Genomic DNA, 55692 nt, shown 5'->3' on the forward strand with positions numbered 1-55692 from the left:
GCGCGTGGCCCGCACAACCAGCCGCCCGCCTGCATTGACGGTTGCTCCCGCGACGGCATCGCCCGCGCTCACTTCGACCGGTACGGACTCTCCGGTCAGCATGGACGCGTCGACGGCGGACGCACCGGACACCACGACACCGTCCGTGGCGATCTTCTCGCCGGGCCGCACGATGAACTCATCCCCGACTGTCAGATCCTCGACGGGGATCTTCGTCTCGACACCGTCCCGCAGGACGGCGACCTCTTTCGCGCCGAGTTCGAGCAACGCACGCAGCGCGGCGCCGGCCTGACGCTTGGAGCGCTTCTCGAAGTAGCGTCCGGCCAGGATGAACATCGTGACCCCTGCCCCGACCTCAAGGTAGATGTTCGCGGCGCCATCGGAGGGCGCAAGTGCGAACTCGAAGCCGTGGGTCATCCCGGGCGTTCCCGCGGTGCCCAGGAACAGCGCGTACAACGACCACAGGAATGCTGCGGAGGTACCCATCGAGATGAGCGTGTCCATCGTTGCAGCGCCGTGGCGCAGATTGATCCAGGCAGCTTTGTGGAACGGCCACGCACCCCAGACGATCACAGGAGCGGCCAGTGCGAGCGAGGCCCACTGCCAGTAGGTGAACTGGAGCGCCGGGATCATCGCCACCGCGATCACCGGCACGGTGAGAATGATCGACCCGATGAGGCGATGGCGGAGCGTGTCCAGCTCGGGGTCCGCATCGTCCTTGCCATCGTCGCGTCGGGAGTCCTGTCGCGCCGGTGTCGGCAGGGCCGCGGAGTATCCTGTCTTCTCGACTTCGGCGATCAGAAGCGCCGGGTCGTAGCCCTCGGGAACCGAGACCTTCGCCTTCTCGGTCGCGTAATTGACCGTCGCGGCGACGCCATCGAGCTTGTTCAGCTTCTTCTCGATGCGCATTGCACAGGATGCACAGGTCATCCCCCCGATCTCCAGCTCGACGCTCGAGACGGGAATCGGCGTTGCTGCCGTCGTGCTCATGATCTTCCTTCTTCTGAACGGATCAGGGACTGCTCCCTGCTCACGGATTGTCTCAGTGTGCGTGCGACTCTTCGTCGGCTGCGTCTCCGGGATCGACGTCCGTGCTGTCGACCACGAAAGCCGCGGTGTGCACGTCACCGTCCACCTGGAAGTCCAGATACAGCAGGTACCGACCTGCCGTCGGCGCCTCCGCCATGAATGTGATCTCCGGCCCGGAGCTCTCCCCGGCCTTCGCCGCATCGCCGTCGGCGTGCACGTGCAGGTACGCGAGATCACCCTCACGCAGTGCGACCAGGTGGCCGAATGCCCCCAGGTACGGCTCAAGCGTGGTGACGGGCTCACCTGCGCGGGTGACGGAGAGCGTCAGCTCGGATGCACGCCCCGGGACGAGCTCGCCCTCAAGCGCGACCTCGAAGTCGTCGACGACGGCGTGAGAAGAGGGCGCGGATGCCACCGGACGGAACTCTCCGGCAACGTGGACCGTCGTCGTCAAGGTGATCCCCGGCGACTGGGCACTCTTCGGCGTGAAGTCTGCGTAGACGCGATACGTACCCGCCTGCGCCCAGACCCAGGGTGCAGACCAGACGCCCGTCTGCATGTCGAGAACGGGATGCACGTGACGGAACTCCTGCCCGTCGCTGCGCACCACGATGAGGTGCAGCTGCTTCTCGTGCGCGGTTGCATAGTCCGTCAGGGGCACTCCCTGCTGGTTGCGGATCTCGAAGCGGAGCTCCCCGTCGACGGCCGGCACCTCCGGCGCCTGCACCGCCGCCAGCACGTATCCGCGCGACGAGGAAGAGAGACCCGGAAGCGCTTCACTCTGAACCTCCGGAGCTGTGGTCATACCTGCGTGTTCGTTCATGTCTGTCTCCTGCCAGGTCTCTGCCGCCGTGGCGGGGACGACGGCGGCCGCGATGCCGAAGGCACCCGCGAAAGCGACCGCGACCCCTGCGGCGTACGCGACCAGCCGTCCCCCGGCGTTCATCAGGCTCGCACCGCCGAGTAGCCGGCCTCTTCGACCGCGGCCAGAACGTCGCTGTCATCGAGCGCCTTCTCGGCGGTCACTACAAGACGCCCCGTCTTGGCGGAGACATCCACGCTCTCAACACCGGCGATCTGCTCGACTTCTTCGCGGACCGACATCTCACAGTGCCCGCACGTCATCCCGGTGACCTGGTACTCCGTCGTCGACATCGCGATTCTCCTTCATCCTGGATACCCCCAGTGGGTATGCACTCAGTGTAACCCATACCCACCGGGGGTATTCCAGATTTGATGAAAAAGAAGGGTCTCGCACGCTGGCGCGAGATCAAAGACCCCGATCAGGCGGAGATTATGAAGGGAGCAAGTTCCGCGGCGAGACGCTCGGAGACATGCGCATGGATCGCCGTCCCTTCGGCGAGGTGTTCAGAGGACAGCAGCATCCCGGTCTCATGCACAGCCGCAACCAGGTCACCGCGATCGTAGGGCACCACCGCGCGCACCTCCACGGCCGGCTTCGGCAGCGTCTCGGTGATCGCGACGCGCAGCTCCTCGATGCCCTCCCCCGAGCGCGACGACACGAAGTGCGCCTTCGGCACCAGTCCGCGCAGCACGAGTCGCTCGTCGTCGCTGAGCAGGTCCGCCTTGTTGAAGACCACGATCTCAGGGATGTCGCGTGCCCCGACATCGCCGATCACATCACGTACCGTCTGCAGCTGACGCGCGGGATCGGGATGGGCGCCATCGACAACGTGCACGATGACATCCGCATCGGCGACCTCCTCCAGCGTCGAACGGAACGCTTCGACCAGCTGGTGCGGAAGGTTGCGAACGAAGCCGACGGTGTCGGTCAGTGTGTAGACGCGGCTGTCGGCGGTCTCGGTACGACGCACCGTGGCATCCAAGGTCGCGAACAGGGCGTTCTCGACCAGCACACCCGCGCTCGTGAGCGCATTCAGCAGACTCGACTTCCCGGCGTTCGTGTACCCCGTGATCGCCACCGAGGGGATGGTGTTGCGCTTGCGCTCCGCGCGCTTCGCCTCGCGAGCGGGCGCGAAATCACGCAACTGACGACGCAGCTGCGCCATGCGGGTGCGGATGCGGCGGCGGTCGAGTTCGATCTTCGTCTCACCGGGACCACGGGACCCCATGCCCGCGCCACCCGCGCCGACCTGACCACCGGCTTGGCGGCTCATCGACTCACCCCAACCGCGCAGACGGGGCAAGAGGTACTCGAGCTGCGCGAGCTCCACCTGCGCCTTGCCCTCGCGGCTCTTCGCGTGCTGGCTGAAGATGTCGAGGATCACGGTCGTCCGGTCGATGACCTTGACCTTCACGACGTCCTCCAGTGCACGACGCTGGCTCGGTGCGAGCTCGGTGTCGGCGATGACGGTGTCAGCGCCGACAGCGGCGACAAGATCCTTCAGCTCCGCGGCCTTGCCACGGCCCAGATACGTTGCGGGGTCCGGGTGGGGACGTCGCTGAAGCACACCATCGAGAACCACGGCCCCGGCCGTCTCTGCCAGCGCCGCGAGCTCACGGAGAGAGTTCTCGGCATCTTCCTGCGCGCCCTGCGGATAGACCCCGACGAGGACGACGTTCTCCAGGCGCAGCTGGCGGTATTCGACCTCGGTGACATCCTCGAGCTCCGTCGAAAGTCCCGCGACACGGCGGAGGGCATGCCGATCGGCCAGATCCCACTGCTCGCCGTCGGATGAGCCGTGACCGGCCGTCTCCCCCTCCTGCAGCGCCTGCGCGGCACCGAAGATATGCGACCCCGCACGCCGCTCGCCTGCGGCGAGGATGCGATCGATCGAGGAGTTGTCCTGCTCGCCATCGATGAGAGCACCGTCGTGCACGTCGTCGTTCTCATCGTGTGTTGTGGAATGCGTCATCCGCACCTTTCCCTCTGCCCCGAGAAACCGGGGCTCTGCTCACCGAATTCTGGAGCGCCTTAACCATAGCCCCGGCTCTCCGCTACGCTCGCTCTATGGGTTCCGACCACTACTTCACTGCGGCCCCCGCAAGCCCTGAGAACCTTCGTCGAATCCGGGTCACACTTGCGGGTCGCGAGCTCGAATTGACGACCGCCGGAGGCGTCTTCAGCCCCGAGCATCTTGACACCGGCACCGCCGTGCTGCTGTCGAACACTCCCCCTGTTCCGCCCGGCGGTCATCTGCTCGACCTCGGCAGCGGATGGGGTCCGATCTCTCTGTCGATGGCTCTCACGTCTCCGCACGCGACCGTGTGGGCCGTCGACGTGAACGAGCGCGCGCTCGACCTCGTCCGGCGGAACGCCGATCATCTGGGTCTCACTAATATCAACGCGGTTCTGCCCGACGATGTTCCCGACGACATCGCGTTCCGCTCGATCCGATCGAACCCGCCGATCCGGGTCGGCAAGAACGTGCTGCACGGGCTTCTCGAACGCTGGATTCCCCGCCTCGATGAGCGCAGCGATGCCTGGCTCGTCGTGCAGCGCAATCTCGGCTCCGATTCGCTGCAACGCTGGCTCGCCGCCAACTTCGACGAGGGGTACAGCGTCTATCGTGCCGCGACCGCGCGAGGCTTCCGGGTCATCAAGGTGCGCAGGCACGGGACTCCGCCGACGGAGCCCATCGACGTCGTGCCGGACGACCTCTGACTCGGACGTCAGGCCAGCTCGACCTCACCGTGGAAGACCAGTTGCGCCGACCCTGAGAGGGCGACGTGCTCGCCGTCCTCTGCAGGGAACATTCGCACACCGAGCGTTCCGCCGGGAACTTCGACTCGCCAGTGGTTCGGCGCCGCAGGCCCCGCCCAATGCCGGACGGCCAGCGCCGCCGCTGCGACTCCCGTGCCGCAGCTGAGGGTCTCGCCGACACCGCGCTCGAACACGCGCATGCGCACGCGACCGATCCCGTCGCGAACGAGCGGCTCTTCGGGCACGACGAACTCCACGTTCGCGCCGCTCGCGGGCGCAGGCGCCAACTCTGGGGAGCGAGCCAGATCGAGATCGGCGAGTTCGCTCTCGGATGCCAGCGCGACGACGACATGCGGATTGCCGACGTCGATTCCGAGGCCGGGACGCGGAACATCCAGTCCCGTTGCCCGGGCAAGGGGTTCCGTGCCATCCAGACGCCAGCGGCCCAGATCGACCTGGTACTCGCCGTCGCGCCCCGTGACATCCCGGACGCCTGCTCTCGTGCCGATCGGCAGTGTCGCCCCAGCCTCGATCGTCGCCAGCCCGCTGCGCACGAGGTAGTGCACGAAAACCCGCACACCGTTACCGCACATCTCGGCGATCGACCCGTCTGCGTTCCGGTAGTCCATGAACCACTCGGCTGCCGGCTCTTCGGCCAGAGCGGCCGCGCCCTCAGGAATCGCCGCGGATCGCACAACCCGCAGCAGACCGTCTGCGCCGATCCCGAAGTGTCGATCACACAGCGCTGCCACCTGGTCAGGCGTGATGTCGAGCGCCCCCTCAGGGTCTGCGATGATGACGAAATCGTTTCCGGTGCCGTGACCCTTGGCAAATGCGACCATTTGCCCAGTCTATTCAGGCCGGAGGACGCGGTAGCGCCCGCAGAGGAAGCTCTGGTTGCGCGCGAAGTCGATCAGTTCGAGATCGAGCTCGCGCGGGAGAAGTGGAGCACCGGCTCCCAGAGTGACCGGGGCGTACTGCACCCAGACCTCGTCGAGAAGTCCGGCATCCGCGAATTGTCCGGCGAGATCTCCTCCCCCGACGATCCACAGGTCCTTGTCGCCGGCCGCGCTGAGCATCTCGGCGTGGACCGGGGCGACATCGCCCGAGACGATGCGGACGTCAGCCCCCTGAGGAACCTCGCGGGAACCGTGAGCGAACACCCACGTCGGCTGGGTGTAGCCCCAGACTCCGCCCTCATGCCTCATCACCCAGTCGAAGGTCGACGCCCCGAGCGCGAGCGCGCCGATGCGCTTCTCGAACTCCGGGTAGGCCATGGGCCCTTCCATATCGATCTCTTGCCGCAGAAGCCAGTCAAGCGAGTGCTCGGTCGTCGCGATGAAGCCATCAAGACTCGAAGCCGTGTAGTAGTGGGTCGCCATGGAACGAGCATCGCACCACCCTCCGACATCCACCGAGGTACGCGAACCTCATCAATCTGCGATGAGCCGTTTTCCGGTCATCCAGATGTCAAAGGGTTCGTAGCCGATACTGTCGTAGAAGCCGCGCACGCCCTCGTTCTCAGTGCGTACCATCAGCTGCACCTTCGGGCATCCCATCGCGATCAGCCGTGTCTCCGCAGCCTCCACGAGCATCCGTCCGATTCCTGCGCCGCGCCGATCGGAGACGGTCGCAAGATAGTAGAGCCACCCGCGATGACCGTCATATCCGGCCATGACGGATCCCACGATGCGCCCGGACTCCACCGCGACGAGGAAGAGCTCGGGTTGCACCGCGAGCTTGCGTCGGATGTCTGCGCGGGGGTCGTTCCATGGACGTGTGAGGCCTGCCGACTCCCAGAGCGCGACGACCGCGTCGGTGTCTCCGGCCTCGAACACCCGGATCTCCGTGTGCGTCGTCATTTCGCCGCCCCCTCTGCCGAATCCAGCGAATCAAGGAAGGCCGCAGGTTCGTCGTTGAGCACATCGAGCCATTCGATCTCGGCATAGCGCTTGAACCAGGACACCTGGCGGCGCGCATATCGGCGTGTGAGCGCCTGCGTCTGGGCGATCGCCTCCGACTCACTGATCTCGCCGAGAATCTGTGCCAGCGCCTGCGCGTATCCGATCGCGCGTCGTGCGGTCACGCCCTTTTCCAGCCCGTGCTCCCTCAGCTGCTGCACCTCGGCGATGAGCCCGTCGCGCCACATCCGCTCGACGCGACGATCGAGCCGCTCGACCAGGGCCTGACGCTCCACCGCCGTGCCGAGCACGCGCGTGTGCGCGTGCCAGAGCTCGGGCCGCTCCGGAAGCATCGCCCCGTGGTTGCTCTCGCCCTGCTCCGCGACTTCGAGCGCACGGATGACACGGCGTTCGTTGCGCACATCGATGCGCGCAGCCGTCGCGGAGTCGATCTCGCGCAGACGTGCCAGCAGAGGTCCGACTCCCCGCTCGGCGAGCTCGGCCTCCAGTCGTGCGCGCCGGTCTTGGTCTCGCGGCGGGAAACGAAAGTCGTAGATGACGCTCGACACATACAGGCCGGAGCCACCGACGAGAATCGCATCATTGCCACGCGCGTGGATGTCGGTGATCACGTCTCGTGCGAGCGGCTGGTACCACGCGACCGCAGCTTCCTCCGTGACCTCGCGCACGTCGAAGAGATGATGCGGTATGCCGCGGCGATCCGCGAGTGGAAGCTTGGCCGTGCCGATGTCCATTCCGCGGTAGAACTGCATGGCATCGACGTTGACGATCTCGGCGCCGATTCTCTGCTGCGAGAGTCGTTCGACGAGATCGAGAGAAAGGTCGCTCTTGCCTGTTCCGGTCGCGCCGACGATGGCCCACAGGCGCGGCTCGCGGACGGCAGCGACCGGTGGAATCGGTGCGGTCACGCCGTCAGACTCCGATGCGGAGCGTGGGAAGGCCGAGCGAGACCGCGCGCGGCGCACCTGCTTCAGCTGCAGGAGCCGGCACGGCGCACGACTCGGACTGCGAACGGTCCCAGGCGTCTCCGGCGCGCGTGCGACGGATCTTCAGCGGGGCGCCCGTCGGGTCGTCCGCGAGCAGGTGGAACGGCGCCCCGTGCGTGATCGTGACCGAGACGACGTCGCCCGGGCGCGGAAGGTCAGACCCCTCAGGAACCTGGAAGTGCACGAGTCGATTGTCTTCGGCGCGGCCCGTCAGGCGATGCGTTTCCGCGTCCTTCTTGCCCTCACCAGTCGAGACCAGCACCTCGACCTCGCGTCCGACCTGTTTCTGGTTCTCTTCCAGCGAGATGCGCTCTTGCAGCGCGATCAGACGGTTGTAGCGCTCCTGCACGACCTCCTTGGGGACCTGGTCCTCCATGGTCGCTGCGGGCGTGCCCTCGCGAATCGAGTACTGGAACGTGAAGGCGCTGCCGAAGCGCGCAGCTTCGACGACCCGCATGGTGTCTTCGAAGTCCTCATCCGTCTCGCCGGGAAAGCCGACGATGATGTCGGTGGAGATCGCCGCATGGGGCATCCGCTCGCGAACGCGATCCAGGATGCCCAGGAACTTCTCGCTGCGGTACGAGCGGCGCATGGCTTTGAGGATGCGATCACTTCCGGACTGCAGCGGCATGTGCAGCTGGGGCATGACCGCGGGAGTCTCGGCCATGGCATCGATCACGTCGTCGGTGAAGGCGGCCGGGTGCGGGCTTGTGAAGCGAATGCGCTCCAGACCCTCGATCTCACCGGCTGCACGGAGCAGCTTGCTGAACGCCTGCCGGTCGCCGAACTCGACGCCGTACGAGTTGACGTTCTGTCCGAGGAGGGTGACCTCGATCGCGCCGTCTTCGACGAGAAGACGGATCTCATTGAGGATGTCACCAGGGCGGCGGTCCTTCTCCTTGCCGCGCAGGCTCGGCACGATGCAGAAGGTGCAGGTGTTGTTGCAGCCCACGGAGATCGACACCCATCCGCTGTGTGCGGAATCCCGTCGCGTGGGAAGCGTCGAAGGGAAGACTTCGAGCGACTCGAGGATCTCCAGCTCTGCCTCGCCGTTGTGGCGTGCACGCTCGATGAGCGTGGGAAGCGAGCCCATGTTGTGCGTGCCGAAGACGACGTCGACCCACGGCGCCTTGTCGAGGACGGCCTGCTTGTCCATCTGTGCAAGGCAGCCGCCGACGGCGATCTGCATGCCTTCCTTGCGGCGCTTGACTGCCGCCAGGTGTCCCAGGGTGCCGTAGAGCTTGCCGGCCGCGTTGTCACGCACGGCACAGGTGTTGATGATGACGATGTCGGCCTCGGCGCCGCTCTCGGCGCGCACGTAGCCAGCACTCTCCAGCGAACCCGAGAGGCGCTCGGAGTCGTGCACGTTCATCTGGCAGCCGAATGTGCGCACCTCGTAGGAACGCGCACGTCCCGACGCATCGACCGCCGCCGCAGACGGCGCGATGATCGTCGGTTCACTCACTGGTGTAGTCATGATCTAGCCATTCTACGAGCGGTCTCCCGCTACCCACACATCGAAGGGTTCAGGCGAGATCGTCGTCTGACGGCGTGAATCGCACGCTCGTGGGTCGTGATGTGAAGCCACGTTTGTTTTCGCGTAATGCGGTCCGTGCCGCGGTCATCGCGACACTTCCGCCATAGCCACGCCGGGAAAGCTGCCCGACGAGGCGCCGGAGTGCGGCGTCGTCGTCGAGTCGTGCCATGGATGGGGCCTTGCTGCGTGCGAACTCCAGCGCGCGCTCGGCATCATCGTCTTCAAGGACGCCTAATGCCTCGTCGGCGATATGTCGCGGAATCCCCCGCTGCGCGAGCGTGCGGCCGATGGCGACGCGACCCTGGCCACGGCGCTCTGCTCCCGAGGTCACCAGCATCTCCGCAAGAGCTAGGTCATTGAGGTAACCGCGCTCTTCGAAGTCATCAAGGACGTCACCGGCGTCGCTCCCGGTGAGCCCCTGTGTCCGCAGAACATCTCGCGCCTCACTGACGGAGAGTTGCTTGGCGCTGAGTTTGCGCACGAGGACAGCGACGGCCGCGGCGCGCACCTCTTCGCCGTCGTTGCCACTTTGGGCATCAGCGCCGCTCTCGTCATCCGTCCCGTCAGCCGAGGCGCCGTCAGAACTGGGATCCGGCTCTGTGAAAGCTGATAATGCTCTCAGCGGTGCCACGCCTGCGGGGAACGAGGAACGCAGGGTGTCAGAGGGCCCCGCGTCACGCGATGATCTCGCCGGGTGTCTTGAGTTCGTAAAGTTGCTGGCATCGGCATCGTGCGCCGTCTCCACGACGTCATCGTCGGCTTGTCTCCCGCCCTTACGTCCGAAGAGAGGGATGACGGGGGCGAGCGCATCATCCGATGCGCCGCCCCCGAAATCACGAGCCATGCTCAGGCCGAGCGACGCTGTGCGGACGGATCGGCCGGAGCCTCAACTGCCGCAGGTGCCGCTCCGCCGATGCCGAGCTTCTGCTTGATCTGCGTCTCGATCGCGTTGGCGATGTCGGGGTTCTTGAGAAGGAAGTTGCGCGCGTTCTCTTTACCTTGTCCGAGCTGATCACCGTCGTAGGTGTACCAGGCACCGGACTTCTTGACGATCGCGTGCTCGACACCGAAGTCGATCAGGCTGCCCTCGCGCGAGATGCCCACGCCGTAGATGATGTCGAACTCGGCCTGCTTGAACGGCGGCGCCATCTTGTTCTTGACGACCTTCACACGGGTGCGGTTGCCCACTGCCTCCGTGCCGTCCTTGAGCGTCTCGATTCGACGAATGTCCATACGCACAGACGCGTAGAACTTCAGCGCCTTACCGCCGGCGGTGGTCTCGGGCGAACCGAAGAAGACGCCGATCTTCTCTCGCAGCTGGTTGATGAAGATCATCGTGGTGTTGGTCTGGTTGAGCCCACCGGTGAGCTTTCGCAGCGCCTGCGACATGAGTCGCGCCTGCAGACCCACGTGCGAATCACCCATCTCACCCTCGATCTCGGCACGCGGCACGAGTGCGGCGACGGAGTCGATGACGATCAGATCGATGGAGCCCGAGCGCACGAGCATGTCGGCGATCTCAAGCGCCTGCTCACCCGTGTCGGGCTGCGCGACCAGAAGAGCGTCGATGTCGACGCCGAGCTTCTTCGCATACTCGGGGTCGAGCGCGTGCTCAGCGTCGATGAATGCGGCGATGCCGCCGTTGCGCTGCGCATTGGCGATCGCGTGCAGCGTGAGCGTGGTCTTACCGGACGATTCCGGACCGTAGATCTCGATGATGCGGCCGCGCGGGAGTCCGCCGACCCCCAGTGCCACGTCCAGCGCGATGGAACCGGTCGGAATGACCTCGACGGGAGCGCGCTCGTCGCTGCCCAGTCGCATCACCGATCCCTTGCCGAACTGCTTGTCGATCTGGGCGAGGGCCGATTCGAGAGCCTTCTCGCGGTCTGCGGGTGATGGCATGGTTGCTCCTTCGTGCTGACGTGATGCCGCCTATAGGCTGTCGCGGCGAGCCCCGGCTGGGGCCTGCTCTCCGACAAGGCGTATGGCTCGGTGCCACATCAATCACCGTAGAAGGGGGCTCAGACATTCTGAGGTCCACTCACACGATCGGTGGATGACGAGGATTCGAAACCATCTGTGCAGAAGACTACGCCGAGTTCGAACAGATATTCGAGGACACGCCGAGAAGCAGCATCCGCAACGGGAACGAATCTCGCACGATCGCCCTGTCCCGCGTATCAGGAACGGCGCGGCTCCATGCGTCCCGCACCGTAGCGCCGCTCGGCGGGCACCTCCGCCTCGTCGCAGAGAGCCAGCCAGATCTCACGGGGCGGCACACCTGCATCCAGAGCGTCGACGGCGGTCCGGCTACCGACCGCACCGAGCACGAGATCGTTCAGCAACGATGTCGATCGGGCGCCGAACTCGACATCGACGGCACGGAGGAACTCACTCCTGCGCATGGGATCCTTCCACCACGATCTGCCGCGATTTCTCGCGACCAAGACACTCAGCGCAGCGACAGCTCTGGTTCGACCGAAGCCACGAGGTCTGCGGGAACGACGTCCGGGAACGTGGAGATTCCCTCGAGGACCGAGATGCGGTCACCGACCTCGCGCATGATGGTCGAGATCGGAACATCGAGAGCTTCGGCAACCGAGGCGAGGATCTCGCTCGACGCTTCCTTCTGGCCGCGCTCCACCTCGCTGAGATAGCCCAGCGCCACGGACGCCTTGCTGGCGACCTGGCGCAGGGTGCGGCCCTTCTGAAGACGGAAGTCCCTCAGAACATCGCCGATTTCCTGTCGTACAAGAATCATCAGAACCTCCCCCTTTCTGGACCGTCCGAACCGTGCAGCTCGCCCGGTTGGATCGTCAGTCTAACCCGATCTGACACGTCTGAACCTATCTTTTCAACCTGTGCTTTAAATGTGAGTACACATGACTCAACTTCACGCAGGCGGAGACTATTCCCCGACGTGCTCCACGACTTCGCGCGCCCACTCGAGAGCCGCAGAGACCGTCGCCGCGCGGACCTCGGCTCGGCCGCCGTCGAAGCGGAACATCCGCGTACTCGTATGCGCTCCGACACTCACGCCGATGTGCACCGTGCCGACGGGCTGACCGTCCGGCGAGGCCGGACCCGCGATGCCTGTCGTGGCGATACCCACATCCGCAGGTTCGCCATCGATCGTCATCGCCCGCCGCACGCCGTCCGCCATCTGCGCGGCGACCTCCGGATGCACGGGTCCGTAACGCTCCAGCAGCACGATGTCGACGCCGAGCACGCTCGCTTTGATCTCTGTCGCGTACGAGACGATTCCGCCTCTCAGAACGGCCGAAGCCCCGGGCACCGCGACGAGTGCGGAACAGAGCGCACCGCCCGTGAGCGACTCCGCAATCCCGAGCGAAAGTCCGCGATCACGCAAGGCAGAGAGGAGAGCGTCCGGAGCATCCATGACTTACGCCCTTCTTCCTGGCCGCTACTTCGCCCGACGGCCCTCGCGCACGCCGCGCGCCTGGGCGACGATGTAGTCGATTCCGCTGAGCACCGTCAGCACGAGCACGACCAGCATCAGGACGAAGGTCACGACCGTCCACACCGGCATGCCGACCAGGACGTGCAACGGGAGCAGCGCCCATCCGAGCGCGACCCCCTGGAAGGCGGTCTTGAGCTTGCCCATCCAGGCAGCAGCCACGATGTGCTCGCTGGCCACCATCAAGCGATGGATGGTGATCCCCCACTCGCGGATGAGGATGACGATGACGATCCACCAGCTCACTTCGCCGAGAATCGCGAGGCCCACGAAACCGGCGCCGGTCAGCAGCTTGTCGGCGATCGGGTCCCAGAGCTTTCCGAAGTCGCTGACGATGTCGTACTTGCGTGCCAGGTATCCGTCGACCCAGTCGGTCGAGATCGCGAGCACGAAGAGTCCACCCGCGACCCAGCGGAGCACGAGGTCGCTATCGCCGTACTGCCCGCCCATGAGCAGCAGCACGAAGAAGACGACGGCGAGCGGGATGCGCGCGACCGTGATCGCGTTGGGAAGCTGTCGAGGAATCCCCATCAGTCACGACCCGTCAACGACCAGGCATCTTCGTCACCGTCATCATCAGCCTCGACGACTTCCAGGCCCGCGAACTGCGCCTCGACCGGGTCGACTCCTGCTGCCATCCCCGCAGCCGCTGCGGCGGGTGGCGCGGTGGACGCCGCCGGCGCCGGGGTATCCCCGCGCAGACGCGCGAGCACACCCGGAAGCTGCTCTGCCGTCACGAGAACGTCGCGTGCCTTGGAGCCCTCGGACGGGCCGACGACCTCGCGGGACTCCAGCAGGTCCATGAGACGACCTGCCTTGGCGAAGCCCACTCGCAGCTTGCGCTGCAGCATCGAGGTCGAGCCGAACTGTGTCGAGACGATGAGCTCGGCGGCTGCGAGCAGCAACTCGAGGTCGTCGCCGATGTCTTCGTCGACCTCGTTCTTCTTCTTCGGCTCGATCGCTTCCTGAACATCCGCGCGGTACTCGGGGCGAGCCTGCTGCGTGACGTGCTTGACGACAGCTTCGATCTCTTTCTCGTCAACCCATGCGCCCTGCAGGCGGAACGGCTTCGAAGAGCCCATGGGCGAGAAGAGAGCGTCACCCTGGCCGATGAGCTTGTCGGCGCCGGGGCTGTCGAGGATCACGCGGCTGTCGGTGACGCTCGTCACGGCGAAAGCCAGACGCGACGGCACGTTCGCCTTGATGAGGCCCGTGACCACGTCGACGCTCGGACGCTGCGTTGCCAGCACCAGGTGAATACCACTCGCGCGGGCCAGCTGCGTGATGCGAACGATCGAGTCCTCGACGTCACGAGGCGCGACCATCATGAGGTCGGCGAGCTCATCGACCACGACGAGCAGGTAGGGATAGGGCTTGAGCACACGCTCGCTGCCCACCGGCACCTCGACCTCTCCGGCGCGCACTGCGCGGTTGAAGTCGTCGATGTGGCGGAAGCCGAACGACGCGAGGTCGTCGTAGCGCATGTCCATCTCTTTCACGACCCACTGGAGCGCCTCGGCCGCCTTCTTGGGGTTCGTGATGATCGGCGTGATGAGGTGCGGAACGCCCGCGTAGCTGGTGAGCTCCACCCGCTTCGGGTCGATCAGCACCATGCGCACATCTGCCGGACGCGCCCGCATGAGCAGGCTCGTGATCATGGAGTTGACGAAACTCGACTTACCTGAACCGGTGGAACCGGCAACGAGGAGGTGCGGCATCTTGGCGAGGTTCGCGACGACGAAGTTGCCGCCGACATCCTTGCCGACGCCGATCGTCATCGGATGCGTGCTCTTCTGCGCCGCCTGCGACCGCAGCACGTCACCGAGGGCGACGGTCTCGCGGTCGGTGTTGGGGATCTCGATGCCGATCGCGCTCTTGCCCGGGATCGGCGAGAGGATGCGCACGTCATTGGATGCGACGGCATAGGCGAAGTTGTTGCTGAGCTGCAGGATCTTCTCGACCTTGACGCCATGCCCGACCTCGACCTCGTACTGCGTGACGGTGGGTCCGCGCGAGAAGCCGGTGACCTTGGCATCGACGTTGAACTGCGTGAGCACGTTCGTGATCTGCTCGACGATGCGGTCGTTGGCCTCGGAGCGCGCGACCGAGGGCGGGCCCTCGCTGAGCACGCTCGGCCGCGGAAGAATGTAGGGCGCGACGGGGGCCTGCGGGCCGCGGTCGCCGGGGCCGTCCGTGCCGAAGCCGTCGAGACCGGGAAGCTCAGGCATCTCGCCGGTGTCACCGTCGTCCAGGAGTGCCGTGCTCTGCTTCTCGGCGAGCATGTCGGTCACGGCCCGCACGTCCGACAGCACTTCGGTCGCCGCGTCGTACGGATCGTTCGCCGAGGCCGTGGCGTTCGTGACGATCACGGCCTGGTCGTAGGCCGGAGTCTTGTCTTGCGTCATGAGGATCTCGGTGAGGTCCTGCGATCCCAGACCGCCGTCCGGGTCTTCCTCGCGACCGGTCTTGTTGCGACGCCACCAGGGCAGCACATCCGGATCGTCGACCTTGTCTGCCTCAGCGATCGACTCTGCGTCCTTCACCGGCTTCTCTGCCCGATCCTCATCGAACATCCAGGCATAGAGATCGCCCAGGCGCTGACCGATGCGGTTCGGCGGCGTCTTGGTGATGATGAGGACGCTGAGCACGGCGAGGAGCGACAGCACGACGTACGCCACCGGCGAGGTGAGGTACGACAGCGGCTCACCCAGCATCCATCCGAAGAGTCCGCCCGCCGCGCTCAGCGCGGGCATGCCGGACTTGGGCTGCGGCTGGCCTCCCGCCACATGGCAGAAGCCGGCGACCGTCAGGATGAAGAGTCCGAAGCCGATGCCGATGCGACCGTTGTCATTGACGGACGAAGGATGCCGGAACATCCACCCCGCCAGCAGCAGAAGCAGCACGGGCATGACGAAGGCGGTACGGCCGATCAGGCCGCCGACAGAGTAAGCGCTGATGTTGGCCGCGACCTCGTTGCCGATGAAGAACCACTCATTGACGGCACCCGCAATCGCCAGCAGCACCAGCAGGAACGGGAAACCGTCGCGACGATCGTCTTTCTGGAGCGTCTCGGGACCGAACGTGCGGAACAGTCCGCCGACACCGTGCGCAAGGCCCATCCACGCGCGCGCGGCGACGGGAGGCTTCTCGACCTCATCGATGTACTTCTTCGGCGCCGCCTGCGCACGCGGCTTCGCCGCGGCCGTGGAACGAGGGCGCGCCGAAGACTTCTCAGACGACTGACCTTTGCTGGTCGCGCTCGTACTCCTGGCCATGCTTCCACGCTACGCGGGAGCACAGACATTTGTCCGTAGTGACGCGGCATCCCGCCACCTTCGCATCGGAAGGAACGCGGATGCAGCGACCTCCTGCAGACTACGCCTCGATGACCAGCGGAACGATCATCGGACGACGGCGCAGCTTCTGGTTGACCCACCGACCGATCGTCCGACGCACGACCTGCGACAGCGCATGCGGATCACGCACGCCATTGCCGGCGGCCTCCTTGAGAGCTGCCACGATCTTCGGCGCGACGTCGTCGAAGACGGAGTCGTCTTCGGCCACACCTCGCGCGTGGATCTCGGGGCCCGAGATGATGTCACCCGTCGTCGAGTCAACGACGACGATCACCGACACGAAGCCCTCTTCGCCGAGGATGCGGCGATCCTTGAGGTCTGCATCCGTGATCTCTCCCACGGTCGAACCGTCGACGTACACGAACCCGAGATCGAGCTGACCGGCGACGCGGGCCTCGCCGTCCTTGAGATCGATGATCGTGCCGTTGGAGGCGATGAACGTGTTCTCTTCGGCGATCCCGGTGTCCTGCGCGAGCTTCGCGTTCGCGATCAGGTGACGGTACTCGCCATGCACGGGGAGCACGTTCTTGGGGCGGAGGATGTTGTAGCAGTAGATCAGCTCACCGGCGGCGGCATGGCCCGAGACGTGCACGCGGGCGTTGGCCTTGTGCACGACGTTGGCTCCGAGCTTGGTGAGGCCGTCGATCACACGGTAGACCGCGTTCTCGTTGCCCGGAATCAGGCTCGAGGCGAGGATGACGGTGTCTCCGGGACCCGGCTCGATCGCGTGATCGAGGTTCGCCATGCGGCTGAGCACGGCCATCGGCTCACCCTGCGAGCCCGTCGACATGTAGACGATCTGGTCTTCGGGAAGGTCACGCGCCTTCTTGTAGTCGATCAGAACACCCGCCGGCACCTTCAGGTACCCGAGGTCTTCGGCGATCGTCATGTTGCGCACCATGCTGCGCCCGAGGAACGCCACGCGACGGCCGTGCGCGTGCGCGGCGTCGATGACCTGCTGCACGCGGTGCACGTGGCTCGAGAAGCTGGCGACGATCACGCGGCGCGGCGCCTTGCCGATCACCTGGTCGAGGACAGGGCCGATCGAACGCTCGGTCGGGGTGAAGCCCGGGACATCCGCGTTGGTCGAGTCGACCAGGAAGAGATCCACGCCCTCCTCGCCCAGACGTGCGAATGCGCGGAGGTCGGTGATGCGACCGTCGAGCGGCAGCTGGTCCATCTTGAAGTCACCGGTCGCCAGCGCCATGCCCGCAGGCGTGCGAATCGCGACAGCGAGAGCATCCGGGATGGAGTGGTTCACCGCGACGAACTCGAGATCGAACGGACCGACCTGCTCACGCTGCTCCTCCTTCACCGTCAGCGTGAACGGACGGATGCGGTGCTCCTTGAGCTTCGCCTCGACGAGCGCGAGGGTGAGGCCCGACCCGATCAGCGGGATGTCGTTCTTCAGGCGCAGCAGATACGGCACAGCCCCGATGTGGTCTTCGTGACCGTGCGTGAGCACGACACCGACGATGTCGTCGAGACGGTGCTTGATGGGTTCGAAATCCGGCAGGATCAGATCGACGCCCGGCTGATGCTCTTCCGGGAACAGCACGCCGCAGTCGACGATCAGGATCTTGCCGTCGTACTCGAAGGTCGTCATGTTGCGACCGATCTCTCCGAGTCCGCCGATCGGCGTGACGCGGAGCACGCCGTCGGCGAGGGGTTCGGGATCTGCGAGTGCGATGGTCATCATGCCTCCAGGGCCGGGCACCGTGTGCCCGTTCGAATTGTGCGCGAGAGCGCGCTCACCGCGTGGTGCCGTGCACCTTGGGAAGCGCTCCTCCTGCGGCCGCATTGCGGTCGGGACGGAAGTTCGAGAAGTCGGCGCCGGGCACGTCCTTAACGAGCGCGAGCTCGTCTTCGATGATCGCGGCTTCCCACTCCTCCGGCCCCACGAGCGGGAGCCGTACGCGCGGGCTGCCGATACGGCCCAGCCCGTGCAGGATGTACTTGGCAGCCACGGTGCCGGGAACGTGCGTCATGACCGCGCGAACGAGCGGTTCCAGACGCTTGTGCTCGGCGGTCGCCGTGGCCAGGTCGCCGCGGTTCACGGCGTCGATGATGGTGCGGTACGGGGTCGGTGCGATGTTCGCGGTGACGCCGATGAGCCCGGATGCCCCGATCGCGAGATGCGGCAGCACGTTGGCGTCATCTCCCGAGAAGTAGAGCAGGTCGGTCTGGTTGAGCACGCGGCTCACCTCGGAGAAGTCGCCCTTGGCATCCTTCACCGCGAGGATGTTGGGGTGCTTGGCGAGACGGAGGATCGTCTCGTACTTGATCGGCACCCCGGTGCGCCCCGGGATGTCGTAGAGGATCACCGGCAGGTCGGTCGCGTCTGCAACGAGGCGGAAGTGCGTGAGGATGCCGGCCTGCGTGGGCTTGTTGTAGTACGGCGTGACGATCATGATGCCGTCGGCGCCCGCCTTCTCGCTGGCCTTGTACAGCTCGATCGCGTGCGCGGTCTCGTTGGAGCCACCACCCGTGATGATCTTGGCGCGGCCCGCAGAGACCGACTTCCCGACCTCGACGAGCTTCAGCTTCTCGGGATCCGTCAGGGTCGAGGTCTCACCGGTCGTTCCCGTCACGACGATGCCGTCCGCGCCTGCGGTGATCACGTCATCGATGTGCTTCTCGACGGCGGGCCAGTCGACTTCACCGTCGGCCGTCATCGGAGTGACGAGCGCGACGAGAACCTGTCCGAATGGATTTCCCGAGTGCGTCATGCTCTCAGCGTATCGGTTCGGCGGCGTGCGACCCAGACGGTGACGCCACGAGGACGTGCGACCCAGGTACTAGGCTCGCCGAATGATCTGGCAGACCCGTGATTCGAAGATCGTGTACGAGAACCGCTGGATCTCGGTCCGAGAGGACCAGGTCACAGGTCCCGGCGGCGATGGCATCTACGGAGTGGTCACGCTGCGGCATCCCGCCGTCTTCGTCGTCGCGCTCGATGCGAGCGACCGCGTGTGCCTCGTCACCCTCGACCGGTACACGACGGGACGATCGATCGAGGTGCCCGCGGGCGGCACGGACGGCGAGGATCCGATCATCGCGGCGCAGCGAGAGTTCGTCGAGGAGACCGGCCTCCACGCCGACGAGTGGACGCTGCTCGGCGAGATGACCGCCCTGAACGGCGTGACCGTCGCCCCGGAGTTCGTGTTTCTCGCGCGTGGGATCCGCGCGCATGCCTCGCGCACCCATGGTCAGACGGAGGAGGGGATCCAGGACGTCTCGTGGGTGCCGTTCCCCGAGGTCGTTGAGATGATCGCTGACGGTCGCATCCGCGACGGCGAGACGATCGCGGCGCTCACCTACGCCGCCATCCACCTCGGCCGTCTTCGCTGAGACGAGACCGCTCAGACGCGTCCGCGACGCGCGACCCCGGCGGTCAGCGAAGCCGGCAGCACCTTCGTGAGCGCAACGATCGCCTTGTAGCGCAACGACGGGATGGACACGGCCTTGCCCCGGGCCGCGTCCCGCAGCGCCTCGCGAACCACGTCGCGCGCGTCGAGCCACATCAGATCGGGCACGCCCTCATCCCCGGGTGCCAGCCCCATCCGCTCGTGGAAGCTCGTATGGGTGAAACCGGGACACACCGCCGTCACCGAGACGCGATCCTGCGCGTACTCGGCATTCGCCCAGCGGCTGAACCCGATGAGCCAGGACTTGCACGCGGAGTACGTGGAGCGGGAGATGAATCCGGCGACGGATGCCACGTTGATGATGCGTCCGCCGCGACCGCGCATCACGCTGAGCGCCGCGTGCATGAGCCGCATGGATGCCTCGACGTGCACCCGCAGGTGGCGCACCTCATCATCGATGTCGTTGTCCGCGAAATGCAGGGGCAGCCCGAAGCCGGCGTTGTTGATGAGGAGCGAGATCGGATGCTTCTCGCTGCACAGTCGCTTCGCGACCCGTTCGACGTCGCGTGTGCGGGCGAGATCAGCGACGAGTACCTCGACGCGGACGCCGTGTGCGGCCCGCAGCTCGGCGGCAAGCGCCTCGAGCCGGGCGTTTGAACGCGCCACCAGCACAAGATCCGCCCCATCTGCGGCAAGCTGACGGGCGAACTCGGCACCGAGTCCGGCGCTGGCTCCTGTGATGAGGGCGGAGCGCATCAGCGCTCGTATCCGAGGAAGCGGTACCGCACACCGGAGCGGGAGGTCTGCCACTCCCCTGTGTCGACGAGACGCCAGCCCGCTCGCGACGGGGCATAGGTGTCTCCGGCGACGTCGAGGTCGAGCTCGGTGACCTCAAGGCGATCGGCGCCGCCGATCACCTGCGCGAAGATCTCAGCACCACCCATGATCCAGACGCGTTCAAGCCCCCGCACCGCTTCTGCGATCGTGGCCGCACGGCGCGCGCCATCCGCCTTCCAATCCTGCTGGCGCGTGATGACGATGTTCTCGCGCCCGGGCAGTGGCCGGAAGCGCTCGGGCAGCGACTCCCATGTCTTGCGCCCCATCACCACGGGTGACCCCATCGTGACCTCTTTGAAGTGCGCGAGATCTTCGGGCACATGCCAGGGCATACCCCCTTCGGCGCCGATCACGCCTCCCGCTGCTTCGGCCCAGATCAGGCCGACCCAGGTCATACCGCCACCGCCGCACGAATCGACGGGTGGTGCTGATAGTCCTCGATCACGAAGTCCTCATACCGATAGTCGAAGATCGACTCCGGCCTCCGCGCGAACCGCAGCGTCGGATACGGGTAGGCGTCGCGACTCAGCTGCTCCTGCACCTGCTCCTGGTGATTGTCATAGACGTGGCAGTCGCCGCCCGTCCAGACGAAGTCACCCGGCTCCAGGCCGACCTGCTGCGCGATCATCATCGTCAGCAGCGCGTAGGAAGCGATGTTGAACGGCACGCCGAGGAACATGTCTGCGCTGCGCTGGTACAGCTGGCACGAGAGCTTGCCGTCCGCGACATAGAACTGGAACAGCGCATGGCACGGCGCGAGCGCCATGTCAGGGATGTCCGCCGGATTCCACGCCGACACGATGAGGCGACGCGAATCCGGCGACTGCCGGATCTGTTCGATCACGTCGCTCAGCTGATCGATGTGTCCGCCATCGGGAGTCGGCCACGACCGCCACTGCACTCCGTAGACCGGACCGAGGTCGCCCGAGGCATCCGCCCACTCATCCCAGATCGTGACGCCGTTCTCCTTGAGCCACCCGACATTCGAATCACCGCGCAGGAACCAGAGCAGCTCGTACGCGATCGACTTGAAATGCACACGCTTCGTCGTGATGAGCGGGAAGCCCTGCGAGAGATCGAAGCGGATCTGTCGTCCGAACACGCTCGTCGTGCCGGTGCCCGTGCGATCGGACTTGTGCGTGCCCTCCGCCAAGACGTCGCGGAGAAGGTCTTCATAGGGCGTCGGCACGGCATTGCTCATGGTGAAAACCCTACCCGCCACCACGCGGATCGGGGCGGCGAGTTCGTGCCGTCATGGTTCGCAACACGCGGCCTCGGACACAGGCGGCGCGCGTACTCTCGGTGCATGCCCGTCACCACCGCTCTTCTCGTCGCCGGCGCGCTTCTCGTCGCCGCCACGGCGATCGGCCTGCTCTGGCGAGCACGGCAGGGGCGGATGCGCGTGGTCGACCACGAGCGGATGGATGTCGCCGATCTCGCCGCGCATGAGCGCGGCGACCGCGTCACGATCGTGCAGTTCGGCACCGAGTTCTGCGCCCGCTGCCCCCAGGTGCGCAGATCGCTCACCGAGATCGCGGCGCAGCATCCGGACGTCTCGCACGTCGACATCGACCTCACCCACCGACCAGACCTCGCAACGCGCTACCGCGTCCTGCAGACCCCGACGACGCTGCTGGTCGACGGCGACGGCCGTATCCGGGCCCGATTCGGTGGCGTCCCGCACCGTGGCGAGTTCACCGAAGCCCTCGCCGCCGTCTGATCCTTCCCGATTCGGAGCAGCCATGACCACTCCCTCCCCCGCCGGAATCGACCCGCGCGGTCCGCGTTTCGCAGCGTCGATCACCGCGGTGCTCCTGCTGGTCGCGACCGTGTTCGCCCTCACCGGCGTCTCTACCGCCGCACAGACGTTCGGGTGGGTCGCGTATCAGCCGCTCGCGGATGCGACGTTCAGCCCCTCTTTCGAAGCTGTCTTGGCCCGGCGTGTATTCGACACCGGATTCGTGCTCACCCTCGCCGCCGCCGCACTCTTCCTCTGGGGTGTGCTGTCGCCGTCGACACATCCGTGGAGCGTCCTCTTCCGCACGCTCGTGCGTCCTCGGCTCTCGCCGCCCGCCGACCTCGAAGACCCCCGCCCTCCGCGGTTCGCTCAGGGGGTCGGCCTCTTCGTGGTCGGGATCGGCCTCATCCTGCACCTGCTCGGCGTGCCCTGGGCGCTGCCGATCGCGACAGCCGCCGCCGTCTTCGCCGCCTTCCTCAATGCGGTGTTCGGCTACTGCCTCGGCTGCCAGATCTATCTCCTTCTGCAGCGTGCCGGAGTGATCGGCCGCGCGCGACACGCCTGAGCGCTCCGCTGAGAAGGCAGATCCATCGCCGTTCCGCTCATCGCTCGCTAGGCTTGCGGAACATCGACTTCACGTCTGACCTCTGAGGAGAAGCCATGCCTGTTACCAGCGAAGCCGCCGCCACCTGGACCGGAAGCCTGATCGAGGGGTCGGGTTCGGTCGCATTCTCGTCGTCGCACCTCGGCACGTTCCCCCTCGACTGGAAGTCCCGCGCCGAAGGCGCTGACACGACCACGACCCCGGAAGAGATGCTCGCCGCTGCGCACGCCTCGTGCTTCAGCATGGCGCTCTCCCACGCACTCGCCGGCAACGGCACTCCCGCCGAGCGTGTCAACACCACGGCGTCCGTCACCTTCAAGCCCGGAACCGGCATCACCGGAAGCCACCTGAACGTCAACGCGACTGTTCCCGGACTCGACGCCGAGACGTTCCAGCAGCTCGCCGAGGGCGCCAAGGTCGGATGCCCCGTCTCGCAGGCCCTCGCCGGAATCGAGATCACTCTCGAGGCGACGCTCGCCTGAGCGAAGTACACAGACAGAAGGCGGCGTCCCCGAGGACGCCGCCTTCTGTCTGTGAGATCGGGGTCACTCCCCCGCGTCGCGAGCGAGGCGGATGGCGGAGCGCACGCTGGCGCGGGCATCCTTGCGCTGCCCTGCCGCATCCTGGACGATCGCGAGTCGCAGCGCCGCGCGCCATGAGGTGCTGTCCGTGGTTGCGTCCTGCTCGTAGCGTGCGATCAACGCGGGCGCCGCCTCGCGCGCGACACGACCGGTGGGAGTGAGCGCGACGTCATCATCCGGGATGAGCCCCTCGGATTCAAGACGCTTGATCAGCCGCGACGCAGCCACACCGAACTGGAACTCGCGCACGAGTGCCCAGATTCCGATCAGCGGCAGGACCACCAGACCGATGCCGAGGATGATTCCGACCGGTGTGCCCGAGGTGAGCATGATGTAGGCGCGCTGCGCGACGAGCGCGATGTAGAGCACCAGGCCGAGGGCCATGACGCCGACGCTGATGCGCGAGATCATGAGGCAGAGAGGCCGAGATCGATGATGTTCTCGAGACCGACCACGACACCGCGCGCATCACGCGCGAAGGGCAGAGCGAGACGGATGCCGGGGGCGTACGCTGCCGCGGGCTGCACCGTGTCGTGCGTGATCGTGAGTGACTCGCCCGCGCCCGAGAGAATTACATCCTGCTTGGCGATGACGCCGGGACGGCGCAGCGAGTGGATCGGAACGCTTGCGATTTGCTGACCCCGCGCACGCTGATCGACGTGCGGTGCGTTGACCGGCCCCTGCGCGTCACGCGCTGCGGCGACGAGCTCAGCCGTGCGCACCGCGGTGCCACTGGGCGAATCGATCTTGGTGTGCTGATGGGCCTCGACGATCTCGATCGAATCGAAGAACGGCGCCGCCAGCGCCGCCAGCGCCGAGCCGATGACCGAACCCAGGGAGAAGTTCGGGATGAAGACCACACCGATTCCGGCAGCATCCACGGTCGAGCGCACCTGCGCGATGCGCTCCGCCGACCACCCGGACGTGCCGACGAGCACGTTGATACCGCGCTCTGCCGCTGCACGGATCACCATCATGCTCACGGCCGGCGTCGACGCATCGACGACGAGGTCACATCCGTCGATGGAGCTGAGATCACTCTGTGAGGTGAGCACCTCTGCCACCTCGAACCCGTCGAGTTCGTCGATCACCGCCCGGATGATGGTTCCCAGCTTGCCGGTCGCGCCCACCAGGGCTACACGCGTGCTCATGTGCTCCAGTCTATTGAGCAGGGCTCGGGTGTCTGTGCGGTCAGACGGTGAGCGGATCAGGCATGCCCGTACGCAACTCGAACGGCAGGTGTCCGAGATCGTTGTGTGAGACGAGGGTCCACGGACGCCCCGGCTTCTGAGCGATGACAGACAGACCGCAGTGCGCCTGGTTGATCGTCATCCAGCGCCAGTCGGGGGCTTCGAGCACCTCGCGCAGGAACCAGGAGATCACGAAGTTGTGAGTGATGAGCACCTCATGCACGTCACCCGGTTTGCGGACGAGGAACTCGCTGACCGCGTCGGCCATCTGCGCGCGCCCAGCCTCGATCTCAGCCTCCGTGACCGCACCGAAGAACGGTTCGAAGGCGGCGGGAGTCTCTTCTGTCATTCCCGTCGGGACGCAGTCGAAGAGCAACGCAGATGCCTGCATCTCTACCGCCGGGATGCGCTCCGCAATCGCACGGGCGGTCTCATTGGCTCGCAGAAGCGGCGAATGCCAGACCGCGTCCAGCGGAAGGCCGGAGAGGCGGTCTGCGATCAGCTCGGCCTGTCGCCGGCCTCGGGCCGAGAGCGGCCCGTCGGCGAGACCGTGCTCGGCATCCTGATGTTCTCCGTGTCTGACCAGATAGATGTAGTGCGTCACAACCGCTCGCTTCGTCGCCGGCGATTCTCGCCGGTGCTGTTCTCCACCCTACGTCACGCCTCGGACACTGCGAAGGTGCCTGTGTATGACCTCAGCTGGCCGCGCGCGACAGCTCGGCCAGCTGGGTCCGGCTGAGTGCCACGCCCGCGCCCTGCATGAGTTCGTCGACCTGATCGACAGCGAAGGCGTTGACGATGGGGGCGCTGATCGTGCGCTGTGCGAGAAGCCACGCGATCGCCGCCGCGGCGACGGGAACGGAGAGCTCCTGCGCGACGGCATCGAGCGCACGCAGCACCTTGATGCCGCGGCGGTTGATGTTTCCGCGCAGCTGAGATCCGCGCACTCCATGCAGCGCGGCGGCCTTCGAACGGTGGCGCCCCGACAGGAATCCGTGCTCGAGCGCGTGCGACGGCGTCACCGCAAGCCCCTGCGCGCCCGCCACGAGACGAAGGTCACCCTCGAACGCAGAACGGCGGAGAAGATTGTAGGGCTCATCGATGACTTCGATCCGGGGATACCCCGCGGCGGAGAGAATGCGCGCTTCGACGAGCCGCTCGGCACTCCAGTGGAATGCACCGAGTACGCCGACCTTGCCCGTCTCGACCAGCCATTCGCCGGTCGCCAGAACGTCTTCGAGATTGCTGCCCTCATCGAGCGTTCCGTCGAGGTAGAGAACGTCGATCCGTTCTGTTCCCAGTCGCATCAACGAGGCTTCAACGGATCGAACGAGGTTCACCGAACCGAGACCGGGGTTGTCGGGGTGAGAGCCCACGCGGGTGCCCAGCACGATGGAATCGCGCAGGCCGCGCTCTTTCAACCACTGTCCGATGATGTATTCGCTGCGCCCCGCTCCAAATCCGTCGGCCGTGTGAATGGCGTTGCCACCGAACTCGATGTAGCGGTCGAGAATGCTGCTGCTCACTGCGCGGTCGGTATTCCAACCGAATTCGGCACCGCCGAGAATGAGCGGGAAAGTGCGGATACCGGTTTCACCCAAGGTCACGCGGATGCACTCGCCGATGCCGGGACCGACGACGGGGATAGGGGCCGACGGATGCGACTGCGCCCCGGTCTCTGCGGATTCTGCCCGCTCTTCACCGGCTGATGTGCCTGTTCCGAAGAAGCGCAAAATCTCACCCCCGTTTGCATTGCGTCGTATCGCAATACGCGCACCCCCCGGTGCGTACTTCGAGGGTATTAGAGAACTCCCCCGAGGCGCGGCATTCTGGTGCACAGATGGAAAACTTCTGATAACAGTTGCATTACAAAGAAAGCTGGCCCTGCCGCCTCCCGGAGGAGGCGGCAGGGCCAGCTTCAGTCAGACCTTAGTCTTCGGTGGACTCAGCGGCGTCAGCAGCGGCTGGGGCCTCCTCGACGACCGGCTCGAGCGAGAGCTTGCCGCGGTCATCGATCTTGGTGATACGCACCAGGATCTTCTGGCCGACGCCGAGCACGTCTTCGACGTTCTCAACACGCTTGCCACCGGCGAGCTTGCGCACCTCGGTGACATGCAGCAGACCATCCTTGCCCGGAAGCAGCGAGACGAACGCACCGAAGGTCGCGATCTTGACGACCGTTCCCAGGAACTGCTCGCCGACCTCGGGGTTGGTCGGGTTGGCGATGGCGTTGACCTGCGCGCGGGCGGCCTCAGCCGAGGGGCCATCGGTCGCGCCGATGTAGACGGTGCCGTCTTCCTCGATCGAGATCTGTGCGCCGGTCTCATCCTGGATCGCGTTGATCGTCTTGCCCTTGGGGCCGATGAGCTCACCGATCTTGTCGACCGGGATCTGCACGCTGATGACGCGAGGAGCCGTCGGCGCCATCTCGTCAGGAGCATCGATCGCCGCGTTCAGCACGTTGAGGATCGTGAGGCGGGCCTCACGAGCCTGGGTCAGTGCGCCCGCGAGCACCGACGACGGGATGCCGTCGAGCTTCGTGTCGAGCTGGATCGCCGTGATGAACTCCGAGGTACCTGCGACCTTGAAGTCCATGTCGCCGAGAGCGTCTTCTGCGCCAAGGATGTCGGTCAGAGCCGCGTAACGCGTCTCGCCGTCGACCTCGTCGGACACCAGGCCCATGGCGATACCGGCAACGGCAGCGCGCAGCGGCACACCGGCGTTGAGCAGCGACAGGGTCGATGCGCAGACCGAGCCCATCGAGGTCGAGCCGTTCGAGCTCAGCGCCTCGGAGACCTGACGGATCGCGTACGGGAACTCCTCGCGGCTCGGCAGCACCGGCACGAGTGCGCGCTCGGCGAGGAAGCCGTGCCCGATCTCGCGACGCTTCGGCGAACCGACGCGACCGGTCTCGCCGGTCGAGTAGGGCGGGAAGTTGTAGTGGTGCATGTAGCGCTTGCTCGTCGTGGGCGACAGCGAGTCGATCTGCTGCTCCATCTTGAGCATGTTCAGCGTGGTGACACCCATGATCTGGGTCTCGCCGCGCTGGAAGATCGCCGAGCCGTGCACGCGCGGGATGACCTGCACCTCTGCGTCGAGCGGACGGATGTCTGCCAGGCCACGGCCGTCGATGCGCTCACCGTTGGTGAGGATGCGTCCGCGGACGATCTTCTTGGTGACCGACTTGTACGCGGCAGCGAACTCAAGCGGAGCCGCGGCGGGCAGTGTGCCGGCCTCGGTCGCTTCGATCAGCTCAGCCTTGACGCGGTCCTTGATCGCATCGTCAGCGTTCTGACGCTCCTGCTTGTCGGCGATCTTGTAGACCTCGGTGAGCTCTGGAAGCGCGCGCTCCGAGACGAAGCTGAAGGTCTCGTCGCTGTACGGCAGGAAGACCGGGTAGACACCCGGCTCCTTCGAGGCCGTGGCGGCGAGCTCGGCCTGTGCCTTGACGAGCTGGGCGATGAAGGGCTTCGAGGCCTCGAGGCCTGCGGCCACGATGTCCTCGTCGGGCTTGGTGGCGCCCGCCTTGATCAGGTTCCAGCTGCCCTCGGTGGCTTCTGCCTCGACCATCATGATCGCGACGTCTTCGCTGCCATCAGCAGCGGTGACGACACGACCGGCGACCATCAGGTCGAAGACGGCCTGCTCGACCTGCTCGGCGTTCGGGAATGCGACCCACTGGTCGGCGTGCTCGCCGTGACCGGGGATGAACGCGAGGCGCACACCGGCGATCGGGCCGGAGAACGGCAGACCCGAGATCTGCGTCGACGCGGAGGCGGCGTTGATCGCGAGCGCGTCGTAGAACTCGCCCGGCGCGATCGAGAGCACGGTGACGACGATCTGAACCTCGTTGCGCAGTCCGTCGACGAACGACGGACGCAGCGGACGGTCGATCAGACGGCAGACGAGGATCGCCTCGGTCGAGGGACGCCCCTCACGACGGAAGAACGAGCCGGGGATCTTGCCGGCCGCGTACGAACGCTCTTCGACGTCAACGGTCAGCGGGAAAAAGTCGAAGCCCTCGCGCGGGTGCTTGCTCGCACTCGTCGCAGACAGGAGCATGGTCTCCTCATCGAGGTAGGCGGCAACTGCGCCCTGCGCCTGCTGTGCAAGGCGACCGGTCTCGAAGCGGATGGTGCGGGTGCCGAAGCGACCGTTGTCAAGAACGGCCTCAGTGGCAGTGATTTCAGGACCTTCCAAGAGGTCTCTCCTTCTTTGTTTAGCCTCGCGAGCCCGTGTGACGCGCGAGGGTCCAGAGTCGATATGAAGTTGTGCAGTCGACAGACGTCGACCGTGACGAGCCTATCAGTCGGCACCCAAGCGAGCAGAGGACGGATGCTGGCACTCACCGCGATGACGCGGGTCAGAACACGCCGAGTGCATCGAGGACCGTGTCAACGCTCTCCTGCGGAGGCAGTGCCCCGTCCACGACCACGTCGTACACGACCCCCTCGTGGACGCGCTCAGCCTGATCCCTCGCCATACCGATGATGCGATCAGGACGCTTTGCCTCGCGCGCTTCGGCCACTTCTGCGTCGCAGCGCACACCCACCCAGAACGTGTCGGTCTCAGCGAACAGCGCGCGCAGACGCTCCTGGCCCTTGCCTCCATCGAGCAGCACCTCATCGAGGATGAGCGCCTGTCCGGAGGCGGCGAGCGCCGCGAGCGCGCGATACCAGGCATCTTCTCGCTCGCGGTACGTCGCGTCCACGGTGACTTCGCCGTCCGCACCGAAGTGCAGCCCGACGTCACCGCGTGCCGTCCAGTCGGGAAGGGCGTCGATGAAGGCGTCGACGCCGAGCAGCAGACGCACATCGGGCAGGTCCTTCTGCAGCAGTCTCGCCACCGTCGTTCCCCCAGCGCTGGATGCGGAGTTGATCACGATGAGCGGAGGCAGTGCGGGCGTCATGACGGGAGCCTAACCGTCCTCCGTCGAAGAAGGGCACGATGCCAGGGAATCATCACCCGGGAGGACCGCATGTGCCTTAGGCTGACGGGCATGAGCACCGAAGAAGGCGCTGCCTCCTCCACCGAGGAGATGAAGCGAAAGTTCAAGGAAGCGCTCGAGAAGAAGAACGCGCAGCACCGCACCGGCGAAGCACACCTCGATGGTGACTCCGCCGTTCACGGCGCTGCCGCACCGCAGACGCGGCGCGAGTTCCGACGCAAGAGCGGATGACCGCAAGAGGGCCGGCCCTGTGGGCCGGCCCTCCTTCTTTGTCACTCCCCCGCAAGACCTCCGAGCAGGTGCCCGAACGAACGGCCTTCGCCGAGGTAGTTGGCGGGGTCGAACGGGTCGAGATCCGCGACTGTCTCCTTGCGCGCGATCGCCTCGGCCAGCTCACGTGCGCCGCGATCGACGCGTGACCCGAGCGGGGCGACCTCGTCCGCACTCGCACCCCAATCGCTCGACGCGGCGAAGACGCCGGTCGAGACGGGCTCCGCGTGCAGGTACGTGAAGAGCGGACGAATCGCATAGTCGATCGCGAGCGAGTGTCGTGCGGTTCCTGCGTTGGCCCCGATCAGCACCGGCTTGCCGGTGAGCGCGTCCGGGTCGAGCACGTCGATGAACGACTTGAACAGACCGGAGTAGCTGGTCGAGAAGATCGGAGTCACGACGATCAGAGCATCCGCCGAGACGACGGTGTTGATCGCGGCCTCCAGGGCTGCAGGCGCGAATCCAGTCAGCAGATTGTTCATGATGTCGTGCGCGAGGTCGCGCAGTTCGATCACATCCACGGATGCCTGGATCTCACGTTCAGCGAGGGCACCGACCGTGCTCGCCGTGAGACGGTCAGCGAGCATCCGCGTCGAGGAGGGATTAGAGAGCCCCGCCGAGACGACGGCGATACGACGTGTGCTCATGATCAAGCCCCCTGTCGGGTCGCTGCAGCACCGAATGCCGAGCCGGCGCGGGGCGGGGTGTCCTGGTAGGGGCCGCCGACGGTGAGGTTGTCGCCGCGGTTCATGCCGGGACGGGCTTCGCGGGCCGGCCCGTCACCGTACACGGCCTTGACGCGCGCGGCGTGGGTCGGGGCATCCGGAACAGAGGCCGGACGGTTCTTCGCCAGCTCCTTGCGGAGCACCGGAACCACCTCGCCACCCAAAATGTCGAGCTGCTCGAGCACCGTCTTCAGCGGCAGACCTGCGTGATCGACGAGGAACAGCTGACGCTGGAAGTCGCCATAGAAGTCACGCATGCCGGCGTAACGGTCGATGACCTGCTGTGGAGAGCCGACCGTGAGCGGGGTCATCTCAGAGAAATCCTCCATCGACGGACCGTGACCGTAGACGGGGGCGTTGTCGAAGTAGGGACGGAAGGCATTGACGGCGTCCTGAGACTTGGCGGCCATGAAGACCTGCCCGCCGATGCCGACGATCGCCTGCTCAGGTGCGCCGTGGCCGTAGTGCGCGTAGCGCTGACGGTACAGCTCGATCAGGCGCTGGTAGTGCTCCTTGGGCCAGAAGATGTTGTTCGCGAAGAAGCCGTCACCGTAGTAGGCGGCCTGCTCCGCGATCTCGGGGGTGCGAATGGATCCGTGCCAGACGAACGGCGATACCCCGTCGAGCGGGCGCGGAGTCGAGGTGAAGCCCTGCAGCGGAGTGCGGAACTTTCCTTCCCAATCGACCACGTCGTTGTCCCACAGCTGACGCAGGAGAGCGTAGTTCTCGATCGCGAGAGGCAGGCCCTGACGGATGTCCTGACCGAACCAGGGGTACACGGGACCCGTGTTTCCACGGCCGAGCATGAGGTCGGTGCGCCCCTCGGCGAGGTGCTGCAGCATCGCGTAGTCCTCAGCGATCTTGACCGGGTCGTTCGTGGTGATGAGCGTGGTCGAGGTCGAGAGGATGATGCGCTCGGTCTGCGCGGCGATGTAGGCGAGCGTCGTGGTGGGGCTCGACGACCAGAAGGGCGGGTTGTGGTGCTCACCGATGGCCATCACGTCCAGGCCGACTTCTTCTGCGTGCTTCGCGATCGTGACGGTCGCCTGGATGCGCTCCCGCTCGCTCGGAGTGATGCCGGTCGTCGGGTCCTGCGTGATGTCGCTGACCGTCATGATGCCGAACTGCATGCCTGCGGTTTCTGTGATCTCGCTCATTGTGTGTGCTCCACTCACGGATGCCTCGGCATCCAGTTCTATGCAAATGAATGTAATTGATGGAACGCAGTCAGGGCAACATTATTCCCGCCCCGTACGCTGAATCTGTGAGCACGTCAGAACCACCCGTGAGCCCCACGACCGCGGCGCCCGCATCCGCCCGCCCGAAACGTCGCGTGCCGTTCTGGGACAACGCCCGATTCGCCTGCATCACACTGGTCGTCCTCGGGCATGCCGTCCAGCGCATGACCTACGACTCGGAGATCGCACTCGCGCTCTACCTGACGATCTACGCATTCCACATGCCCGCCTTCGCACTCATCTCGGGCTACTTCTCCAAGGCGGGGACCCCGACGAAGACGCAGATGGCTCGCGTCATCACCGACATCCTCGTCCCCTACGTGATCTTCGAGCTCCTCTGGACCCTCACCCAGTGGCTCGTCGAAGGACAGGCAGACCCGAACCTCACCCAACCGTCATGGACGCTCTGGTTCCTCCTCGCACTGGGCATCTTCCGTCTCGCGCTGCCCTACCTCGCCCTGCTGCGATGGCCGCTGCTGTGGGCAGGGCTCATCTCGGTCGGAGTCGGCTACCTGCCCAACGTCGACAGCACCTTCTCCCTGTCGCGCACGCTCGGACTGCTGTTCTTCTTCACCCTGGGATGGTGGGCGCGTGATCGCGACATCGTGATGCGGATGCGACTGCTGGAATCCCGCCCCTGGTGGCTGCGCACCAGCGCTGTCGTCGTGCTCGGCGCGACGGGGTGGGCGGCATGGAATTGGTTGTCGATCTGGGAGTCCATCGACCTGCGCCACTGGCTCTTCTACGATTCCTCCTACGTCGATCTCGGCGGCACCCAGTGGTGGGCAGGCGGCGTGCGGATCATCCTCATCATCGTGGCGCTTCTGCTCAGTGTGGCATTCTTCGCACTCGTCCCGCGCGGCACGCACTGGTGGACCCGCTTCGGCCAGTACACGATGTACGTCTACCTGCTGCACTCCTTCGTGCTGTACCCGTTCCGCGAATCGGGGGCCCTCCGCGGACTCGATCCGACCTGGCTCTGGTTGCCGCTTGTCACGGCGCTCTCCGTCGCGATCGCCCTCGCTCTCGCAACCTCACCGGTGCGCCGCGTCTTCCGCCCCCTCGTCGAACCGCGTCCGGCATGGTTGTTCGCGGACCCGGCACTCGCGGCGAAAGAGCGCCGCCGCAACGATCCGACCGGGTCCCGGCGTCCTAAGTAGGCGATCGAGCATCGGCTCCACCTCCTCGTGGCGGCTCCGCGACGTTTTGTTTCAGCACCCGTATACGCCCGCAACTCTGCGATCTAGTCTCGGGAAATGACCTCGCTGACCCTCCCCATCCTCGACCTGTCCCAGCTCTCGGCGGGACCCGAGGCCGCGGCACGTTTCCGCGCCGACCTCCGTGCTGCGACACATGATGTCGGCTTCTTCTATCTCACCGGTACGGGGGTGACCGCCGAACTCGAGAGCCGTCTGCACCAGGCCGCGCTCGACTTCTTCGCCCTCCCCCTGGAGGAGAAGCTCTCGGTTGAGAACGTGCGCAGCCCGCATTTCCGCGGCTACACGCGCATCGGCGGCGAGCGCACGCAGGGCGAAGTGGACTGGCGCGAGCAGATCGACATCGGCCCGGAGCGCGACGCGGTCGCGGGCGGTCCCGCCTTCCACCGACTCATCGGACCCAACCTGTGGCCGGCGGCGCAGCCCGAACTGCGCGAAGTGGTGGCGGAGTGGCACGCGCAGCTCAGCGAGGTGTCCCGCACATTGCTGCGCGCGTGGGCAGTCGCGCTCGGTGCACCGGAGACCTACTTCGACGAGAACTTCGGAGAGCCTTCGACGCTCATCAAGATCGTCCGCTACCCCGGAACGCACGAGCCCGCGCCGCAGCAGGGGGTCGGCGCGCACAAGGACTCCGGGGTCCTGACTCTGCTGTGGGTCGAGCCGGGCAAGGGCGGACTGCAGGTCGAGCGAGACGGCCAGTGGGTGGACGCTCCTCCGGTGGACGGCGCCTTCGTCGTGAACATCGGAGAGCTGCTCGAGTACGCCACGGGCGGCTACCTCAAGGCCACTAACCACCGCGTGATCTCACCTCAGGCGCCGAACGAGCGCATCTCGGTGCCATTCTTCTTCAACCCCGCGCTCGACAAGCGTCTCCCCCTCATCGATCTCCCTCCGGAGCTCGCCGCCGAAGCCCGCGGCGTCACCGCCGACCCGCGCAACCCGATCCACGCGCTCTACGGGGAGAACGCGCTGAAGTCGCGACTGCGCGCGCACCCGGATGTCGCCGCGATCCACCACCCGGATCTCGTAGCAGCTTCGGTCTAGTCGACCCGACGCTCGGCGTGCCCGAGGTCGACGATCTCCTGCAGCGCGCGCAGATGCCCCGCGAACGCAGATCGCCCCACCGCGGTTCCCCGCACCTGGGTGCGCAGGCGCCCGTTCACCATGCCCCGGTGCGCGAAGACGTACCCGGCCTCATGCAGGTGAGAGATCGCTTTGCTGAGCGCCGAGTCGTTCGCCTGGAGGATCTCTGCGAGGGTGCCGAACTCGAGTTCGAGATCCTCGCCGAGCGAGGCCATCAGTGAGAAGCGGAGCGGCGACGCGAAGTTGTCGTCCAGCAGGAGACGCGGATGCTGCCTCCCACCTCCACCCGGACGATCAGACATCTCGGCCCCGCAGAAATGCCGATCCCGTGAAGAGCAGAACGATCAGTGCCGCCCCTGTGATCGCCGCACTCGCCGGCACCTGCACACCGTGCACCCGCAGCAGGATGAACACGATGATGAGAAGGGACGAGATGCCGTAGCTCGTCCACTGCGGCCAGCGCCACAGCGCACCGAGCTCCGGCAGTCGGGCGCTGACCTGCCGGCCGATGACCCACGTGAGCACGGCGAGCATCGGGAGAAGCGCCCAGATCACGGCGGCGAGCACATCGCCCAGCGCGATGATCCCCAGAGTGGACGCGAGCAGCAGTCCCAGCGCGATCGTCGCGAACCGAGCCGATCGCGGCATGGCCACCGGCTCTCGTGGCTCTGCTCGTGTGCTCTGCCGAATCTCACTGATGGCCGCGGGCCCGAGGAGGAGAATGCAGAGCAGCCCGGGAGCCAGACGCATCCACAGCGGAAGTCCGCCCCACACCATCTGCAAAACCAGCGCCAGAAGGAAGGCGCCGACGACGATCGCCGCCCACCACGCGTAGCGACGCACGTCGCGTGCTCCCCGCGCCTGGAATCCGAAACTGGCACGCAGTTCAGCGCAGAACTGGATCCAGGGGAAGAACGCGACGAACAGCAGCATGACCGGCGTGCTTCCACCTGCAGCACCGAAGGCGAACATGAACACGGTCAGGTAGACCGCCAGCACGAGCGTCTCCCACAGGCGCAGCACTGCCATCCCCCGCCGATCCAGGTGGGCCTCGCGGCGGTGGGCGACGGCATCGGCCTCATCAAGGTACTGGCGAGCCAGATCAGCAGACGGCGGATCCAAAGGGGGCGCGCCCGAGATCGGCTTCTGCTCCACGTCTTCGCTCACTTTCCTTGAGGAAACTCCTTCTTCTTTCCTACCGGAAAGCAAGAACGCATAACAAGAGGAAACGACGAAGGCCGCCCCACACCGTGGGGCGGCCTTCGGAAGAAGTGCGATTGAACGCTGGGTTGCTCAGCGGCGAAGACCCAGGCGCTCGATCAGCGAGCGGTAACGCTCGATGTCGACAGCCTGGAGGTAGCCGAGCAGACGGCGGCGCTGACCGACCATCAGGAACAGACCACGACGCGAGTGGTGGTCGTGCTTGTGGTCCTTCAGGTGCTCAGTGAGGTCCTTGATGCGCTGCGTCAGCATCGCAACCTGCACCTCGGGGGATCCGGTGTCACCGGGGTGCGTCGCGTACTCTTCGATGATCGCCTTCTTGACATCGTTCTCAAGTGCCATGAATGGGATCCCCTTTCTCTAACTGCGCGGCGCCCGTCACCGAATGTGCGAGCTCTCTTTATCCGCGGCCGATCAAACGGCAACCTGAACAGTCTACCAGGCGGCAGCCCCGCAGAGAACCACCGCGACGCCAGGCCTTCGGCCCGGGGGTAGCCTCGATGAGTGCCACCTTCCCGACGCGGTCATCTGATCGACCTGCGCCCTCTTCGCGAGAGCCCCGCCTTCGCCCGCATGTGGATCGGCTCGACACTGAGCGGCCTCGGCGGACAGCTCACGATCGTCACCGTGATGCTCCATGTCTTCGACCTGACGGCGAGCACCTTCGCTGTCGCGATGATCGCTGTCGCAGGCCTCGTGCCGATGATCCTCGCCGGCCTGTACGGCGGGATGCTCGCCGACGCCTTCGACCGTCGCCGGGTCGCCCTGATCGCGGCGACCGTCAGCTTCGCCTCGACCGCCATGCTCGCCGCCCTCACGTGGACGGGCGCGGAGACGATCTGGTGGCTCTACGGGCTCAGCATGGTGAACGCCGCGGCCAGCTCGGTCGGGCTCGCCACGCGCACTGCGATCGTGCCGCGTCTCATTCCGAGAGAGCTGCTCGCTGCCGCATCCGCTCTCAACGGCGTCTCCATGGGGATGAGTGTCATGGTCGGCCCCGCGCTCGCCGGGCTGCTGGTCGCGCTCACCGGGTTCGGCTGGACCTACACGATCGATGTGTTCCTGATGCTCTCGATGTTCCTCGGGCTCTGGACGCTGCCGAAGCTCCTCCCCGAAGGCACCGTCGTGCGACCCGGTCTCGCGTCCCTCGTCGACGGCTGGCACTTCCTGCGAAAGTCGGTGAACATCCGTACGCAGTACCTGCTCGACATCACCGCGATGACCTTCGGCAACCCGCTCGCCCTCTTCCCCGCGCTGGGTACCGTCCTCCTCGGCGGCGGCGCGCTGACCACGGGTCTGCTCACCGCATCGGTCGCGGCGGGCACCTTCCTGTCCAGCCTGTTCTCGGGGCGCATCGTGCACTACCGCTGGCACGGCCGCGGCATCGAACGCGCTGTGCAGGCCTACGGCGGCGCGATCGCACTGTTCGGCATCGTGCTGCTCGCCGGCGTCTTCCTCCCCGGCGCGACGGAGCAGTCGCCCAACGTTCCCCTGCTGATCGCCGCATGCGTCGCGCTCGCGCTCTCCGGAGCGACCGACAACATCTCGTCGATCTTCCGCATGACCATGATGCAGGCCGCCGTTCCCGACACCATGCGCGGGCGACTGCAGGGCATCTTCGTCGTCGTCGTCGCCGGCGGCCCGCGTCTTGGCGCCCTCTACGTCGGGGCGCTGGCTACCGTGGGCGCCCTCTGGTTTCCCCCGCTGCTCGGTGGAATCCTCGTCATCGTCATCGCGACGTGGATCGCGCGCTTGACACCCGGCTTCCGCACATACGACGCCGAGAACCCGACCGCATGAAGCAACGAACCCCGCCCCTTTCCAGGGACGGGGTTCGCGAGTGACGTCAGGTCAGCCGACGGCGACCAGGTCGATGATGAAGATGAGGGTCTTGCCGGAGAGGAAGTGACCGCCGCCGGCCGGGCCGTAGGCCAGGTGCGGAGGGATGACCAGCTCACGGCGTCCGCCGGTCTTCATGCCGGGGATGCCCTCCTGCCAGCCCTGGATCAGGCCGCGCAGCGGGAACTGGATGGTCTCGCCACGGCCCCACGAAGAGTCGAACTCCTCGCCGGACTCGAACTCGACACCGGCGTAGTGCACGGTCACGGTGTCGCCGGGCTTTGCCTCATCGCCGGTGCCGACGATGATGTCGCGGATCACGAGCTCGGTGGGAGCGGGTCCGGTGGGAGCGTCGAATTCGGGCTTGGTGCGATCAGTCATGCATCCATCCAACCGCGATCCCACTCCCCCGGTCAACGCCACCGCACCTGCCGAGAGCGAACACTCAGGGTCAGTCCCGCTCGGCGACGTCGCGCGACAGCCGCTGGGACACCCACACCGGGATGAAGGAGGCGAGGATGACGACAGTGGCGACGACATTGACGACGTTGGCCTCGTTCGGCCGCGCCATCTGGTTCATGATCCACAGCGGCAGCGTGTCGACGCCAGGCGGCGCCGTGAAGATCGTCACGTACACCTCGTCGAAACTGAGCGCGAAAGCCAGGATGCCGCCGGCGATGAAGGCGCTGCGGAACTGCGGGAAGGTGACGAGCCGAAAGGTCTGCCACGGTGTCGCCCCCAGGTCCTTCGAGGCCTCTTCGATGCCGGGGTTCAGACGCCGAAGTCGCGCCAGAACGTTGTTGAACACCATCACGATGCAGAACGTGCCGTGCGCGATGATCATGCCGAAGAACCCGACGTTGATCCCGATCGGTTCAAGGATCTGGTTGTAGGTGTTGTTCAGCGCGACGCCGGTCACGATGCCGGGAAGGGCGATCGGCAGGACGACGAGCAGGTTGACCGCGCGCTGTCCGAAGAACGAGTAGCGCTGCAGCGCGAAAGCGACCAGGGTTCCCAGAATCAGGGCGATCAGGGTGGCCCCCGCCGCCACGAGCAGCGAGTTAAGGATCGCATCCTTGATGGGCTGGCTCGTGAACGCCTTGCCCCACCACTCCAGCGAGAATTCCGCCACCGGCCAGCTCACGATTCGCGCGGCGTTGAAGGAGTTCAGCACGACGAGCATGAGCGGCACGTACATGAACGCGAGGATCACGGCGACGATCGCGCCGAGCACGATCTTCGAGGCGAGAGAGAGTCTCAGCATCGGGACCTCACATCCTTTCCAGAGCGCCGGTGCGCTGCACGCCCACCAGGTAGATGACGACGAACACGATCGGCACGAGCGAGAACGCGGCCGCGAGCGGCGGGTTCAGGTTGATGTTGGAGGCGATGATGCTTCCGATCATCTGCGTCGACCCGCCCACGAACTTCGCCACCAGGTAGTCGCCGAGGCTCAGCGAGAAGGTGAACACCGAACCGGCGATGATCGCGGGCCTGATGAGCGGAAGGACGACTGTCCGGATGGTGCGCCAGGACCCTGCCCCCAGGTCGGCCGATGCATCGAAGAGGTTGGGTGGGAGCTGGCGGATGGCGGTATACACGGGCACGGCCATGTACGGCAGCCAGAGATAGGTGAGAGTGATCACGACCGTGATGACGCTGAACCCGGGGCCGTGTCCTCCGAACGGACCGACGACTGCGTTGAAGAAGCCGTCCTCGGTGAAGGTGATGCGCATCGCGAGCACCTTGACGAGGTATCCCGCCCAGAGAGGAAGGGTGATGGATGCCGCAAGGATGCCCCGCAGCCAGGGCGAGGCGACCTTCGCCATGAAGATGCCGAGCGGCACCGAGATCAGCATGCTCAGCAGCGTCACGGCGAGCGCGATGCCGAGGGTGCGCAGCGCGGTCGAGAGGTAGCTCGGGTTGTTGATGAGCTGCGCGAAGTTGTCCAGGGTGAAACCGGGCTTCACCTTGGAGGTGAACGGGTCCGTCACCCAGAAGGCGGTGACCAGCAGCATCACCAGCGAGAAGATGTAGATGCCGATGAGCCAGGCCATGGGCAGGGCGAGGAGTCCTGCGATCCGTGCGCGCCGTTGCATGAGCGGTCCTGTCGTTCGTTCCGTCGTCGGAAGAGGGGTGGGGCGGGTGGGCCCGTGAAAGGCCCACCCGCGGCGGGTCAGTTCTTGACGGTGACCCAGGCGTCGGTCCACTGCTGGAAGTTGGTGCACTTCACATCCGTGCGACCGTCGATGCACTGCTCGATCGGCGTCGTCCAGAACCAGACCTTCTTGAAGTAGTCCTCGTTCGTGGCGTTGTAGTAGTCGCAGTGCGCCTTGGCTTCATCGCTCATGTCGCAGAACGCGGCGTTCGCGGGCGCCATACCGAAGTTCATGGCGATCGCGCCGTTGACCTTCGGCGACGAGGCGTAGTCCATCCACGCGTAGGCGCAGTTCGGGTTCTTCGATTCTGTCGCGAGCATCCAGGCGTCCGACCATCCGGTCGACCCTTCTTCGGGGAGCACGCTCTTGAACTTCTCGTTCTCGGTGAGCTTGCGCAGCACCTCCCAGGAGGTGCCCGCGACCGTCGTGCCACCCGCGAAGGACGTGATCTGCGCAGCCGGGTCGGACCAGTACTCGGAGACGATGTCGTTCTGCTGCTTCAGCAGGTCGACCGCCGCAGCGAGCTGCTTCTCATCCAGTGCGTAGGGGTTGGTGATCCCGAGGTCGGGTTCGTGGGCCATCAGGTAGACGGCGGCGTCCGCGATGTAGATCGGTGCGTCGTACGCGATGATCTTGCCGGCGTACGGGCTGTCGGCCTCCCAGGCGATGTCCCAGCTCGTGGGCTCCTCGGTGACGACCTCGCTGTTGTACTGGAGGATGTTCGCGCCGCGGCCGATCGGGATGCCATAGGACTTTCCATTGATCGTGTCGTAGAGCTGGCCCTTCATGCCCTCCACGATGTCGTCGCCGAAGTTCGGGATCAGATCCAGCGTGAGCGGCTGCACATCACCGCCGGCGATGAGGCGAAGGCTCGCGTCACCGGATGCCGAGACGAGGTCGTAGTCGCCGGTGCGCATGAGCTGCACCATCTCGTCACTCGTGCCCGCGACGCGGCGGTTCACGACGCAGCCGGTGTCCTTCTCGAACGCTTCGGTCCAGGCGTCCTCGACGAAGCCCGACCAGGCGACGATGTTGACTTCACTCTCGAAGTCGCCCATCTTCTCGTGAGCAGGTACATCCGGGACGTCGATCTGGAGTCCCCCGGCACTGCCGGAATCCGTGTCGCCGGCGGCACAGCCGGTGAGGACGAGGGCGAACGCGGCGGTCGCCGCCGCACCCATCAGTAGTTTCTTACGCATGATCGCTCCTTTGTGATCTGGTCTGTCGTGCTGTGGTGCCCGCAGGGACGGGCGGTCAGGGCAGCAGGGCCGCGTGATCCGCGGTCCAAACGACCCGTACGTGGTCCCCTCGCCCGAAAGCGGCTTCGGCCGAGGGGTGGTGTGCGTTCGGCTGCTCGGCGATGATCTGCACGCCGGCATCCGTCTCGACGAGGTAGCGGGTCGCCGGCCCCGTGTAGACGAGCTCGGCGATCGTGCCTGCCAATGCCACGTCACCGTCGGCGAGCGCCGCGTCCGGTGCGGCCAGACGCACCCGCTCCGGGCGCACGCTCATGACCTGTCGGGCGCCGGTGAGCGTCTCGGCCAGGTCGGACTCGATGAGGTTGGAGAGCCCGAGGAACTTTGCGACGAACTCCGTCTGGGGGTACTCGTACACCTCGCGGGCAGAGCCAACCTGCTCGATGCGCCCGTTATTGAACACAGCCACCCGGTCGCTCAGGGTGAGCGCTTCCTCCTGGTCGTGGGTGACGAAGATGAACGTGATGCCGACTTCGCGTTGAATCTGCTTGAGCTCGATCTGCATCTGCTCGCGCAGCTGCTTGTCGAGTGCGCCGAGCGGCTCGTCGAGCAGCAGGACCTGCGGGCGCAGGATGAGTGCGCGTGCCAGAGCGATGCGCTGGCGCTGCCCGCCGGAGAGCTGGTGCGGCAGTCGGGATGCGACATGGTCGAGGCGCACCTGCCGCAGAGCCGTCTCGACGCGCTCGATCCGCGCGGCCTTGCTCTCGCCACGCACTCGCAGCCCGTAGCCGACGTTGTCGGCGATCGTCATGTGCGGGAACAGGGCGTAGTCCTGGAAGACGGTGTTGACGGGGCGTGCGTTCGGGGGCGTGCGCGTGACATCTGCACCGGAGAGACGGATGCTGCCGCTCGTTGCGTCTTCGAAGCCCGCGATCATGCGGAGAACGGTCGTCTTGCCGGATCCGGAGGGCCCGAGCATCGAGAGGAACTCCCCCGGCGCGACGGCGAGATCGAGATCGCGCACGGCAGTGAACTCGCCGAACGACTTGGTGACGCCTTCCAGCACGACAGCACCGGGCTGAGAAGCGAGGTCGCCGTCAAGGCTGTGCGCGGCGCCCATCGGGCGGGGTGCGGCGGGGGCCGATGCAGTCATCGTGTGCTCCAGGATCATCGTCGAACGCGGTTGCGAAGATAAACATATAAACACATATGAAATAGTTCAAGTATCATTTCGATCACGCCTCCCCGGATGATGAAAGAATCGTGGCCATGGAATCGCTGACGCCGACGTCGCACGCCGCTGAACCCCCTGTTCAGCGACCGACGACCGTCGCGGACGCAGCGGTCGGCGCCCATCGCCTCCAGGGCGCACTGTTCCAGCCAATCGGAGACGAGGGCCGCGCCGAGCTCGTCGAGCGCCGAATCGTCGACGCGATCACCCGCGGCCACCTGCGTGCCGGTGAGCGCCTCCCCACCGAGTCAGACCTTGCCCGCAGCCTCGGCGTCGCGCCCGTCACCGTCCGCGAAGCGCTGCTCGCGGTGCGCGGGCGAGGGCTCCTGGTCACTCGGCGCGGACGCAAAGGCGGCAGCTTCGTCGCCGAACATGCCGACCCCCTGCAGTTCGCCCGCGAAGCGCTCAAGAACTCCTCCCGCCTCGCCCTGCGCGACCTCGGTGCGCACTACGCCGCGATCACCGGAGCGTGCATGCGGCTGGCGGCTCGTCGCGCAGACAGCACCGAAGTGCAGCTCATTCGACAGCACCTCGCCCGACTTCCCGAGCTCGCGTCGGATCAGCAGCGCCGGCTCCTCGATGACACCCAGCTCGAACTCGTCGCGCTCAGTCAGTCCGCACGACTCACCCGCGAGCAGATGAAGCTGCAGGCGGAATTCTCGCCGTTCCTTGGGCTCTGCGCAGATGCAGGATTCGATGCCGCCGCGCAGGGAGTGGCGCTGCGCGCGGTGATCGACGCCGTCGACGCCGGCGATGTCGACGCCGCGAGCCGCGCGTCCGAAGCACTCGTTCGCGCGGCCGTGGACGCCCTCATCGCGGTGCAGAGCTCGACCCCATGATTCTCAGCATTCCCCACGCTCCAAAGGAGGACGTGATGCTCACACCAACGCAGGACACCCTCGAGTCCGCTGCGCACCTCGTACGCGAGTACTTCCTCGAGCCGATCCGCACCCTCGAAGGATGGGTCGGCGCGCTTGCAGAAGAACTCGAGAAGACACGCGCCACCGGTGCTCTCACCCGTGCCAAGCTCGACACGATCGTCGAGCCGCATGCGATCCGCACGCTCGCCCTGCCGTCCGCCCCGGTGTACGGCGCGGGGTTCATCGCGGCGATCGACCTTCTCTCCGACGCACGCAACTACCTCGCATGGTGGCAGGGCGCCGACCAGCGTCAGCTTGTACTCGCCTCGCAGTCCGTGAACAAGGAGCACATCGACTACAGCGAACTCGAGTGGTACCGCGTTCCGCTGGCCACGGGGCTCCCCCATGTCGCCGGACCTTACGTCGACTACCTGTGCAGTGACGAGTACACCATCACGGTGGCAGTCCCCGTGCGGATCGGCACCGAGTTCGCCGGCGTGGCCGGCCTTGACCTTCTCATCGACGCCGTGGAGCGGGACCTCGTGCCACGGCTGCGCGCTCTCGGCGCCGAGGTCACACTCGTCAACGGCGTCGGACGCGTCATCGTGTCCACCGACCCCCAGTGGGCCACCGGAGATTCCGTACGCGGCAGTCGTCTGGCCGAACTCCCCCGCCAGCCGTGCGCCGACGTCGCCCTCGATGTGATCGTCGACGCCTGAACGCGACATTTCGGTCGACCCCTTGACACGATCACGTGCCCGGGTGATCCTGGTGTCAGATCAACTCAGCGCCCGGTAGACACGCAGGCATCGCCGCGGCACCGGGCGCTGAGTCTTTCCGAAGCAGTCGTCGCCGGAGCTCAATAGGCGAGCAGCGCCGCTCTCGTCGCGCTGGCCCGCTGCAGCAGGATCTGCTCGTCATGTGCGGCGAGAGCGTCGCGACCCGTGATCGCCCGCTGACGCACCGCGGCGAGCGCCGTGGCATCCGCGATGAACGACCGCATGAGCGGCCGACGGTCCTCGCGAAGCGTCTGCGCCCACGCCAGGCCCGACTTCCGCCCTGCTCGGGTGGCCAGCATCGTGACCTCCTCCGGCGTGAACCATCCCGCGGCGGCGTAGTCGCTGAGCCTGTCATAGGTGAGCCGGGCCTCTTCCCGTTTCAGCGCGATGACCGCGAAGATGAACGCGCCGAACAGGGGTACCTGAAGGGTCACGTAGAGGGCGAAGAAGTCGCCGAACAGCGCCGATCCGTTCCAGAAGGCATGCAGGACGATCGCACCGAGAAGCCCGACGAAGCCCGCGCTGGCGGCGGCCCCGACCGTCCCGTGCCGTCGGGCGGCCAAGCCGATCCCGTAGCCGGTGACGGCCGTGAACATGGCGTGGGCGAACGGCGAGAGCAGGCCTCGCATGAAGAACGTGGCCGTGAGATCGGCGCCACCGCCCTCGATCAGGCTGATGGCGAAGTACTGGATGTTCTCCGTGAACGCGAACCCGGCGCCCACGAGCGCCCCGTAGACGACGCCGTCGACCGGTCCGTCGAACGTGCGTCGAGCGACGAGGAAGATCAGGAGCACTCCCAGTCCTTTGGCCAGCTCTTCGACGACCGGGGCCTGGATGACGGTCGACGCGATCTCACGCAGCTCGCCGCGCCCGAACACCTCGGTGAGGGCGAGGTCGACGAGCAAGGTGATGCCGACGGCGGCGATCGCACCCCAGGCGAGCGCGAAGGTCACGACAGCCTTGGGCTCAGGTTCCCAGCGGTCGATGAGACGCACACCGAACAGCACGATCGCGAGCGGGACCAGCGCCAGAACCAGCCCCACTCCGGAAGCGACACCGCCGAGGAAGGTCAGAAAGTAGCCCACGAGGGCGAGCATCGCGAATGCCAGGACACCGAACAGCCAGATCGATACTCCGCGTCCGCGCCCGGCGACCTTCGGCAGCGTGGAGATGTGCGGGGTGGGCGGAGCCACAGGTGCCGGCGGTGCGTAACGCGTCGGCTGCGCCAACGGAGAGGCGAACGATGTCTCCGTACCCGAGAGTGGCGATGACGGAGGCGGCGGCAAGGTCATGCTGTCGAGCGTAGCGGGCGCCCTCACCTGCACGTTCATCCGATCAATAGTTTCAGAATCAGCGTGGCAGAGATCAGCGCGGTGTCGGAGGGCCCGCGAACGGAAGGAGACGACTACCGTGGAATCATGCGATTTGCTCACCTGGTTCGCGCCGACCTTCCGGAGCCGGCCCTGGCCGTCCTCGACGGATCACAGGCGATCCTCGTCTCCACCCTCTATCCCGATGCTCCGGCGACGCTGCAAGAGCTCATCGCCGGCGGCTCCGCTGCCCTCGACGCCGTGCGGGCCGCGATCGCGGACGGTGCAGCCGTCGTTCACGAGCTGACGGATTTCACCTTCGCCTCTGCGGTGCTCGCGCCGCCCGCAGTGCTCGCCGTCGGTCTCAACTACGCCGCACACTCCAGCGAGCTCGGGCTGAAGACGGATGCCGCCCCGACGGTGTTCACACTGTGGCCGAACTCTCTCACCGGGCACGGACAGACGACCTCCTGGCCACGTTCCCTCAGCGAGTCGGTCGACTACGAGGCAGAACTCGGTGTGCTGATCGGCACCGCCGCGAAAGACGTGTCCGAAGAGGACGCTCTCGACCACGTGTGGGGCTACACGGTCGTCAACGACATCACCGCCCGCGACATCCAGTTCGCCGAGGCGCAGTGGTCGCGCTGCAAATCTTTCGACGGGTTCACCCCGACCGGCCCCGTCGTCGTCACGGCTGACGAGATCGCCGACCCGCAGGACCTGCACATCTGGACCAACGTCGACGGCCACATGGTGCAGGACGCGTCGACGAATCAGATGGTGCGCTCAGTGCGCACCCTCATCGCGCACCTGTCGCAGTCCCTCACACTTCTTCCCGGCACGCTGATCTCCACGGGCAGCCCGGGGGGCGCCGGATACTCCCGCGACCCGCAGATCTTCCTCCGCGACCGCTCGACCGTCACTGTCGGAATCGATGGAATCGGAGAACTGACCACGCACTGCCGCATCCTCGGCTGAGGGCGACAACAAGAAGGGGGCTCGGATGCTGCGCAGCATCCGAGCCCCCTTCGCGTCGGAGAACTACTCGATGATGTCTTCGGCAGCGATGACCGGGATCGCCGCCGTGATCGTCTCCAGGCCCGAGAGACGCGCGGGGGCGAGCTGCTTCGTGACCTCTTCACGCGACATGAGCCCCGCCTCGACGACGAGGTCGGCGACGTTGCGGTTCGTCAGCAGCGCCGTCTTCGCGAGAGCCGCCGACGCCGCGTAGCCGATGAACGGCGTGAGCGCCGTGATGACGCCGACGGAGGATCCGACCATCGCGCCCAGGCGATCGCGGTTCGCCGTGATCCCGTCGACGCAGTTCACTCGGAGCGTCCACATCGCCTGGCGCATCCAGGTGATCGACTGGAAGATCGAGTGCGCGATGACCGGCTCGAAGGCGTTGAGCTGCAGCTGCCCGGCTTCGACCGCCATCGTCACGGTCATGTCGGAACCGACCACCGCGAAGGCGACCTGATTGACGACCTCCGGGATCACCGGGTTGACCTTGCCGGGCATGATGCTGGACCCCGCCTGCATGGCAGGCAGGTTGATCTCTCCGAGCCCTGCCTGCGGACCCGATGACAGCAGCCGCAGGTCGTTGCAGATCTTCGAGAGCTTGATCGCATTGCGCTTGAGTGACGATGAGAACGACATGAACGAGCCGGTGTCGCTCGTGGACTCCACCAGGTCGGTCGCCGTCTGCAGGTCGAGACCGGAGATCTCGCGCAGGTGACGAAGCACAGCACGCGAGTAGTTCGGGTGCGTCGTGATGCCGGTGCCGATCGCGGTGGCGCCCATGTTGATCTCGAACATGAGCGAGGCGTTCTCGGTGAGACGGCTGTAGTCCTCGCCGAGCGTCGTCGCGAAGCCGTGGAACTCCTGGCCCAGAGTCATCGGCACGGCATCCTGCAGCTGCGTGCGCCCGACCTTCAGGATGTCGTGGAACTCGCGGGACTTGCCGAGGAACGACAGACGCAGAAGATCGAGCTCTTCGAGCAGCTCACGCAGAGTCAGCGAGAGTCCGATCTTGATCGCCGTCGGGTAGACGTCGTTCGTGGACTGGCTGCGGTTGGTGTGATCGATCGGCGAGAGGAAGCCGTAGTCGCCCTTCTCGCGTCCGGCGAGCTCGAGCGCGACGTTGGTGATGACCTCGTTCGCGTTCATGTTCGTCGATGTGCCGGCGCCACCCTGGATCACGCCGACGACGAACTGGTCGTGGAACTCCCCATCGATGACCTTCTGCGCGGCGCGGTCGATCAGATCGGCACGCTCGGCGTCGAGCACGCCGATCTCCTTGTTCGCACGGGCGCTGGCCTGCTTCACCATCGCGAGAGCGCGAATCAGATCCGGGTACACCGAGATCGGTCGCTTCGTGATCGGGAAGTTCGCGGCGGCGCGGGCGGTGTGCACACCCCAATACGCATCGGCGGGGATTTCCATGCTGCCGATCGAATCGGTCTCTGTACGAGTCAGGGCAGGCGCATCAATGGCCATGTCACATCCTTGTGGGTCGTGGCGGGTAGAAGGAGGGGGATGCCACCAGTCTAGGCCGCTCAGCGCCCGGGTTTTCGAGAGAACGCTTCCAGCCGTTCGTCGGGGGACAGTTCGGCCATCCGCGCGAGCCACTCCGCGGAGAAGTACGACCCCGTGTCGGCCTGCGCCACCGGTACGACGCTGTGCGTGATCCCCTCGGGCCGAACATGCACGAGCTGAAAGGCCTGCGCGGCATCCATGCCGTTGACGTCCGCTGCCGGCCGGGCCAGGTTCATCGTGTAACAGGTGGCGGATGCGACGCTCACCGGGATGCCCGCGAATGTGCCGTGGGCGGAATAGTGGAGGTGGCCGGCGAGGATGCCGCGCACATCACTGCCGCGGAGAACTGCGGCGAGTTCGTCCTGATGACGCAACTCGAGAATGTCGAAGAACGAGACGTGACTCGGCAAGGGCGGATGGTGCATGGCCAGGAGGGTCCCGTGTGGTGCGGGAGTGCGCAGCTCCGCGGCCAACCACGCCAGCTGATCCTCCCCGAGGTCACCGTGGTGCCACCCGGGGACACTCGTGTCGAGCGCGATGATCCGCAGGCCGTCGAGGTCCCACACGCCCGTGACCGGTTCCTCGGTAGGCGGCAGGTCGAGAAGATGCTCACGCAACGCCGGGCGCTCATCATGGTTTCCCGCCACCCAGATGAGCGGGGCGCCGAGGTGAGCGGCGACCGGTTCCACAGCCGCGCGCAGTCGTCGATAGGCATCGGGCTCCCCCAGGTCGGCGAGATCGCCCGTGATGACGATCGCCGCCGGATGGGGGTGTACGGCGCGGATCGCGTCAAGCGTCTGCGCGAAGTTCTGCTCGACGTCGTAGCGCCCGCCCAGCTTGGCGCCCGACGCCAGAAAATGCGGATCGCTGACATGGATGATCACGTGCGAGGCGGGCTCATAGCGTCCGAACACGGGAACGTCGTCGCTTCCTGACATGCCCTCAGCCTATGCGGCTCGCACGACACTCACCCCTCACGCACGCGCACAAACTCCGAGAACATCACACCCGAGTCGAACACGGTGTTCTCCACCAGCGCGAAGCGCTCCGGCAGATAGGAGTGCGCCTCAAACAGCGGGATCCCCCGCCCGAACAGGACCGGATGCCGCTTGAGGATGAGCCGATCGACCTCCGGCGCGAGAGTGGCTGCCAGCGCTCCCCCTCCGCAGAGCCAGATCCCCGCTCCCTCTTCCTCCTTCAGCCCTCGCGCGACCTCGCGCGGGTCGCTCGCCGTCACCTCGAGCGAGTCCGCGTGCGCCGTGCGGGAACGCGAGAACACGATCTGACGCAGATGCCGGTACGGGCTGGGCACTCCGCCGACTGCATACGTGTTCCAGCCCATGAGGACGGTGTCGATGAGTTCACGCGTCTGCGACACCCCCTGGGCCTCCGCGAAGTCGGTGGGGAGCGTGTCGGCGAAACGTGCCATGAGCGGCGCCATGTGATCGCCCTCCATGAGGAAGGCGTCGTACTCCCCCTGGGGACCGGCGATGTAGCCGTCCAGGGTGACGGCGACGAAGTAGATGAGTTCCCGCATGCGCGCTCCAATCACGACATCTGTAGTGATCATGAATCTACAGCATCCGTAGTGGTTGCGCTAGGGTTCCCACATGGCGAAGAACGACACGAGACGACAGGCCATCGCGGACGCAGGGCTCGCCGTAATCGCACGCTCGGGCTCCCGAGGCCTCACCCACCGCGCGATCGACGCGGAAGCGGGCGTCCCCGCGGGTACCACATCGAACTACTTCCGCACCCGCGATGCACTGATCACCGGCCTCGTCGACCGGATCGGCGAACGCCTCGCCCCCACCGACGACGACCTGGCACGGCGCGCAACGGCAACACCCGACAGCATGCTGTTCGCCGACTACGTGCGCGACATCGTGCGGCGGCTGAGCGTCGAGCGCGACGTCACCCTCGCACTCTTCGAGCTCCGACTCGAAAGCACGCGACGCCCCGAGCTGGCAGCGGTGATCTCGGCATGGCAGCGCGCCGGATTCGACGCGGACGTCGCATTCAACGCCCAGGCCGGCCTACCCGGCGGGCGTTCCGAGATCGCCCTGTTCCACTATGCGATCGACGGCCTGCTTCTCGACCGTCTCACGACGCCGATCGACCCCGAGACATCGACGGATGAAATCGTCGACGCCCTCGTCCGCGGACTGATCCGCTGACGAGGGCGTCGATGACACTCGGCTCAGTGGCCGATGACGATGATGAGGATTCCGCCGATCACAGCCAGAGCACACAGAGCGAAGCAGCCGTAGGCGCCGATGAGGGCGAGGCGCTTCTGCCCCTCCGTGAGCGGGCTCTTACGAGCTGCCTTCGCGGCAGCCTTCTCCGCGCGACGCAGCTCCTTCGGCGTCACGACAGTGATCGCGTCCGTGAACTCCGCAGGGCTGACCACGGGGGCGTGTCCGCTGCGGACGAGCAGACGAAGACCGACCGCGTAGAACGTGACGATCGCGGCCGCACCGATGAGCGAGGCGATGAAGACCTGGAGGAAGGCCAGCCAGTTGATGACGACGTTCACTTCTCGGCCTCCTTCGTGGCTGCGCTGGGCGTCGCATCCGCTGTCGCGGGTGACTCCGCCGTCGCGGGCGGCTCCGCCTTCGTCTCGGCCTTCTCCTGCTTCTTGCGGGCAGCCTTCTTCTTGGCCTTCGCCTTCTCCCGCTCTTCTGCGCGGCGACGAGCCTCGGCCTTCGCGTGCTCGATGCGCAGCTGACGGTTCGTCGGCGGCGGGGTGTCCGGAAGCTCGACCACGTGGCCGGATTCGGCGACATCGCTCATCGCATTCGAGGACGTGACCATGTCTCGACGCGAACGCAGGTACAGACCCACGATGACGGTGAGCGCGATGACAGCGTCGATCACGATGCCGAGAGTGCCGAAGTGCTTCGCGATCAGCGCCGCGATCGCACCGACAGCACCGGCGGCAGGCAGCGTCAGCAGCCAGCCGACGCCGATGCGACCGGCGGTCCGCCAGCGCACCGTCGATCCACGACGCCCGAGGCCGGAGCCGATGACAGAACCAGAGGCGACCTGGGTGGTCGAGAGCGCGAAGCCCAGTGCGCTCGAGGCCAGGATCGTGGCCGACGTCGAGCTCTCAGCCGCGAAGCCCTGCGCGGGCTTGACCTCGGTGAGGCCCTTTCCGAGCGTGCGGATGATGCGCCACCCGCCGAGGTAGGTACCGAGAGCGATCGTGAACGCACACGCCGCGATGACCCAGAACTCGGGCTCGTGGTGTGCGTCCGACTGCCAGCCGACCGTGATGAGGGTGAGCGTGATGATGCCCATGGTCTTCTGCGCGTCGTTCGTTCCGTGCGCGAGAGCCACGAGCGAGGAGGTGAAGATCTGCCCCCAGCGGAAGCCGTCACGCCCATCGGGCTTGCCGTCGTAGCGACGGGTGACCGAGTAGGCGATCTTCGTCGCGATGAACGCGATGACGCCCGCCGTCAGAGGCGCGATGAGCGCAGGAAGGATGATCTTGGAGAGGACGACGCCGAAGTCGATGCCCATGCCGCCGACGCCGGCGAGCGTCGCACCGATCAGACCGCCGAACAGGGCGTGCGACGAGCTCGAGGGAAGGCCGAGAAGCCAGGTGAGCATGTTCCAGGTGATCGCACCGATCAGACCCGCGAAGATGATCGGCACGAAAACATCGGCCCCCATCTGGCGGATCGCATCTTCTCGCACGATGCCGCCGGAGACGGTCTTGGCGACCTCGGTGGAGAGGAAGGCTCCGACCAGGTTGAGGACGGCGGCGAGGAGGACGGCGACCTTGGGCTTGAGGGCACCGGTGGCGATAGGCGTGGCCATCGCGTTCGCGGTGTCGTGGAAGCCATTCGTGAAGTCGAAGAACAGTGCCAGTGCAATCACCAGCACGACGAGGAGGGCTGCGGTTTCCACCGTTTGCTTTCGTTGGGAGGGAAAGTGGGTGTGCCGACGGGATCGGCGTGACGAACGAAAAGTTCACCGTGGGTACAACATCCGTTAAGGAGCCCGGTAAATCCTCCCACTCGCCCCGGCGCGGGTCAACTTGGGTGGGCTAGCGTGGACGGGTGACTCCAGACGCTCCCGACACCGCTCTTTCCGCCCCTCGCGCCGACCGCCGAGACACCGTCCGCAGCCACCATGGTGACGACGTCATCGACGGTTACGAATGGCTTCGTGCCAAAGAAGATGCCGATGTCATCGCGCACCTCGAGGCGGAGAACGCCTACACCGATGCGCGCACGGCGCACCTCGCAGAGCTCCGCGAGACGCTGTTCGGAGAGATCAAGTCGCGCGTCAAGGAGAGCGACCTTTCCGTTCCGACTCGACGCGGCGACTGGTGGTACTACGGCCGGACCGTCGAGGGCGCGCAGTACGGACTCCAGTGCCGCGCGCGGGTGACCGACGCGGATGACTGGACCCCACCCCTCCTCGACGCTGCGCAGCCGGTTCCCGGCGAGCAGGTGCTGCTCGACAGCAACGTCGAGGCCGAAGGCCACGAGTTCTTCTCGCTCGGCGCGTTCGATGTGTCGGATGACGCGACGCGACTGCTCTGGTCGACGGACGTCACCGGTGACGAGCGCTACACGGTACGTGTGCGCGATCTGGTCACCGGTGAGACGCTGAGCGACGAGATCGCGGATACCGCGGGCGCCTTTTTCACACCCGATGGCGAATCCGTCATCTACACGACCGTGGATGACGCCTGGCGTCCCGACACGCTCTGGCTGCACCGCCTCGGCACCCCGGTCGCAGATGATGTGAAGCTCTTCCACGAGCCCGACGAGCGCTTCTGGCTCGGTGCGGGGATCACCCGCAGCCGTCGGTACCTCGTGATCGGCGTCGGTTCCAACATCACCTCCGAGGACTACCTGGTCGACCTCGACGACCTCACGGCCCCGCCCCGTGTCGTGTGGCCGCGCCGCGAAGGTGTCGAATACTCGGTCGACCACACGGTCATCGACGGACGCGATGAACTGCTGGTCCTGCACAACGACGGCGCCCTGGACTTCGAGCTGGTGCGCGTGGCGGCCGACGCCCCGCAGGGTGAGCGGCACGTCGTGATCGCACACGAAGCAGGCCGCCGACTGGAAGACGTGGACTGCTTCCGTGACCACACGGTCGTCGAGTACCGCCGTGAGGGCATCAGCCGCGTGGCTCTGCTGAACCCCGCAGACGGCGCACTCGACGAACTGTCCTTCGACGAGCCGCTCTACTCCGCGGGCCTCGGCGGCAATCCGGAGTGGCACTCCCCCTTCCTGCGTCTCGGCTACTCGTCGTTCGTCACCCCCGGCACCGTCTACGACCTGGAGCTCGCGACCCGCACCCTGCATCTGCGCAAGCAGCAGCCGGTGCTGGGCGGCTACGACGCCGGCGACTACGACCAGGCCCGAGCCTGGGCGACGGCGGATGACGGCACACGCGTGCCGATCTCCCTGGTCTGGAAGCGCTCATACGGCGCCCCGGGCGACACACCCCGAGCACTCCACCTCTACGGCTACGGCTCGTACGAGCACTCGATCGACCCCGGTTTCTCCGTCGCCCGACTCTCCGAGCTGGACCGCGGTGTCATCTTCGCCGTCGCGCACGTCCGCGGCGGCGGCGAGATGGGACGCGGATGGTACGAATCGGGCAAGCTTCAGCACAAGAAGAACTCCTTCTCGGACTTCGTCGCGTGCGCACGGCACCTGGTCGACACCGGGGTGACCTCGCCGTCGCAGATGGTCGCGGAAGGCGGGAGCGCGGGTGGCCTCCTCATGGGTGCCGTCGCGAACCTCGCCCCGGAGCTGTTCGGCGGCATCCTGGCATCCGTTCCGTTCGTCGACGCACTGACCTCGATCCTCGACCCCTCGCTCCCTCTGACGGTCATCGAATGGGATGAGTGGGGCGACCCGCTGCACAATGCAGAGGTCTACGCGTACATGAAGTCGTACTCCCCGTACGAGAACGTCCGCGAAGATGTCACGTATCCCCCGATCCTCGCGGTCACCTCCCTCAACGACACCCGAGTGCTCTACGTCGAGCCGGCCAAGTGGGTCGCCCGGCTGCGCGAAGCCGGCGCTGAGGATGTGCTCTTCAAGTGCGAGATGGTCGCCGGGCACGGCGGCGTCAGTGGGCGATACAACGCGTGGCGCGAGCGCGCCTTCGAACAGGCGTGGATCCTCGACCGTCTCGGGCTCGCCGACGCCTGAGCCCTGGTACACGAATGCCCCGTCCGCTGCAGCGGACGGGGCATTCGTCGTCAGGACGGGGCTACTCAGCCGAAGAGTGCCGCCGCTTCGTCGTAACGGCTGCGCGGAACCGTGTTCAGCTCGATCAGAGCGTCTGCGAGCGGAACCCGGACGATCTCGGTTCCGCGCAGGGAGACCATCTCACCCCATGCTTGGTCGACGATGGCATCGGCGGCGTGCAACCCGAGTCGGGTCGCCAGCACACGGTCGAATCCGGAGGGCGAGCCGCCGCGCTGGATGTGTCCGAGGACGGTCGAGCGCGTCTCGATCCCCGTGATGCGCTCGATCTCGGGAGCCAGGATCTCGCTGATACCGCCGAGACGCGGACGGTTGAAGGCGTCGAGGCCCTTGTCGCTGTATGCCTCATCCATGCCGGAGAGGGTGAATCCCTCGGAGACGACGACGAGCGGCGCGCGTCCCCGTGCATTCGCGCTGGAGACGAGCTCGCAGATCTCTTCGATCGACATCGGCACCTCAGGGATGCAGATCGCGTGAGCGCCTGCGGCCATTCCGGCGTGCAGGGCGATCCAGCCCACGTGACGACCCATGACCTCGGCCACCATGCAGCGCTGGTGCGAGTCACCGGTCGTGCGCAGACGATCCATCGCGTCCGTCGCGATGTTCACCGCGGTGTCGAAGCCGAAGGAGTAGTCCGTCGCCTTGAGGTCGTTGTCGATCGTCTTCGGAACCCCGAGGACGTTGATGCCGTCGTTCGCAAGGCGGTTCGCGGCAGCGAGCGTGCCCTCACCGCCGATCGCGATGATCCCGTCGATGCCGTGATCCGCCAGCGTCTTGGCGATGTTCTCAGCGCCGCCCCGCTCACCCTCATAGGGATTGGTGCGGCTCGTGCCGAGGATGGTTCCGCCGACCTTGGAGAGCCCCTTCACCTCGTGGCGCGTGAGCGGGAAGAAATCACCTTCGACGACGCCACGCCATCCGTCGCGGATGCCGACGAACTCGAGGTCGTACGTTTCGGTGCCCTTGAGCACGACGCCGCGGATGACCGCGTTGAGGCCGGGGCAGTCGCCGCCGCTGGTGAGGATGCCGATCTTCATACTGCTGCCTTCACACGTTTCGGGAGGGGGTGGGAACGAAGGCGACGCTGCCTCTCCTCGACCATAGCGGCGCGAGGGCGTTCGGCGCCATTCGACAGTGCCGAAAAACCGGATTCTTTACAGTCCCCTCGGGCAGATTCGCCGTTTTTGCACGACGCCCCGCCCTTCGCACTGCGATCGGTGCGAAGAACGGGGATTCTTTACGCGTCTGCGCCGAGCGCCTGACGAAGCAGGTGCATGAGAGCCGCAAGCTGCACGGGCTCGCCCGCGACGACATCCAGCGTCTCGCCGTCGAGCGCACGGGCTGCGAGCCCCTGCTTCTGATCGATGAGCTCGGCGATCTTGGTGTCGATCGTGTGCGCGGCGATGATGCGCCACGCCGTCACCGGCTCGTCCTGACCGATGCGGTGCACGCGGTCGATCGCCTGCGTCTGCTCTGCGGCGGTCCAGCTGAGCTCCGCGAGGACCACGTTGGAGGCGGCCTGCAGGTTGAGCCCGACGCCCGCCGCGGTCAGGGAGCACACCGCGATGCCGACGGCGGGGTCGCCGTTGAAGTCGTCGATCGCCTGCTGGCGGACGGTCGTGCTCTGGTCGCCGCGGATCGAGACCGCGCGGATACCGGAAGCCGCGAAGTGCGCCTCCGCCTGATCCATGACGTCGATGTGCTTGGCGAAGAAGACGACCTTGCCGACCGAACGCTGCAGCTGCACCGCATAGTCGGCGGCGAGCTGCGCCTTGGCCTGACCGATCTTGCGGACCATCGTGAAGACGTTGTCTCCGCCCGTTCCGGCGGCCTTGGACTCTTCGAGCTCGTTGAGGGCGACAAGACGCACGATGTCGTCGTCGATCTCGCCAGGAGCGAGGCCTCGATCGCCGCGCGCGTCGATGATGCGGCGGTACTTCGCTGCCAGGCGCTCTCCGAGCTCACGCTCCGCCTGACGGATGCTGCGCCCGAACTCATCGTCCAACTGCACCGGCAGGTCTGCGATGAGCTTGTCCGGGAGGTCGGCGGCGACGTCCTTCTTCTTTCGCCGCACGATGCCCATCGAGATGACCGCGTCGCGCGCCTCGGGATAGAACGCCTTGTCAGCCGGGGTGAGCCCCGTGGCGTCGAGCTTCTCCATCAGCTTCGGCGCGGGCTTGTCGCCCGTCGTCCAGCCCAGGAACCGCCAGATCGCATCGAAGTCCTCGACGTCGTTGATCAGCGGGGTGCCGGTGAGCGCCATGAGCAGCGGGTTTCCGCCGGGCGTCGACTCGCGGACGCGGGACGCGAGGGCGAGCACGTTCTGCGAACGCTGCGAGCTGAGGTTCTTGATGAAGTGCGCCTCATCGACGACCATCCCCCGCAGGCCGATCGCACTCAGCCACGACAGGTGGCGGTCGAGGATCTCGTAGTTGACGATGAAAACGTCCGCGAAGGCATCGATGTCATCCCCGTCACCCTGGATGACGGTGGCCCGGCGCTGGGGCGTCCAGCGCTCGACCTCGCGCGCCCAGTTCATCTTCACGACGTTGGGGACGACGACGAGCAGCGGGTAGGCGTTG

General features: G+C 66.1%; 59 protein-coding genes (2 of these 59 running past the window's edge). 14 read left to right on the top strand and 45 right to left on the bottom strand.

The features are described 5' to 3' along the window. From JOD62_RS01420 to hflX, 4 genes are all read right to left on the bottom strand, one after another. On the bottom strand, nt 1-990 hold the beginning of the coding sequence (locus JOD62_RS01420) for a heavy metal translocating P-type ATPase (RefSeq protein ID WP_204937559.1). It extends 1284 nt beyond the left edge of the window; 990 of the gene's 2274 nt are visible here — the first part of the coding sequence; its start codon is at nt 988-990; the stop codon falls past the left edge of the window. Nucleotides 991-1042: 52 nt separating this feature from the next. After that, nucleotides 1043-1975 (bottom strand): heavy-metal-associated domain-containing protein, encoded by a 933-nt coding sequence (locus tag JOD62_RS01425; protein ID WP_204937560.1) that lies wholly within the window; start codon nt 1973-1975, stop codon nt 1043-1045. After that, the gene (locus JOD62_RS01430; protein WP_204937561.1) at nt 1975-2184 is read right to left on the bottom strand and encodes a heavy-metal-associated domain-containing protein; all 210 of its coding nucleotides are present in this window, start codon (nt 2182-2184) and stop codon (nt 1975-1977) included. The genes JOD62_RS01425 and JOD62_RS01430 overlap by 1 nt, the downstream gene beginning before the upstream one ends. A gap of 128 nt (nt 2185-2312) precedes the next feature. Next, nucleotides 2313-3866: a GTPase HflX gene (gene hflX / locus JOD62_RS01435; RefSeq protein WP_204937562.1), complete on the bottom strand. Its 1554-nt coding sequence runs from the start codon at nt 3864-3866 to the stop codon at nt 2313-2315. A 95-nt stretch (nt 3867-3961) separates the two neighbouring features. Between hflX and JOD62_RS01440 the strand changes: the two genes are divergently transcribed. Continuing rightward, complete coding sequence (locus tag JOD62_RS01440; protein WP_204937563.1) at nt 3962-4615, top strand: class I SAM-dependent methyltransferase; 654 nt, start codon at nt 3962-3964, stop codon at nt 4613-4615. Between the two features lie 8 nt (nt 4616-4623). Here the strand turns inward: JOD62_RS01440 and dapF are convergent, their stop codons facing one another. The 14 genes from dapF to dapA form a co-directional block, all read right to left on the bottom strand. Further along, nucleotides 4624-5496 (bottom strand): diaminopimelate epimerase, encoded by an 873-nt coding sequence (dapF, locus tag JOD62_RS01445; RefSeq protein WP_204937564.1) that lies wholly within the window; start codon nt 5494-5496, stop codon nt 4624-4626. A 9-nt stretch (nt 5497-5505) separates the two neighbouring features. After that, nucleotides 5506-6036 (bottom strand): dihydrofolate reductase family protein, encoded by a 531-nt coding sequence (locus tag JOD62_RS01450; RefSeq protein ID WP_204937565.1) that lies wholly within the window; start codon nt 6034-6036, stop codon nt 5506-5508. Between the two features lie 51 nt (nt 6037-6087). Continuing rightward, the gene (locus tag JOD62_RS01455) at nt 6088-6516 is read right to left on the bottom strand and encodes a GNAT family acetyltransferase (RefSeq protein WP_204937566.1); all 429 of its coding nucleotides are present in this window, start codon (nt 6514-6516) and stop codon (nt 6088-6090) included. After that, nucleotides 6513-7484, bottom strand: coding sequence for a tRNA (adenosine(37)-N6)-dimethylallyltransferase MiaA (gene miaA / locus JOD62_RS01460; protein ID WP_271171581.1), 972 nt, complete (start codon nt 7482-7484; stop codon nt 6513-6515). Before miaA ends, JOD62_RS01455 begins: the two co-directional genes overlap by 4 nt. A 4-nt stretch (nt 7485-7488) precedes the next feature. Then, nucleotides 7489-9039 (bottom strand): tRNA (N6-isopentenyl adenosine(37)-C2)-methylthiotransferase MiaB, encoded by a 1551-nt coding sequence (gene miaB / locus JOD62_RS01465; RefSeq protein WP_204937567.1) that lies wholly within the window; start codon nt 9037-9039, stop codon nt 7489-7491. Between the two features lie 49 nt (nt 9040-9088). Beyond that, nucleotides 9089-9943, bottom strand: a complete 855-nt coding sequence (locus tag JOD62_RS01470; RefSeq protein WP_204937568.1) for a regulatory protein RecX — start codon at nt 9941-9943, stop codon at nt 9089-9091. Nucleotides 9944-9945: 2 nt separating this feature from the next. Further along, the gene (gene recA / locus JOD62_RS01475; protein ID WP_204937569.1) at nt 9946-11001 is read right to left on the bottom strand and encodes a recombinase RecA; all 1056 of its coding nucleotides are present in this window, start codon (nt 10999-11001) and stop codon (nt 9946-9948) included. A 278-nt stretch (nt 11002-11279) separates the two neighbouring features. Next, nucleotides 11280-11504 carry a DUF3046 domain-containing protein gene (locus JOD62_RS01480; RefSeq protein ID WP_204937570.1) on the bottom strand — a complete coding sequence of 75 codons (225 nt, stop codon included), beginning with the start codon at nt 11502-11504 and terminating at the stop codon, nt 11280-11282. Nucleotides 11505-11551: 47 nt separating this feature from the next. Next, the gene (locus tag JOD62_RS01485; protein WP_204937571.1) at nt 11552-11860 is read right to left on the bottom strand and encodes a helix-turn-helix domain-containing protein; all 309 of its coding nucleotides are present in this window, start codon (nt 11858-11860) and stop codon (nt 11552-11554) included. A gap of 147 nt (nt 11861-12007) precedes the next feature. Next, nucleotides 12008-12499 (bottom strand): CinA family protein, encoded by a 492-nt coding sequence (locus tag JOD62_RS01490; protein ID WP_204937572.1) that lies wholly within the window; start codon nt 12497-12499, stop codon nt 12008-12010. Between the two features lie 24 nt (nt 12500-12523). After that, complete coding sequence (gene pgsA / locus JOD62_RS01495) at nt 12524-13108, bottom strand: CDP-diacylglycerol--glycerol-3-phosphate 3-phosphatidyltransferase (protein WP_204937573.1); 585 nt, start codon at nt 13106-13108, stop codon at nt 12524-12526. After that, on the bottom strand, nt 13108-15852 hold the full coding sequence (locus JOD62_RS01500) for a DNA translocase FtsK (RefSeq protein WP_204937574.1): 2745 nt from the start codon (nt 15850-15852) through the stop codon (nt 13108-13110). The genes pgsA and JOD62_RS01500 overlap by 1 nt, the downstream gene beginning before the upstream one ends. A gap of 100 nt (nt 15853-15952) precedes the next feature. Further along, nucleotides 15953-17629, bottom strand: a complete 1677-nt coding sequence (locus JOD62_RS01505; protein ID WP_204937575.1) for a ribonuclease J — start codon at nt 17627-17629, stop codon at nt 15953-15955. Between the two features lie 55 nt (nt 17630-17684). Next, entirely contained in the window at nt 17685-18662 is a 978-nt protein-coding gene (gene dapA / locus JOD62_RS01510) for a 4-hydroxy-tetrahydrodipicolinate synthase (RefSeq protein WP_204937576.1), read from the bottom strand. Between the two features lie 82 nt (nt 18663-18744). Between dapA and JOD62_RS01515 the strand changes: the two genes are divergently transcribed. Continuing rightward, nucleotides 18745-19284, top strand: coding sequence for an NUDIX domain-containing protein (locus JOD62_RS01515; protein WP_204937577.1), 540 nt, complete (start codon nt 18745-18747; stop codon nt 19282-19284). Nucleotides 19285-19295: 11 nt separating this feature from the next. Here JOD62_RS01515 and JOD62_RS01520 read toward each other — a convergent pair whose 3' ends face one another. The 3 genes from JOD62_RS01520 to JOD62_RS01530 are packed head-to-tail and all read right to left on the bottom strand — an operon-like array spanning nt 19296 to nt 21339. Further along, nucleotides 19296-20057, bottom strand: a complete 762-nt coding sequence (locus JOD62_RS01520) for an SDR family NAD(P)-dependent oxidoreductase (RefSeq protein ID WP_204937578.1) — start codon at nt 20055-20057, stop codon at nt 19296-19298. After that, nucleotides 20057-20533 carry a dihydrofolate reductase gene (locus JOD62_RS01525; RefSeq protein ID WP_204937579.1) on the bottom strand — a complete coding sequence of 159 codons (477 nt, stop codon included), beginning with the start codon at nt 20531-20533 and terminating at the stop codon, nt 20057-20059. Before JOD62_RS01525 ends, JOD62_RS01520 begins: the two co-directional genes overlap by 1 nt. Beyond that, entirely contained in the window at nt 20530-21339 is an 810-nt protein-coding gene (locus tag JOD62_RS01530) for a thymidylate synthase (RefSeq protein WP_204937580.1), read from the bottom strand. Before JOD62_RS01530 ends, JOD62_RS01525 begins: the two co-directional genes overlap by 4 nt. Nucleotides 21340-21444: 105 nt before the next feature. Between JOD62_RS01530 and JOD62_RS01535 the strand changes: the two genes are divergently transcribed. The 3 genes from JOD62_RS01535 (at nt 21445) to JOD62_RS01545 (ending at nt 22962) form a co-directional block, all read left to right on the top strand. Further along, a complete protein-coding gene (locus JOD62_RS01535; protein ID WP_204937581.1) occupies nt 21445-21858 on the top strand; it encodes a TlpA family protein disulfide reductase in 414 nt (137 codons plus the stop codon). Nucleotides 21859-21880: 22 nt separating this feature from the next. Beyond that, on the top strand, nt 21881-22441 hold the full coding sequence (locus tag JOD62_RS01540) for a DUF4395 domain-containing protein (protein ID WP_204937582.1): 561 nt from the start codon (nt 21881-21883) through the stop codon (nt 22439-22441). 95 nt (nt 22442-22536) lie between these two features. Then, a complete protein-coding gene (locus tag JOD62_RS01545; protein ID WP_204937583.1) occupies nt 22537-22962 on the top strand; it encodes an OsmC family peroxiredoxin in 426 nt (141 codons plus the stop codon). Nucleotides 22963-23025: 63 nt separating this feature from the next. Here JOD62_RS01545 and JOD62_RS01550 read toward each other — a convergent pair whose 3' ends face one another. From JOD62_RS01550 to JOD62_RS01575, 6 genes are all read right to left on the bottom strand, one after another. Beyond that, nucleotides 23026-23472 (bottom strand): hypothetical protein, encoded by a 447-nt coding sequence (locus tag JOD62_RS01550; protein WP_204937584.1) that lies wholly within the window; start codon nt 23470-23472, stop codon nt 23026-23028. Next, nucleotides 23469-24212 carry a 4-hydroxy-tetrahydrodipicolinate reductase gene (gene dapB, locus JOD62_RS01555; RefSeq protein WP_204937585.1) on the bottom strand — a complete coding sequence of 248 codons (744 nt, stop codon included), beginning with the start codon at nt 24210-24212 and terminating at the stop codon, nt 23469-23471. Before dapB ends, JOD62_RS01550 begins: the two co-directional genes overlap by 4 nt. Before the next feature lie 40 nt (nt 24213-24252). After that, nucleotides 24253-24855: a histidine phosphatase family protein gene (locus tag JOD62_RS01560; RefSeq protein WP_204937586.1), complete on the bottom strand. Its 603-nt coding sequence runs from the start codon at nt 24853-24855 to the stop codon at nt 24253-24255. 91 nt (nt 24856-24946) lie between these two features. Next, nucleotides 24947-25876 carry an aldo/keto reductase gene (locus JOD62_RS01565; RefSeq protein ID WP_204940007.1) on the bottom strand — a complete coding sequence of 310 codons (930 nt, stop codon included), beginning with the start codon at nt 25874-25876 and terminating at the stop codon, nt 24947-24949. Nucleotides 25877-26180: 304 nt separating this feature from the next. Continuing rightward, the gene (locus tag JOD62_RS01570) at nt 26181-28451 is read right to left on the bottom strand and encodes a polyribonucleotide nucleotidyltransferase (RefSeq protein ID WP_204937587.1); all 2271 of its coding nucleotides are present in this window, start codon (nt 28449-28451) and stop codon (nt 26181-26183) included. A gap of 163 nt (nt 28452-28614) precedes the next feature. Continuing rightward, nucleotides 28615-29160 carry a phosphotransferase-like protein gene (locus JOD62_RS01575; RefSeq protein ID WP_204937588.1) on the bottom strand — a complete coding sequence of 182 codons (546 nt, stop codon included), beginning with the start codon at nt 29158-29160 and terminating at the stop codon, nt 28615-28617. A gap of 90 nt (nt 29161-29250) precedes the next feature. Between JOD62_RS01575 and JOD62_RS01580 the strand changes: the two genes are divergently transcribed. Then, nucleotides 29251-29430 (top strand): DUF5302 domain-containing protein, encoded by a 180-nt coding sequence (locus tag JOD62_RS01580; protein WP_204937589.1) that lies wholly within the window; start codon nt 29251-29253, stop codon nt 29428-29430. Nucleotides 29431-29471: 41 nt separating this feature from the next. Here JOD62_RS01580 and JOD62_RS01585 read toward each other — a convergent pair whose 3' ends face one another. Both JOD62_RS01585 and JOD62_RS01590 read right to left on the bottom strand, forming a co-directional pair. Beyond that, nucleotides 29472-30116: an FMN reductase gene (locus JOD62_RS01585; RefSeq protein ID WP_204937590.1), complete on the bottom strand. Its 645-nt coding sequence runs from the start codon at nt 30114-30116 to the stop codon at nt 29472-29474. 2 nt (nt 30117-30118) lie between these two features. Continuing rightward, nucleotides 30119-31351, bottom strand: a complete 1233-nt coding sequence (locus JOD62_RS01590; protein WP_204937591.1) for an LLM class flavin-dependent oxidoreductase — start codon at nt 31349-31351, stop codon at nt 30119-30121. A 176-nt stretch (nt 31352-31527) separates the two neighbouring features. Between JOD62_RS01590 and JOD62_RS01595 the strand changes: the two genes are divergently transcribed. Both JOD62_RS01595 and JOD62_RS01600 read left to right on the top strand, forming a co-directional pair. Further along, the gene (locus JOD62_RS01595; protein WP_407666026.1) at nt 31528-32592 is read left to right on the top strand and encodes an acyltransferase family protein; all 1065 of its coding nucleotides are present in this window, start codon (nt 31528-31530) and stop codon (nt 32590-32592) included. A 96-nt stretch (nt 32593-32688) separates the two neighbouring features. Beyond that, complete coding sequence (locus JOD62_RS01600; protein WP_204937593.1) at nt 32689-33693, top strand: isopenicillin N synthase family dioxygenase; 1005 nt, start codon at nt 32689-32691, stop codon at nt 33691-33693. On the opposite strand, the gene JOD62_RS01605 is transcribed toward JOD62_RS01600, so the two are convergent. The 3 genes from JOD62_RS01605 to rpsO form a co-directional block, all read right to left on the bottom strand. After that, nucleotides 33690-34034, bottom strand: a complete 345-nt coding sequence (locus tag JOD62_RS01605; protein WP_204937594.1) for a transcriptional regulator — start codon at nt 34032-34034, stop codon at nt 33690-33692. The genes JOD62_RS01600 and JOD62_RS01605 overlap by 4 nt on opposite strands. Beyond that, nucleotides 34027-34899: a hypothetical protein gene (locus JOD62_RS01610; RefSeq protein WP_204937595.1), complete on the bottom strand. Its 873-nt coding sequence runs from the start codon at nt 34897-34899 to the stop codon at nt 34027-34029. The genes JOD62_RS01605 and JOD62_RS01610 overlap by 8 nt, the downstream gene beginning before the upstream one ends. Before the next feature lie 126 nt (nt 34900-35025). Next, nucleotides 35026-35295, bottom strand: coding sequence for a 30S ribosomal protein S15 (rpsO, locus tag JOD62_RS01615; protein ID WP_204937596.1), 270 nt, complete (start codon nt 35293-35295; stop codon nt 35026-35028). A gap of 231 nt (nt 35296-35526) precedes the next feature. On the opposite strand from rpsO, the gene JOD62_RS01620 reads away from it, so the two are divergent. Next, nucleotides 35527-36753 (top strand): MFS transporter, encoded by a 1227-nt coding sequence (locus JOD62_RS01620; RefSeq protein WP_204940008.1) that lies wholly within the window; start codon nt 35527-35529, stop codon nt 36751-36753. A gap of 51 nt (nt 36754-36804) precedes the next feature. Here the strand turns inward: JOD62_RS01620 and JOD62_RS01625 are convergent, their stop codons facing one another. The 5 genes from JOD62_RS01625 to JOD62_RS01645 form a co-directional block, all read right to left on the bottom strand. Beyond that, entirely contained in the window at nt 36805-37173 is a 369-nt protein-coding gene (locus tag JOD62_RS01625) for an FKBP-type peptidyl-prolyl cis-trans isomerase (protein WP_204937597.1), read from the bottom strand. A gap of 70 nt (nt 37174-37243) precedes the next feature. Continuing rightward, nucleotides 37244-38056, bottom strand: a complete 813-nt coding sequence (locus JOD62_RS01630) for an ABC transporter permease (RefSeq protein ID WP_204937598.1) — start codon at nt 38054-38056, stop codon at nt 37244-37246. A gap of 7 nt (nt 38057-38063) precedes the next feature. Next, nucleotides 38064-38891: an ABC transporter permease gene (locus tag JOD62_RS01635; protein ID WP_204937599.1), complete on the bottom strand. Its 828-nt coding sequence runs from the start codon at nt 38889-38891 to the stop codon at nt 38064-38066. A gap of 77 nt (nt 38892-38968) precedes the next feature. After that, nucleotides 38969-40150 (bottom strand): extracellular solute-binding protein, encoded by a 1182-nt coding sequence (locus JOD62_RS01640; protein WP_204937600.1) that lies wholly within the window; start codon nt 40148-40150, stop codon nt 38969-38971. Between the two features lie 55 nt (nt 40151-40205). After that, nucleotides 40206-41300, bottom strand: a complete 1095-nt coding sequence (locus JOD62_RS01645; RefSeq protein WP_204937601.1) for an ABC transporter ATP-binding protein — start codon at nt 41298-41300, stop codon at nt 40206-40208. Nucleotides 41301-41416: 116 nt separating this feature from the next. Here JOD62_RS01645 and JOD62_RS01650 point away from each other — a divergent pair, with 116 nt between their 5' ends. Both JOD62_RS01650 and JOD62_RS01655 read left to right on the top strand, forming a co-directional pair. Beyond that, nucleotides 41417-42217 (top strand): FadR/GntR family transcriptional regulator, encoded by an 801-nt coding sequence (locus tag JOD62_RS01650; protein ID WP_204937602.1) that lies wholly within the window; start codon nt 41417-41419, stop codon nt 42215-42217. 35 nt (nt 42218-42252) lie between these two features. Beyond that, a complete protein-coding gene (locus tag JOD62_RS01655) occupies nt 42253-42957 on the top strand; it encodes a cache domain-containing protein (RefSeq protein WP_204937603.1) in 705 nt (234 codons plus the stop codon). 140 nt (nt 42958-43097) lie between these two features. On the opposite strand, the gene JOD62_RS01660 is transcribed toward JOD62_RS01655, so the two are convergent. Next, nucleotides 43098-44309 carry a PrsW family intramembrane metalloprotease gene (locus JOD62_RS01660; RefSeq protein ID WP_204937604.1) on the bottom strand — a complete coding sequence of 404 codons (1212 nt, stop codon included), beginning with the start codon at nt 44307-44309 and terminating at the stop codon, nt 43098-43100. A gap of 126 nt (nt 44310-44435) precedes the next feature. Between JOD62_RS01660 and JOD62_RS01665 the strand changes: the two genes are divergently transcribed. Next, a complete protein-coding gene (locus JOD62_RS01665; RefSeq protein WP_204937605.1) occupies nt 44436-45305 on the top strand; it encodes a fumarylacetoacetate hydrolase family protein in 870 nt (289 codons plus the stop codon). A gap of 63 nt (nt 45306-45368) precedes the next feature. On the opposite strand, the gene JOD62_RS01670 is transcribed toward JOD62_RS01665, so the two are convergent. The 3 genes from JOD62_RS01670 to JOD62_RS01680 are packed head-to-tail and all read right to left on the bottom strand — an operon-like array spanning nt 45369 to nt 48435. Further along, on the bottom strand, nt 45369-46826 hold the full coding sequence (locus JOD62_RS01670; RefSeq protein WP_204937606.1) for an aspartate ammonia-lyase: 1458 nt from the start codon (nt 46824-46826) through the stop codon (nt 45369-45371). 59 nt (nt 46827-46885) lie between these two features. Continuing rightward, nucleotides 46886-47803 carry a phosphodiesterase gene (locus JOD62_RS01675; protein ID WP_204937607.1) on the bottom strand — a complete coding sequence of 306 codons (918 nt, stop codon included), beginning with the start codon at nt 47801-47803 and terminating at the stop codon, nt 46886-46888. A gap of 29 nt (nt 47804-47832) precedes the next feature. After that, nucleotides 47833-48435 (bottom strand): dihydrofolate reductase family protein, encoded by a 603-nt coding sequence (locus tag JOD62_RS01680; RefSeq protein ID WP_239526510.1) that lies wholly within the window; start codon nt 48433-48435, stop codon nt 47833-47835. Nucleotides 48436-48475: 40 nt separating this feature from the next. Here JOD62_RS01680 and JOD62_RS01685 point away from each other — a divergent pair, with 40 nt between their 5' ends. Next, on the top strand, nt 48476-49042 hold the full coding sequence (locus tag JOD62_RS01685) for a TetR/AcrR family transcriptional regulator (RefSeq protein WP_204937608.1): 567 nt from the start codon (nt 48476-48478) through the stop codon (nt 49040-49042). Between the two features lie 23 nt (nt 49043-49065). On the opposite strand, the gene JOD62_RS01690 is transcribed toward JOD62_RS01685, so the two are convergent. Continuing rightward, nucleotides 49066-49401: a peptidase gene (locus JOD62_RS01690; protein ID WP_204937609.1), complete on the bottom strand. Its 336-nt coding sequence runs from the start codon at nt 49399-49401 to the stop codon at nt 49066-49068. Further along, nucleotides 49398-50777 carry an inorganic phosphate transporter gene (locus JOD62_RS01695; protein WP_204937610.1) on the bottom strand — a complete coding sequence of 460 codons (1380 nt, stop codon included), beginning with the start codon at nt 50775-50777 and terminating at the stop codon, nt 49398-49400. The genes JOD62_RS01690 and JOD62_RS01695 overlap by 4 nt, the downstream gene beginning before the upstream one ends. Nucleotides 50778-50929: 152 nt before the next feature. Between JOD62_RS01695 and JOD62_RS01700 the strand changes: the two genes are divergently transcribed. Further along, entirely contained in the window at nt 50930-53053 is a 2124-nt protein-coding gene (locus tag JOD62_RS01700) for a S9 family peptidase (RefSeq protein WP_204937611.1), read from the top strand. A 65-nt stretch (nt 53054-53118) separates the two neighbouring features. On the opposite strand, the gene JOD62_RS01705 is transcribed toward JOD62_RS01700, so the two are convergent. After that, nucleotides 53119-54147, bottom strand: a complete 1029-nt coding sequence (locus JOD62_RS01705) for an ATP-dependent 6-phosphofructokinase (RefSeq protein WP_204937612.1) — start codon at nt 54145-54147, stop codon at nt 53119-53121. 200 nt (nt 54148-54347) lie between these two features. Next, a protein-coding gene (locus JOD62_RS01710) for a DEAD/DEAH box helicase (RefSeq protein ID WP_204937613.1) crosses the window boundary here: on the bottom strand, nt 54348-55692 show its 3' portion. 797 nt of this gene lie beyond the right edge of the window; only the last 1345 of its 2142 coding nucleotides appear in the window; its start codon lies off the right edge, out of view — the gene reads right to left on this strand; it ends in the stop codon at nt 54348-54350.

Origin of the sequence: Microbacterium keratanolyticum (assembly GCF_016907255.1) — a bacterium.
Taxonomy (GTDB): Bacteria; Actinomycetota; Actinomycetes; order Actinomycetales; family Microbacteriaceae; genus Microbacterium; species Microbacterium keratanolyticum.

Bases quoted from the DNA above. Each gene is read 5' to 3' on its own strand.
- JOD62_RS01490 (WP_204937572.1), bottom strand. From the start codon at position 12,499: ATGGATGCTCCGGACGCTCTCCTCTCTGCCTTGCGTGATCGCGGACTT.
- JOD62_RS01550 (WP_204937584.1), bottom strand. From the start codon at position 23,472: ATGATCTCGCGCATCAGCGTCGGCGTCATGGCCCTCGGCCTGGTGCTC.
- JOD62_RS01485 (WP_204937571.1), bottom strand. From the start codon at position 11,860: ATGATTCTTGTACGACAGGAAATCGGCGATGTTCTGAGGGACTTCCGT.
- JOD62_RS01705 (WP_204937612.1), bottom strand. From the start codon at position 54,147: ATGAAGATCGGCATCCTCACCAGCGGCGGCGACTGCCCCGGCCTCAAC.
- JOD62_RS01640 (WP_204937600.1), bottom strand. From the start codon at position 40,150: ATGCGTAAGAAACTACTGATGGGTGCGGCGGCGACCGCCGCGTTCGCC.
- JOD62_RS01605 (WP_204937594.1), bottom strand. From the start codon at position 34,034: ATGTCTGATCGTCCGGGTGGAGGTGGGAGGCAGCATCCGCGTCTCCTG.
- JOD62_RS01535 (WP_204937581.1), top strand. From the start codon at position 21,445: ATGCCCGTCACCACCGCTCTTCTCGTCGCCGGCGCGCTTCTCGTCGCC.
- JOD62_RS01575 (WP_204937588.1), bottom strand. From the start codon at position 29,160: ATGACGCCCGCACTGCCTCCGCTCATCGTGATCAACTCCGCATCCAGC.
- JOD62_RS01625 (WP_204937597.1), bottom strand. From the start codon at position 37,173: ATGACTGATCGCACCAAGCCCGAATTCGACGCTCCCACCGGACCCGCT.
- hflX (WP_204937562.1), bottom strand. From the start codon at position 3,866: ATGACGCATTCCACAACACACGATGAGAACGACGACGTGCACGACGGT.
- JOD62_RS01530 (WP_204937580.1), bottom strand. From the start codon at position 21,339: ATGAGCAATGCCGTGCCGACGCCCTATGAAGACCTTCTCCGCGACGTC.
- JOD62_RS01670 (WP_204937606.1), bottom strand. From the start codon at position 46,826: ATGGCCATTGATGCGCCTGCCCTGACTCGTACAGAGACCGATTCGATC.
- JOD62_RS01665 (WP_204937605.1), top strand. From the start codon at position 44,436: ATGCGATTTGCTCACCTGGTTCGCGCCGACCTTCCGGAGCCGGCCCTG.
- JOD62_RS01655 (WP_204937603.1), top strand. From the start codon at position 42,253: ATGCTCACACCAACGCAGGACACCCTCGAGTCCGCTGCGCACCTCGTA.
- JOD62_RS01505 (WP_204937575.1), bottom strand. From the start codon at position 17,629: ATGACCATCGCACTCGCAGATCCCGAACCCCTCGCCGACGGCGTGCTC.
- JOD62_RS01645 (WP_204937601.1), bottom strand. From the start codon at position 41,300: ATGACTGCATCGGCCCCCGCCGCACCCCGCCCGATGGGCGCCGCGCAC.
- JOD62_RS01480 (WP_204937570.1), bottom strand. From the start codon at position 11,504: ATGCGCAGGAGTGAGTTCCTCCGTGCCGTCGATGTCGAGTTCGGCGCC.
- JOD62_RS01600 (WP_204937593.1), top strand. From the start codon at position 32,689: ATGACCTCGCTGACCCTCCCCATCCTCGACCTGTCCCAGCTCTCGGCG.
- rpsO (WP_204937596.1), bottom strand. From the start codon at position 35,295: ATGGCACTTGAGAACGATGTCAAGAAGGCGATCATCGAAGAGTACGCG.
- JOD62_RS01525 (WP_204937579.1), bottom strand. From the start codon at position 20,533: ATGACCTGGGTCGGCCTGATCTGGGCCGAAGCAGCGGGAGGCGTGATC.
- JOD62_RS01540 (WP_204937582.1), top strand. From the start codon at position 21,881: ATGACCACTCCCTCCCCCGCCGGAATCGACCCGCGCGGTCCGCGTTTC.
- JOD62_RS01650 (WP_204937602.1), top strand. From the start codon at position 41,417: ATGGAATCGCTGACGCCGACGTCGCACGCCGCTGAACCCCCTGTTCAG.
- JOD62_RS01470 (WP_204937568.1), bottom strand. From the start codon at position 9,943: ATGGCTCGTGATTTCGGGGGCGGCGCATCGGATGATGCGCTCGCCCCC.
- JOD62_RS01430 (WP_204937561.1), bottom strand. From the start codon at position 2,184: ATGTCGACGACGGAGTACCAGGTCACCGGGATGACGTGCGGGCACTGT.
- JOD62_RS01440 (WP_204937563.1), top strand. From the start codon at position 3,962: ATGGGTTCCGACCACTACTTCACTGCGGCCCCCGCAAGCCCTGAGAAC.
- JOD62_RS01620 (WP_204940008.1), top strand. From the start codon at position 35,527: ATGTGGATCGGCTCGACACTGAGCGGCCTCGGCGGACAGCTCACGATC.
- JOD62_RS01590 (WP_204937591.1), bottom strand. From the start codon at position 31,351: ATGAGCGAGATCACAGAAACCGCAGGCATGCAGTTCGGCATCATGACG.
- dapA (WP_204937576.1), bottom strand. From the start codon at position 18,662: ATGACGCACTCGGGAAATCCATTCGGACAGGTTCTCGTCGCGCTCGTC.
- JOD62_RS01580 (WP_204937589.1), top strand. From the start codon at position 29,251: ATGAGCACCGAAGAAGGCGCTGCCTCCTCCACCGAGGAGATGAAGCGA.
- JOD62_RS01515 (WP_204937577.1), top strand. From the start codon at position 18,745: ATGATCTGGCAGACCCGTGATTCGAAGATCGTGTACGAGAACCGCTGG.
- JOD62_RS01660 (WP_204937604.1), bottom strand. From the start codon at position 44,309: ATGACCTTGCCGCCGCCTCCGTCATCGCCACTCTCGGGTACGGAGACA.
- dapF (WP_204937564.1), bottom strand. From the start codon at position 5,496: ATGGTCGCATTTGCCAAGGGTCACGGCACCGGAAACGATTTCGTCATC.
- JOD62_RS01635 (WP_204937599.1), bottom strand. From the start codon at position 38,891: ATGCAACGGCGCGCACGGATCGCAGGACTCCTCGCCCTGCCCATGGCC.
- JOD62_RS01425 (WP_204937560.1), bottom strand. From the start codon at position 1,975: ATGAACGCCGGGGGACGGCTGGTCGCGTACGCCGCAGGGGTCGCGGTC.
- JOD62_RS01630 (WP_204937598.1), bottom strand. From the start codon at position 38,056: ATGCTGAGACTCTCTCTCGCCTCGAAGATCGTGCTCGGCGCGATCGTC.
- pgsA (WP_204937573.1), bottom strand. From the start codon at position 13,108: ATGGGGATTCCTCGACAGCTTCCCAACGCGATCACGGTCGCGCGCATC.
- JOD62_RS01455 (WP_204937566.1), bottom strand. From the start codon at position 6,516: ATGACGACGCACACGGAGATCCGGGTGTTCGAGGCCGGAGACACCGAC.
- JOD62_RS01545 (WP_204937583.1), top strand. From the start codon at position 22,537: ATGCCTGTTACCAGCGAAGCCGCCGCCACCTGGACCGGAAGCCTGATC.
- JOD62_RS01675 (WP_204937607.1), bottom strand. From the start codon at position 47,803: ATGTCAGGAAGCGACGACGTTCCCGTGTTCGGACGCTATGAGCCCGCC.
- JOD62_RS01585 (WP_204937590.1), bottom strand. From the start codon at position 30,116: ATGAGCACACGTCGTATCGCCGTCGTCTCGGCGGGGCTCTCTAATCCC.
- JOD62_RS01520 (WP_204937578.1), bottom strand. From the start codon at position 20,057: ATGCGCTCCGCCCTCATCACAGGAGCCAGCGCCGGACTCGGTGCCGAG.
- JOD62_RS01685 (WP_204937608.1), top strand. From the start codon at position 48,476: ATGGCGAAGAACGACACGAGACGACAGGCCATCGCGGACGCAGGGCTC.
- miaB (WP_204937567.1), bottom strand. From the start codon at position 9,039: ATGACTACACCAGTGAGTGAACCGACGATCATCGCGCCGTCTGCGGCG.
- dapB (WP_204937585.1), bottom strand. From the start codon at position 24,212: ATGAGCACGCGTGTAGCCCTGGTGGGCGCGACCGGCAAGCTGGGAACC.
- recA (WP_204937569.1), bottom strand. From the start codon at position 11,001: ATGCCATCACCCGCAGACCGCGAGAAGGCTCTCGAATCGGCCCTCGCC.
- JOD62_RS01680 (WP_239526510.1), bottom strand. From the start codon at position 48,435: ATGATCACTACAGATGTCGTGATTGGAGCGCGCATGCGGGAACTCATC.
- JOD62_RS01450 (WP_204937565.1), bottom strand. From the start codon at position 6,036: ATGGCGACCCACTACTACACGGCTTCGAGTCTTGATGGCTTCATCGCG.
- JOD62_RS01500 (WP_204937574.1), bottom strand. From the start codon at position 15,852: ATGGCCAGGAGTACGAGCGCGACCAGCAAAGGTCAGTCGTCTGAGAAG.